Origin of the sequence: Pseudomonas sp. R45(2017) (assembly GCF_002112305.1) — a bacterium.
GTDB lineage: Bacteria > Pseudomonadota > Gammaproteobacteria > Pseudomonadales > Pseudomonadaceae > Aquipseudomonas > Aquipseudomonas paraglycinae.
Genome location: NZ_NEHH01000004.1, coordinates 1 through 56,893 on the forward strand (window position 1 = coordinate 1; position 56,893 = coordinate 56,893).

Annotated in this window: 53 protein-coding genes and 1 tRNA gene (1 of these 54 cut by a window edge); 41 read left to right on the forward strand and 13 right to left on the reverse strand. The window is 62.2% G+C overall.

Annotation, left to right across the window (positions count from 1 at the left end):
- The 5 genes from CAF74_RS10105 to CAF74_RS10125 all read left to right on the forward strand — a co-directional run.
- The coding region (locus tag CAF74_RS10105) for an S-layer family protein (protein WP_085746275.1) at positions 1-5,030 on the forward strand (5,030 nt) is incomplete at its 5' end.
- Between the two features lie 48 nt (positions 5,031-5,078).
- Positions 5,079-6,593 (forward strand): TolC family protein, encoded by a 1,515-nt coding sequence (locus tag CAF74_RS10110; protein ID WP_085746276.1) that lies wholly within the window; start codon positions 5,079-5,081, stop codon positions 6,591-6,593.
- A complete protein-coding gene (gene cysC, locus CAF74_RS10115) occupies positions 6,577-7,182 on the forward strand; it encodes an adenylyl-sulfate kinase (RefSeq protein ID WP_041475101.1) in 606 nt (201 codons plus the stop codon). The genes CAF74_RS10110 and cysC overlap by 17 nt, the downstream gene beginning before the upstream one ends.
- Positions 7,179-7,964, forward strand: a complete 786-nt coding sequence (locus tag CAF74_RS10120; protein ID WP_085746277.1) for an aspartyl/asparaginyl beta-hydroxylase domain-containing protein — start codon at positions 7,179-7,181, stop codon at positions 7,962-7,964. Before cysC ends, CAF74_RS10120 begins: the two co-directional genes overlap by 4 nt.
- The gene (locus CAF74_RS10125) at positions 7,952-8,926 is read left to right on the forward strand and encodes a sulfotransferase family protein (protein ID WP_085746278.1); all 975 of its coding nucleotides are present in this window, start codon (positions 7,952-7,954) and stop codon (positions 8,924-8,926) included. The genes CAF74_RS10120 and CAF74_RS10125 overlap by 13 nt, the downstream gene beginning before the upstream one ends.
- On the opposite strand, the gene CAF74_RS10130 is transcribed toward CAF74_RS10125, so the two are convergent.
- Together CAF74_RS10130 and CAF74_RS10135 are read right to left on the reverse strand one after the other, a co-directional pair.
- Complete coding sequence (locus CAF74_RS10130) at positions 8,892-9,650, reverse strand: slipin family protein (protein WP_007957673.1); 759 nt, start codon at positions 9,648-9,650, stop codon at positions 8,892-8,894. The genes CAF74_RS10125 and CAF74_RS10130 overlap by 35 nt on opposite strands.
- Before the next feature lie 2 nt (positions 9,651-9,652).
- Positions 9,653-10,180 carry an NfeD family protein gene (locus CAF74_RS10135; RefSeq protein ID WP_085746279.1) on the reverse strand — a complete coding sequence of 176 codons (528 nt, stop codon included), beginning with the start codon at positions 10,178-10,180 and terminating at the stop codon, positions 9,653-9,655.
- A 196-nt stretch (positions 10,181-10,376) separates the two neighbouring features.
- Here CAF74_RS10135 and CAF74_RS10140 point away from each other — a divergent pair, with 196 nt between their 5' ends.
- The 15 genes from CAF74_RS10140 (at position 10,377) to pgaD (ending at position 26,032) form a co-directional block, all read left to right on the forward strand.
- Entirely contained in the window at positions 10,377-10,838 is a 462-nt protein-coding gene (locus CAF74_RS10140; RefSeq protein ID WP_007957669.1) for an aminoacyl-tRNA deacylase, read from the forward strand.
- Between the two features lie 126 nt (positions 10,839-10,964).
- Entirely contained in the window at positions 10,965-11,207 is a 243-nt protein-coding gene (locus tag CAF74_RS10145; RefSeq protein WP_039773016.1) for a DUF2789 domain-containing protein, read from the forward strand.
- A gap of 95 nt (positions 11,208-11,302) precedes the next feature.
- Positions 11,303-11,548: a type II toxin-antitoxin system Phd/YefM family antitoxin gene (locus CAF74_RS10150; protein WP_039773014.1), complete on the forward strand. Its 246-nt coding sequence runs from the start codon at positions 11,303-11,305 to the stop codon at positions 11,546-11,548.
- Positions 11,538-11,819, forward strand: a complete 282-nt coding sequence (locus CAF74_RS10155; protein WP_039773012.1) for a type II toxin-antitoxin system RelE/ParE family toxin — start codon at positions 11,538-11,540, stop codon at positions 11,817-11,819. Before CAF74_RS10150 ends, CAF74_RS10155 begins: the two co-directional genes overlap by 11 nt.
- A 124-nt stretch (positions 11,820-11,943) precedes the next feature.
- Positions 11,944-12,372, forward strand: a complete 429-nt coding sequence (locus CAF74_RS10160; RefSeq protein WP_011331882.1) for a MarR family winged helix-turn-helix transcriptional regulator — start codon at positions 11,944-11,946, stop codon at positions 12,370-12,372.
- Positions 12,369-14,432 carry an FUSC family protein gene (locus CAF74_RS10165; RefSeq protein WP_085746280.1) on the forward strand — a complete coding sequence of 688 codons (2,064 nt, stop codon included), beginning with the start codon at positions 12,369-12,371 and terminating at the stop codon, positions 14,430-14,432. The genes CAF74_RS10160 and CAF74_RS10165 overlap by 4 nt, the downstream gene beginning before the upstream one ends.
- Positions 14,429-14,638, forward strand: coding sequence for a DUF1656 domain-containing protein (locus CAF74_RS10170; protein WP_007957657.1), 210 nt, complete (start codon positions 14,429-14,431; stop codon positions 14,636-14,638). Before CAF74_RS10165 ends, CAF74_RS10170 begins: the two co-directional genes overlap by 4 nt.
- Positions 14,635-15,522 carry an HlyD family secretion protein gene (locus CAF74_RS10175; protein ID WP_085746281.1) on the forward strand — a complete coding sequence of 296 codons (888 nt, stop codon included), beginning with the start codon at positions 14,635-14,637 and terminating at the stop codon, positions 15,520-15,522. The genes CAF74_RS10170 and CAF74_RS10175 overlap by 4 nt, the downstream gene beginning before the upstream one ends.
- A complete protein-coding gene (locus CAF74_RS10180; protein ID WP_085746282.1) occupies positions 15,519-16,961 on the forward strand; it encodes an efflux transporter outer membrane subunit in 1,443 nt (480 codons plus the stop codon). The genes CAF74_RS10175 and CAF74_RS10180 overlap by 4 nt, the downstream gene beginning before the upstream one ends.
- Positions 16,962-17,054: 93 nt before the next feature.
- Positions 17,055-17,690 (forward strand): NADH:ubiquinone oxidoreductase subunit N, encoded by a 636-nt coding sequence (locus CAF74_RS10185; protein ID WP_085746283.1) that lies wholly within the window; start codon positions 17,055-17,057, stop codon positions 17,688-17,690.
- A gap of 199 nt (positions 17,691-17,889) precedes the next feature.
- Positions 17,890-19,395: a YdgA family protein gene (locus CAF74_RS10190; protein ID WP_085746284.1), complete on the forward strand. Its 1,506-nt coding sequence runs from the start codon at positions 17,890-17,892 to the stop codon at positions 19,393-19,395.
- Between the two features lie 259 nt (positions 19,396-19,654).
- Positions 19,655-22,135, forward strand: coding sequence for a poly-beta-1,6 N-acetyl-D-glucosamine export porin PgaA (gene pgaA, locus CAF74_RS10195; RefSeq protein WP_085746285.1), 2,481 nt, complete (start codon positions 19,655-19,657; stop codon positions 22,133-22,135).
- Positions 22,136-22,147: 12 nt separating this feature from the next.
- Positions 22,148-24,145, forward strand: coding sequence for a poly-beta-1,6-N-acetyl-D-glucosamine N-deacetylase PgaB (gene pgaB / locus CAF74_RS10200; RefSeq protein WP_085746286.1), 1,998 nt, complete (start codon positions 22,148-22,150; stop codon positions 24,143-24,145).
- A 1-nt stretch (position 24,146) separates the two neighbouring features.
- Positions 24,147-25,502 carry a poly-beta-1,6-N-acetyl-D-glucosamine synthase gene (pgaC, locus tag CAF74_RS10205; RefSeq protein WP_085746287.1) on the forward strand — a complete coding sequence of 452 codons (1,356 nt, stop codon included), beginning with the start codon at positions 24,147-24,149 and terminating at the stop codon, positions 25,500-25,502.
- Entirely contained in the window at positions 25,499-26,032 is a 534-nt protein-coding gene (gene pgaD / locus CAF74_RS10210; protein ID WP_074689361.1) for a poly-beta-1,6-N-acetyl-D-glucosamine biosynthesis protein PgaD, read from the forward strand. Before pgaC ends, pgaD begins: the two co-directional genes overlap by 4 nt.
- Here the strand turns inward: pgaD and CAF74_RS10215 are convergent.
- Positions 26,025-27,554, reverse strand: a complete 1,530-nt coding sequence (locus CAF74_RS10215) for an FAD-dependent oxidoreductase (protein ID WP_085746288.1) — start codon at positions 27,552-27,554, stop codon at positions 26,025-26,027. The two genes, pgaD and CAF74_RS10215, sit on opposite strands and share 8 nt — an antisense overlap.
- Positions 27,555-27,693: 139 nt before the next feature.
- Between CAF74_RS10215 and CAF74_RS10220 the strand changes: the two genes are divergently transcribed.
- The 5 genes from CAF74_RS10220 (at position 27,694) to CAF74_RS10240 (ending at position 31,546) form a co-directional block, all read left to right on the forward strand.
- Positions 27,694-28,254, forward strand: coding sequence for a YbhB/YbcL family Raf kinase inhibitor-like protein (locus tag CAF74_RS10220; RefSeq protein WP_085746289.1), 561 nt, complete (start codon positions 27,694-27,696; stop codon positions 28,252-28,254).
- A gap of 88 nt (positions 28,255-28,342) precedes the next feature.
- On the forward strand, positions 28,343-30,034 hold the full coding sequence (locus tag CAF74_RS10225) for a VWA domain-containing protein (RefSeq protein WP_085746290.1): 1,692 nt from the start codon (positions 28,343-28,345) through the stop codon (positions 30,032-30,034).
- Between the two features lie 29 nt (positions 30,035-30,063).
- Positions 30,064-30,645, forward strand: coding sequence for an RNA polymerase sigma factor (locus CAF74_RS10230; RefSeq protein WP_240866618.1), 582 nt, complete (start codon positions 30,064-30,066; stop codon positions 30,643-30,645).
- The gene (locus CAF74_RS10235) at positions 30,642-31,256 is read left to right on the forward strand and encodes a hypothetical protein (protein WP_085746292.1); all 615 of its coding nucleotides are present in this window, start codon (positions 30,642-30,644) and stop codon (positions 31,254-31,256) included. The genes CAF74_RS10230 and CAF74_RS10235 overlap by 4 nt, the downstream gene beginning before the upstream one ends.
- 20 nt (positions 31,257-31,276) lie before the next feature.
- Positions 31,277-31,546, forward strand: coding sequence for a hypothetical protein (locus tag CAF74_RS10240; protein WP_011331897.1), 270 nt, complete (start codon positions 31,277-31,279; stop codon positions 31,544-31,546).
- A 65-nt stretch (positions 31,547-31,611) separates the two neighbouring features.
- On the opposite strand, the gene CAF74_RS10245 is transcribed toward CAF74_RS10240, so the two are convergent.
- Positions 31,612-31,688 (reverse strand) — tRNA-Arg (locus tag CAF74_RS10245).
- Positions 31,689-32,131: 443 nt separating this feature from the next.
- On the opposite strand from CAF74_RS10245, the gene gabD reads away from it, so the two are divergent.
- The 3 genes from gabD (at position 32,132) to CAF74_RS10260 (ending at position 36,391) form a co-directional block, all read left to right on the forward strand.
- Positions 32,132-33,574: an NADP-dependent succinate-semialdehyde dehydrogenase gene (gene gabD / locus CAF74_RS10250; protein WP_011331898.1), complete on the forward strand. Its 1,443-nt coding sequence runs from the start codon at positions 32,132-32,134 to the stop codon at positions 33,572-33,574.
- 186 nt (positions 33,575-33,760) lie between these two features.
- On the forward strand, positions 33,761-35,038 hold the full coding sequence (gene gabT / locus CAF74_RS10255) for a 4-aminobutyrate--2-oxoglutarate transaminase (protein WP_085684283.1): 1,278 nt from the start codon (positions 33,761-33,763) through the stop codon (positions 35,036-35,038).
- Between the two features lie 141 nt (positions 35,039-35,179).
- Positions 35,180-36,391, forward strand: coding sequence for a response regulator (locus CAF74_RS10260; RefSeq protein WP_085746293.1), 1,212 nt, complete (start codon positions 35,180-35,182; stop codon positions 36,389-36,391).
- Between the two features lie 27 nt (positions 36,392-36,418).
- Here CAF74_RS10260 and CAF74_RS10265 read toward each other — a convergent pair whose 3' ends face one another.
- Both CAF74_RS10265 and desA read right to left on the reverse strand, forming a co-directional pair.
- Complete coding sequence (locus CAF74_RS10265) at positions 36,419-37,408, reverse strand: sensor domain-containing diguanylate cyclase (protein WP_085746294.1); 990 nt, start codon at positions 37,406-37,408, stop codon at positions 36,419-36,421.
- Between the two features lie 145 nt (positions 37,409-37,553).
- Complete coding sequence (gene desA, locus CAF74_RS10270) at positions 37,554-38,738, reverse strand: delta-9 fatty acid desaturase DesA (protein WP_039772978.1); 1,185 nt, start codon at positions 38,736-38,738, stop codon at positions 37,554-37,556.
- A gap of 146 nt (positions 38,739-38,884) precedes the next feature.
- On the opposite strand from desA, the gene dibA reads away from it, so the two are divergent.
- The 6 genes from dibA (at position 38,885) to CAF74_RS10300 (ending at position 45,091) form a co-directional block, all read left to right on the forward strand.
- Positions 38,885-40,804, forward strand: coding sequence for a phosphodiesterase DibA (dibA, locus tag CAF74_RS10275; protein WP_085746295.1), 1,920 nt, complete (start codon positions 38,885-38,887; stop codon positions 40,802-40,804).
- A gap of 190 nt (positions 40,805-40,994) precedes the next feature.
- Positions 40,995-41,177, forward strand: a complete 183-nt coding sequence (oscA, locus tag CAF74_RS10280; RefSeq protein ID WP_007952821.1) for a sulfur starvation response protein OscA — start codon at positions 40,995-40,997, stop codon at positions 41,175-41,177.
- Positions 41,178-41,309: 132 nt separating this feature from the next.
- Positions 41,310-42,323, forward strand: coding sequence for a sulfate ABC transporter substrate-binding protein (locus tag CAF74_RS10285; protein ID WP_085746296.1), 1,014 nt, complete (start codon positions 41,310-41,312; stop codon positions 42,321-42,323).
- 70 nt (positions 42,324-42,393) lie between these two features.
- Complete coding sequence (gene cysT, locus CAF74_RS10290; RefSeq protein ID WP_007952818.1) at positions 42,394-43,212, forward strand: sulfate ABC transporter permease subunit CysT; 819 nt, start codon at positions 42,394-42,396, stop codon at positions 43,210-43,212.
- A gap of 13 nt (positions 43,213-43,225) precedes the next feature.
- The gene (gene cysW / locus CAF74_RS10295) at positions 43,226-44,098 is read left to right on the forward strand and encodes a sulfate ABC transporter permease subunit CysW (RefSeq protein WP_011331905.1); all 873 of its coding nucleotides are present in this window, start codon (positions 43,226-43,228) and stop codon (positions 44,096-44,098) included.
- Positions 44,099-44,101: 3 nt separating this feature from the next.
- Positions 44,102-45,091: a sulfate ABC transporter ATP-binding protein gene (locus tag CAF74_RS10300; protein ID WP_085746297.1), complete on the forward strand. Its 990-nt coding sequence runs from the start codon at positions 44,102-44,104 to the stop codon at positions 45,089-45,091.
- A 123-nt stretch (positions 45,092-45,214) separates the two neighbouring features.
- Here CAF74_RS10300 and CAF74_RS10305 read toward each other — a convergent pair whose 3' ends face one another.
- A complete protein-coding gene (locus tag CAF74_RS10305) occupies positions 45,215-45,739 on the reverse strand; it encodes a DUF962 domain-containing protein (RefSeq protein WP_085746298.1) in 525 nt (174 codons plus the stop codon).
- Positions 45,740-45,824: 85 nt separating this feature from the next.
- On the opposite strand from CAF74_RS10305, the gene CAF74_RS10310 reads away from it, so the two are divergent.
- Both CAF74_RS10310 and CAF74_RS10315 read left to right on the forward strand, forming a co-directional pair.
- Positions 45,825-46,508: a Crp/Fnr family transcriptional regulator gene (locus CAF74_RS10310; RefSeq protein WP_085746299.1), complete on the forward strand. Its 684-nt coding sequence runs from the start codon at positions 45,825-45,827 to the stop codon at positions 46,506-46,508.
- 70 nt (positions 46,509-46,578) lie between these two features.
- Entirely contained in the window at positions 46,579-46,899 is a 321-nt protein-coding gene (locus CAF74_RS10315; RefSeq protein WP_085746300.1) for a hypothetical protein, read from the forward strand.
- Positions 46,900-47,023: 124 nt separating this feature from the next.
- On the opposite strand, the gene uraH is transcribed toward CAF74_RS10315, so the two are convergent.
- The gene (gene uraH / locus CAF74_RS10320; RefSeq protein WP_085746301.1) at positions 47,024-47,434 is read right to left on the reverse strand and encodes a hydroxyisourate hydrolase; all 411 of its coding nucleotides are present in this window, start codon (positions 47,432-47,434) and stop codon (positions 47,024-47,026) included.
- Between the two features lie 16 nt (positions 47,435-47,450).
- Positions 47,451-47,933 (reverse strand): heme-binding protein, encoded by a 483-nt coding sequence (locus tag CAF74_RS10325; protein ID WP_085746302.1) that lies wholly within the window; start codon positions 47,931-47,933, stop codon positions 47,451-47,453.
- A gap of 136 nt (positions 47,934-48,069) precedes the next feature.
- Here CAF74_RS10325 and CAF74_RS10330 point away from each other — a divergent pair, with 136 nt between their 5' ends.
- From CAF74_RS10330 to CAF74_RS10345, 4 genes are all read left to right on the forward strand, one after another.
- Positions 48,070-48,750, forward strand: a complete 681-nt coding sequence (locus CAF74_RS10330) for a heavy metal response regulator transcription factor (RefSeq protein ID WP_085697973.1) — start codon at positions 48,070-48,072, stop codon at positions 48,748-48,750.
- Positions 48,740-50,128 (forward strand): heavy metal sensor histidine kinase, encoded by a 1,389-nt coding sequence (locus CAF74_RS10335; protein ID WP_085746303.1) that lies wholly within the window; start codon positions 48,740-48,742, stop codon positions 50,126-50,128. Before CAF74_RS10330 ends, CAF74_RS10335 begins: the two co-directional genes overlap by 11 nt.
- A 114-nt stretch (positions 50,129-50,242) precedes the next feature.
- Positions 50,243-50,491 (forward strand): helix-turn-helix domain-containing protein, encoded by a 249-nt coding sequence (locus CAF74_RS10340; protein WP_085746304.1) that lies wholly within the window; start codon positions 50,243-50,245, stop codon positions 50,489-50,491.
- Positions 50,484-51,707 (forward strand): type II toxin-antitoxin system HipA family toxin, encoded by a 1,224-nt coding sequence (locus CAF74_RS10345; RefSeq protein ID WP_085746305.1) that lies wholly within the window; start codon positions 50,484-50,486, stop codon positions 51,705-51,707. The genes CAF74_RS10340 and CAF74_RS10345 overlap by 8 nt, the downstream gene beginning before the upstream one ends.
- 14 nt (positions 51,708-51,721) lie before the next feature.
- On the opposite strand, the gene CAF74_RS10350 is transcribed toward CAF74_RS10345, so the two are convergent.
- Complete coding sequence (locus tag CAF74_RS10350; RefSeq protein WP_085746306.1) at positions 51,722-52,726, reverse strand: AraC family transcriptional regulator; 1,005 nt, start codon at positions 52,724-52,726, stop codon at positions 51,722-51,724.
- 100 nt (positions 52,727-52,826) lie between these two features.
- Here CAF74_RS10350 and CAF74_RS10355 point away from each other — a divergent pair, with 100 nt between their 5' ends.
- Positions 52,827-53,900 (forward strand): fatty acid desaturase, encoded by a 1,074-nt coding sequence (locus tag CAF74_RS10355; protein WP_085746307.1) that lies wholly within the window; start codon positions 52,827-52,829, stop codon positions 53,898-53,900.
- A 221-nt stretch (positions 53,901-54,121) separates the two neighbouring features.
- Here CAF74_RS10355 and CAF74_RS10360 read toward each other — a convergent pair whose 3' ends face one another.
- The 3 genes in view from CAF74_RS10360 to CAF74_RS10370 are tightly spaced (at most 14 nt apart) and all read right to left on the reverse strand, a layout consistent with a single transcriptional unit that may run on beyond the window.
- Positions 54,122-55,732: an arylsulfatase gene (locus CAF74_RS10360; protein WP_085746308.1), complete on the reverse strand. Its 1,611-nt coding sequence runs from the start codon at positions 55,730-55,732 to the stop codon at positions 54,122-54,124.
- A 14-nt stretch (positions 55,733-55,746) separates the two neighbouring features.
- Positions 55,747-56,562 carry an ABC transporter ATP-binding protein gene (locus tag CAF74_RS10365; RefSeq protein WP_085746309.1) on the reverse strand — a complete coding sequence of 272 codons (816 nt, stop codon included), beginning with the start codon at positions 56,560-56,562 and terminating at the stop codon, positions 55,747-55,749.
- A protein-coding gene (locus CAF74_RS10370; protein ID WP_085746310.1) for an ABC transporter permease crosses the window boundary here: on the reverse strand, positions 56,559-56,893 show its end. 1,264 nt of this gene lie beyond the right edge of the window; 335 of the gene's 1,599 nt are visible here — the last part of the coding sequence; its start codon lies off the right edge, out of view; its stop codon occupies positions 56,559-56,561. The genes CAF74_RS10365 and CAF74_RS10370 overlap by 4 nt, the downstream gene beginning before the upstream one ends.

Genomic DNA, 56,893 nt, shown 5'->3' on the forward strand with positions numbered 1-56,893 from the left:
GTGCCGGCGGGCTGGGGGTGTCCTACTACAGCAACGGCGGCAATGGCGGCACGGCCACCAACGGCACGATTTCCATTGGCGGCGGCGGTGGCGGCGCAGGCTGGGACAAGGTCGGCGGCGCCGGCGGCAATGCCGCCGGTGGCATTTACAATGCTTCGACCGGCACCCTGAAAATCGTCGGCACCTCGGTCATCAGCAACAACCTCGGTGCGGGGGGCGGCGGTGGTGGTGGCGGCGGACTGGGCAGCAATGCTTCCAACGGCGGCATCGCCGGGCGCGGCGTCGGCGCCATCTGGAACCAGGGCGGCGCGGTGCTTATCACGGCGGCCAACTTCGCCGCCATCAGCGGCAACGCCGCAGGCAGCGGTGCCGGTGGTACGGCATCGGGTGGTGGCACAAACGGTACTTCACCGGCCGCTGTCTCGGCGATCTACAACAACGGCGGCACGCTCAACACCGCCTACGTGGAGCCGCCGACCGCGACTATCGTGATGGCCGACACGGCCCTGAAAATCGGCGAAACCTCGCTGGTGACCATCACCTTCAGCCGGGCGGTGACCGGGTTCACCAACGCCGACCTGACGATTGCCAACGGCACGCTGACATCAGTGAGCAGCAGCGACGGCGGCCTGACCTGGACGGCGACCTTCACGCCGACCAACAACATTACCGACAGCACCAACCTGATCACCCTCGACAACACCGGGGTGACCGCGATCAACGACGGCGTGGCGGGTGTCGGCACGACCAACTCCGTCAACTACGCCATCGACACCGCGCGGCCGACCGTGACCATCGTGATGTCCGATACGGCGTTGAAGATCGGCGATACGTCGCTGGTGACTTTCACCTTCAGTGAAGCGGTGACCGGTTTCACCAACGCCGATCTGTCTATCGCCAACGGCACGTTGAGCGCAGTAAGCAGCAGCGACGGCGGCATCACCTGGACCGGAACGTTCACCCCGAGCGCCAGCATCAGCGATACCACCAACCTGATTACCCTGGACAACACCGGTATCGCCGACCTTGCCGGTAACGCCGGCACCGGCACCACCGATTCGGTCAATTATGCGATCGATACCGTGCGGCCGACGGCAACCATTGTGGTGGCCGACACCAATCTGGCGGCCGGTGAAACCTCGCTGGTGACCATCACCTTCAGCGAAGCGGTCAGCGGCTTCACCACCGCCGACCTGACCGTGGCCAACGGGACCCTGAGCGGTTTGAGCAGCAGTGACGGCGGCATCACCTGGACCGCCATGCTGACGCCGACCACCAACATTACCGACACCACCAACCTGGTCACCCTGGATAACACCGGGGTTGTCGATCTCGCCGGCAACGCCGGCAGTGGCACCACCAATTCCAACAATTACGCGATCGACACCGCGCGTCCGACCGCGACCATTGTGGTCGCAGACACCGCGCTGAAAATCGGCGAAACCTCGCTGGTAACCATCACCTTCAGCGAAGCGATCACCGGTTTCACCAACGCCGACCTGACCATTGCCAACGGCACGCTGACTGCCGTGAGCAGCAGCGACGGCGGCATTACCTGGACGGCGACATTCACGCCGACCGCCAGCATCACCGACGCGACCAACCTGATCACGCTGAACAACACCGGCATCGCTGATCTGAACGGCAACGCCGGCAGCGGCACCATCGACTCCAACAACTACGCCATCGATACCGTGCGCCCGACCGCGACCATCGTGGTGGCCGACAACAACCTGCGGATCGGTGAAACCTCGCTGGTGACCATCACCTTCAGTGAAGCGGTCAGCGGTTTCACCAATGCCGATCTGACGATTGCCAACGGCACCTTGAGCGCAGTCAGCAGCAGCGACGGCGGCATCACCTGGACGGCGACGTTCACCCCGAGCGCCAGCATCACCGATACCACCAACCTGATCACCCTGGACAACACCGGCATCGTCGACCTGGCGGGCAACGCCGGTAGCGGCACCACCGATTCGAACAATTATGCGATCGATACGGTGCGGCCAACCGCGACCATCGTGGTCGCCGACAGCAACCTCACTGCCGGCGAAACCTCGCTGGTGACCATCACCTTCAGCGAAGCGGTCAGCGGTTTCACCAACGCCGACCTGACGATTGCCAACGGTACGCTGACCGCCGTGAGCAGCAGTGACGGCGGCATCACCTGGACTGCGACGTTCACGCCGAACGTGGGCGTCAATGACGCGACCAACCTGATCACCCTGGCCAATACCGGCATCGCCGACCTTTCGGGCAACACCGGCAGCGGCACGACCAACTCCAATAACTACACCATCGACACCGTGGTGCCGACCGCGACCATTGTCGTGGCGGACTCCAGCCTGAAAATCGGCGAAACCTCGCTGGTGACCATCACCTTCAGTGAGGCCGTGACCGGTTTCACCAACGCCGACCTGACCATCGCCAACGGCACGCTCAGCGCGGTCAGCAGCAGCGACGGCGGCATTACCTGGACGGCCACGTTCACGCCGACCACCAGCATCACCGACGCCACCAACCTGATCACGCTGGACAACACTGGCGTGCAGAACCTGTCGGGCAATGCCGGCAGCGGCACCACCGATTCGAACAACTATTCAATCGACACGGTGCGTCCGACCGCCACCATCGTGGTCGCCGACACGGCGCTCGGCGTCGGCCAGACCAGCCTGGTGACCATCACCTTCAGCGAAGCCGTGACCGGTTTCACCAACGCCGACCTGACGATCGCCAACGGTACGCTGAGCGCGGTCAGCAGCAGCGACGGCGGCATCACCTGGACGGCGACGTTCACGCCGGCGGCGGGCATCACCGATACCACCAACCTGATCACCCTGGATAACACCGGCATCACCGACCTGGCAGGCAACGCCGGCAGCGGCACCACCGATTCCAACAACTATGCGGTCGACAGTCAGCGTCCGACGGCGACCATCGTCATGAGCGACATTGACCTGCGTCCCGGCGAAACCGCGCTGGTGACCATCACCTTCAGCGAGGCGGTGACCGGTTTCGACAACTCTGACCTGAGCGTCGCCAACGGCACGCTGAGCAATGTCTCGTCGAGCGACGGGGGCCTCACCTGGACGGCCACCTTCACGCCGAACATCGGTGTCAGCGACCTGACCAACCTGATTGTCCTGAACAACACCGGTATCACCGACCTGGCCGGCAACACCGGCACTGGCACCACCAACTCGGCCAATTACCAAGTGCAGACCCAGGTGCCGACTGCCACCATCGTGGTAGCCGACCCTGCGCTCAAGGCCGGGGAAACCTCGCTGGTGACCATCACTTTCAGCGAAGCGGTCAGTGGGTTCGACAACAGTGACCTGACCATCGCCAATGGCACGCTGAGCAACGTCAGCAGCAGTGACGGCGGCATCACCTGGACTGCGACGTTCACCCCGACTGCCAATGTCACTGACGCCACCAACCTGATCAGCCTGAACAATGCCGGAGTGACCAGCGTCTCAGGCAACAGCGGTATCGGCACCACCGATTCCAACAACTTCGCCATCGACACCGCGCGGCCAACCGCCACCATTGTGGTTGCCGATAACCGCCTCGGTATCGGTGAAACCACCACCGTGACCTTCACCTTCAACGAAGCGGTGATCGGGTTCGATCTGGGGGACATCAGCGTCGCCAACGGTTCGTTGTCAAACCTGAGCAGCAGCGACGGCGGCGTGACCTGGACCGCAACCTTCACGCCGACAGCCAACGTCAACGATCCGACCAACCTGATCCTGATCGACACCGGCGGCGTCCAGGACCTGGCCGGCAACCTCGGGGCGAGCATCGCCATCTCCAACAACTACATCCTCGACGCGACCCGGCCGACGGTGAACATCGTGGTCGCCAATCCGAATCTGGGCATCGGCCAGAGCACCACGGTGACCTTCACCTTCAGCGAGGCGGTGAGCAATTTCGACCTGTCCGACCTGAGCGTGACCAACGGTGACCTCAGCAACCTGACCAGCAGTGACGGCGGCAAGACCTGGACCGCGACTTTCACGCCGACCGCGAATGTCACCGACCCGAGCAACTTCATCGCGCTGGACACCAGCAACGTCACCGACCTTGCGGGCAACGCCGGCAGCACGGTGGCGGTGTCGAACAACTACGCCCTCGACAGCGAACGGCCGACCGCGACGGTGGTGATCGCCAATCCGAACCTGGGCGTCGGTCAGACTTCGCAGGTGACCATCACCTTCAACGAAGCGGTGAGCGGTTTCGACCTGTCGGACCTCAGCGTAGCCAACGGCACTCTGTCCAACCTGAGCAGCAGCGACGGTGGCAAGACCTGGACCGCGACCCTGACGCCGAACGCCAACGTCAACAGCGCCAGCAATGCGATCAGCATCAACACCGCCGGGGTCAGCGACCTGTCGGGCAACAGCGGCAGCAGCGTCAGCAGTTCCGGCAATTACGTGATCAACACGGTGCCTGTGCCTCCTGTGACACCGACTACTCCGTTGATCGTGGTGACACCGGATCCGGAGTTCCGCAGCAGCGATCCGGTCGCGCCGCCGCCACCGCCGAACGTTCCGCTGCAGCCGATCGTCTTCACCGCGCCCACTGGCGACCTCGGTTCACCGCTGACTTTCGCGCCGTTGTTCGAGCAACGGGTGATCGGCAACGGCATCCGCCCACTGGGGGATATTTTCATTAATCGCGGTGCGCTGAGCCCGAGCTTCATTGCCCAGGTGTTCACCAGCAGTGACAACGGCGGTGACGGCTCCGGTCATGGCTTCCTCGGGTTTGGCGGTGGCGATGGCGGGGTGTTCGGCAGCAGCACGCTGTCGAGCCTGTTCAATCAGGACAGCAGCGCCGAGCGTGATTCGCTGAATGCCTTCGGCAGCCAGTCGATCAAGGGCGGCGATATTTCCCAGGGCCTGCGCGGTGTGTTCGGCGCGCCGACCCTTGGCCAGCAACTGCAACAGATCAAGGACAGCGAGCAGCACCGGGTCGACAACCTGGCCGCCGCACTGCAACAGGTCGGCATCAGCGAAATGCCGGCCTGACAACACACAACAACTCACATATGTGCGGGACCTAGGGGCGATCCAGGGATGAAGAAAAGTCAGAAGTTGTTCGGCGCCAGCCTGCTGGCGCTGGCGATCAGCGGATGTGCAGTGACCAGTGAACCGATCGAACGCAGCGTCAGCGAGCAACGGGCCAGAGCTGACCTGCAGAGCATGTACAAGGGCCAGGAACCGCTGAGCGGTCCGCTGACCCTGCACCAGGCCATGGCCCGCGCGGTGAAATACAACCTCGAAGGCCGCTTGAAAATCATGGAGGAAGCGCTGGCCAAGCGGCAGCTCGACCTCGCCAGTTTCGACATGCTGCCGCGCATGGCGCTGGACGCCGGTTACGTCGGGCGTAACAACGTCAGCGCCTCCAGCAGCCAGAGTGTGCGTACCGGCACTCAGTCTCTGGAACCGTCGACCTCTCAGGACCGCGACCGCGACGTCGCCGACCTGACCATGGTCTGGAACGTCCTCGATTTCGGTGTCAGCTACATCAGCGCCAAGCAGCAGGGCGACCAGCGCCTGATCGTTCAGGAGCGCCGGCGCAAGGTGATCAACACCATCGTTCAGGACGTGCGCTCGGCCTATTGGCGGGCGATGGCTGCCGAACGCCTGCTCAAGCAGATCGACAGCCTGATGGCGCGAGTCGACACCGCCCGCCGCAACAGCGAAAGCATGAGTGAACAGCGCATCGGCGATCCGGTGCAGTCGCTCGGTTACCAGCGTTCGCTGATCGAGGCGACCCGGCAACTGGAAGAACAACGCCGCGCGCTGTCGCTGGCGAAAACCGAACTGGCGACCCTGATCAACCTGCCGCTGGGCACCAACCTGACCTTGGCCACCGATGACGGTTACCGGATCCCGGAACTCAAGGTCGATCTGAGCAAGCTCGAACAGGAAGCCCTTACCAGCCGCCCGGAACTGCGCGAGCAGGACTACCAGACCCGGATCAGCGCCGCCGAAACCCGCAAGGCCATGCTGCGTCTGCTGCCGGGCCTGGAGTTCTCCGCCGGCGGGCACTACGACAGCAACTCGTTCCTGGTCGAACAGGGCTGGGCCGACTACGGCGTCAAAGTCACCTGGAACCTGTTCAACGTGATCTCTGCCCCGGCGGCTATCGATGTGGCGAAGGCCGGTGAAGAAGTCGCTGCTGCACGCCGTCAGGCGATGTCGATTGCGGTGTTGGCGCAGCTCTACGTGGCCAATGCCAACTATCAGGAGGCGCTGCGCCAGTTCAAGACCAACCAGCAACTGTCGGACATCGACGGGCAAATTATCGGTCAGTTGCGTAACCGTCGTCAGGCCGACGGCATTGGTGAGCTGGACCTGATTCAGGGCGAGCTCAACACCTTGCAGGCCGACTTGCGGCGTGACCTGTCTTACGCCGATCTGCGCAATGCCTATGGCCAGATCTTCGCCAGCGCCGGCCTCGATCCGCTGCCGGATCAGGTGCAGTCGACCGAAGTCCAGTCGATCGCCACCGCCCTGGCCAACCGCGAAGCCGCGTGGGCCTCGGGGGATATTTCGCTGCCGGTGGCCCATGCCGCCGCGCAGTGACGTATTGGCGCCGACTGCCAGCATCAGCCGTGCCCAACGCGAGGCCCGCAACGGCCATCGCGGCACGGCGATGCTGCTGACCGGTTTGCCGGCGGCGGGCAAATCGACCCTTGCCCAGGCGTTGCATGCCGAGTTGTTCAGTCGTGGTCTGCAAAGTGTGGTGCTCGATGGCGATGGCCTGCGCGTCGGGCTCAACCGTGACCTGGGTTTTACCGATGCCGACCGCCTGGAAAACATCCGCCGCGCCAGTGAGCTGGCGGCGTTGCTGGTGGAGAACGGGCAGATCGTGATTCTGGCGATGATCGCGCCGTTGGCGGAACTGCGCGAGGTGTTTGCCCGTCGTTTGGGCGAGGACTATCGCGAGGTCTGGTGCAGCGCCGCGCTGGCGGTGTGCGAGCAGCGCGATCCGAAAGGGCATTACGCCCGGGCCCGGCGTGGCGAGCTGGCCGGGTTCACCGGCGTGTCGGCGCCTTACGAGGCACCGGCCCAGGCTTCGCTGGTGCTCGACACCGGCACGCTGACGGTCGAAGCCTGTCTCGACCGGTTGCTGACCTGGCTCGGCGAATCCGCGGTGTTGCCCAAGGCATGAGCCGGCCGGCGTTCTCACGGTTGCCAGTGACGGTGGATCTGCCGTTGCTGTTGCAGGCGCTGGCGGCGATTGAAGACGCTGCCTGGCGCGGTCATTTCAACACCGCTTATTTCGCCGGCGACTGGAGCGGCGTGGCGCTGATTTCCGCCGCTGATGCGCTGACCGAACTGTCCCCCGGCAGTGCCGAACCCGTACGACGCGCCACTTGGCTGAATGATGGTCGCTGGCAGCAGGCCCTGCGGGATCTGCCGCTGGAAATCGTCAGTGCTCGGTTGTTGCGACTGGGCCCGGGCGGGCAGATTCATGAACATCGCGACTACGACCTTGAGGGCGTGGACGCCGATTTGCGCCTGCACATTCCGCTGCTCAGTCCGCCTGCCGTGGACTTCTGGCTCGACGGCCAGCGGATGCCGATGGCGAAGGGAGAATGCTGGTTTCTCGATCTCGCCCGACCGCATCGGGTCGACAATCGCGACAGCACGGTTCGGGTTCATCTGGTGCTCGATTGCCGCCCCGCGCCCTGGCTGGAGCAGATGATTGTTGACGGTTTGCCGAGCACTCCGCTGCCTGATGGCGCGGAGACGGCGCTGCAGCGATTTCAACGGTTGCTGGTCACGGATCCGTTGCTGTCCGCAACGTTGCAGGCATTGCACGACCCCGAATCATTCACCGTCCAGACGCTGGCGTTGGCCGCTGAACGAGGCCTGCATTTTTCCCGTGAGGAACTGCTGGCGGCGATGCGCAATGGTCGTCGGTCATGGAACGAACAATGGCGTCTGTGAATTTCGACGGCTGGTTACCGATCCGCATCTGGAAAACCGTCGGGCAATGGCAGGTCGACTGGTGCTGGTTTGGCGACACATCGCTGCATCAGCCGTTCTTTCGTGAAGCCGTCGAAGACGCGTTGCGCCTGCCGTTCAATCAGGCGTTCCGCCGGCAAACGCCCTTGTCGGCGCTCATGGATTGGCAGGCGCTCAGTCCGGGTCTGCCGCCGAGTGCCTTCATCCTGCACGCCTCTCGTTGCGGCTCGACGCTGATCAGCCAGATGCTTGCCCGGCTCGACGATCACATCGTGGTCTCGGAGCCGCCGCCCCTCGATGCCTTGCTGCGTAGCGATCTGCCGGACGAAGAACGCCGCGCGGCCATCGCCGGATTGCTTTCGGCGTACGGTCAGCGTCGGTGCGGTACGGAGCAGCGGCTGGTGATCAAGCTCGACGCCTGGAACATCGGCGAATGGCCGTTGCTGCAGGAATGCTTTCCCGATACGCCTTGGCTGTTTGTCTATCGCGATCCGCTGGAAATCGCCGTCTCGCACCTGCGCCGCCCCGGCCTGCACATGGTGCCGGGCGCGCTCGGCGATTGTGTGCTGGACGATGATTTGCCCTTCGAGGGGCGTGAGGACTTCATCGCCCGGCGCCTGGGGCGTCTGCTGGAGGCCGGGTGCGTGCATTGTCGTGACTCTGCCGGGCTGGCGGTCAATTACAGCGAATTGCCCGACGCGATGAGCGGGCGGCTGGCGCGGTTTTTCAAGCTGAGTGCCGCGCAGTGTGAACAGGCGATGGCGGCGACGGCGCAGCACGCGAAGCAGCCGTCACAACCCTTTGTCGTCGATGGCGAACACAAGCGGCGCGAAGCATCGGCGCTGTTGCAGGCACGGATCGAAGATTGCGCCCGTGCGTCCTATGCCGCGCTGGAACGCTTGCGCGCACTCACGATTTCGCCGACAGATCCGCCATCCCCTTGAGCAGTTCGATCGGCAACGGAAACACGATGGTCGAGCTCTTGTCGCCGGCAATCGAACTCAAGGTCTGCATATAGCGCAGCTGCATGGCGCCGGGCTGGCGGCCGAGCATTTCGGCGGCCTGCATGAGTTTTTCCGAGGCCTGCAATTCGCCTTCGGCGTGGATCACCTTGGCTCGCCGTTCCCGTTCGGCTTCGGCCTGTTTGGCGATGGCGCGCACCATCGATTCGTTGAGGTCGACGTGCTTGATTTCGACGTTGGCGACCTTGATCCCCCAGGCGTCGGTCTGGGCGTCGAGCACTTGCTGGATGTCGATGTTCAGGCGTTCGCGTTCGGCCAGCAGTTCGTCCAGCTCATGTTTGCCGAGCACCGCACGCAGGGTGGTCTGGGCCAGTTGGCTGGTGGCCATGAGGAAATCCTCGACCTGGATGATCGCTTTCTGTGGGTCGAGCACGCGGAAGTACAGCACCGCGTTGACCTTCACCGACACGTTGTCGCGGGTGATCACGTCCTGTGGCGGCACGTCGAGGACGATGGTGCGCAGGTCGACCCGAACCATTTGCTGCACCACCGGAATCAAAAGGATCAGCCCCGGCCCCTTGACCTGCCAGAAGCGTCCGAGCTGGAACACCACGCCGCGTTCGTATTCGCGCAGGATGCGGAACGTCGAACCGGCCAGGGCGATCAGCAACAGCAGCAGCGCGACAAAACCGATTTGCAGACCCATGATCACTCTCCGAGCGGTGCCGCGTCAGTCGCGGCCACTTGCAGCAACAGACCCTTGCGCCCGACCACGCGCACCGGTTGCCCGGTGTGCAGCGGCGTGGCGCTCAGCACCTGCCAGCGTTCTCCTTGTAATTGCACCCAGCCGTTGCGGCTGTCTTCCGGTTGCACCACCGTCACCGCCGTGACACTGCCGAGCAGGCCGGCATCGCCGCTGACCGGTTGGCGCGGTCGGGTTTTCAGGGCGCGGATCAGCAATGCGATCAGCAACAGGGCGCTCACCAACCCGAGGCCGATCATCATCGGCACCGGCAGTTCGGCGTTGCTCAGGATCAGCGCGCCGATCACGAACATGACGATACCGCCGAGGCCGATCAGCCCGTAGTTGGGCAGCGCGGCTTCGGCGATCAGAAATGTGATGCCCAAGGTAATCAGCCACAGGCCGACCGGACTGACGGCGGTAAACGGACCGTCCGCCGCAACCACCGATCCACTCAGCAGCAACAGGGCAAGCGCACAGCAACGGATGTTCACGTGACCCTCCGCGAGAGTCAGGACTTGTTCTTACAGTCTAGTTGAGGCTGCGGCTGGATGATTTTTAACCAGTTTGCCCGCCCCGCCAGTGGGCGGATTTCCCGGTGTTCGCGGCCCGCCGGACTAGACTTTCAAGGACAGCCACAGCGTTTCATTACCGTCCGCCGCGCAGCGTCGGCGGGCACCGAGGTGCATCATGCGTATGGCCAAGAAAGTGCAGAGCAGCCTCAACCGGGCGCAATGCGAATATGACATCGTCACCCACCCGCACTCGTCCAGCAGCCTGGAAACGGCGCGGGTCTCCGGGATTGCCGCAGAGCGGGTGGCCAAATCGGTGATCCTGGACGACCGTCACGGGCACTACCTGATGGCGGTGCTGCCCGCCAGCCGCCACCTGGACTTGAGCAAGGTGCGCAGCAGCGGCGAATGGCAAATCACCCGCGAAAGCAATCTGGCGCACATTTTCGACGACTGCGAACGCGGTGCCGTACCGCCACTGGGCGATTCCTACGGCCTGGACATGGTCATCGACCCGCTGCTGACCCGGCAGAAAGACATCTACCTGGAAGCCGGCAACCACAACAACCTGCTGCACATGAGCATGCCCGAGTTCCTGAAAATGGTGCCGCATGCGCAGGTGCGGGAGTTGAGTCAGTAGGTTTGCGGCGTTTTTGACGACGCTAATCGCGAGCAGGCTCGCTCCCACAGGTCCTGCGCTGAGCCTGTGGGAGCGAGCCTGCTCGCGAAATTCTTGCATCCACTGAATCTTCAAAGGACCAGAACAATGGAAAACCCGACGCACAGCCTCCCATCCCTGTTCAAGCAACTCGGCCTGGACAACGACCCGGTCAGCATCGACCAGTTCATCGCCACCCATTCCCCGCTCAAACCGGAACTGCACCTGTGCGACGCGTTTTTCTGGAGCAAAAGCCAGGCGGATTTCCTGCGCGACGAGATTCTCGATGATGCGGATTGGGCGGAGGTGGTGGATCAGTTGGATGTGATGTTGAGGAAGGGGCGGGGGTAATTATCAGCTTGCCGTTCGTAAGCTGAATCGACTCATCCGGTTGCCAGTAATGCTTCCTTAGACCAGAATTACGACCTCAATTGAGGTCTTTTATTATGCAAAGTGTTCTGGCCGATATGGCTGTCAGTGTTTCTGAACTGAAAAAAAACCCCTCCGCAGTGCTAAACGGCGCGCACGGAGGAGCAGTCGCTGTCCTGAATCACAACCGGGTCATGGGCTACATGGTGCCGGCTGACGTTTACGAAGCCATGATGGAGCGGCTCGATGATCTCGAGTTGGCAGAAATCGTTCGTTCTCGCAGTCACGAGACTCCCATACCGGTAAGCCTGGATGACCTATAAGCTCGAATTTCTGCCTTCCGCTCACAAAGAGTGGAACAAACTGGGTCATACGCTGCGTGATCAATTTAAAAAGAAGCTGGCTGAGCGTCTTGAGCGTCCGCGTATTCCGGCTGACTCGCTCCACGGCATGCCTGATTGCTACAAGATCAAACTCAAAGCGTCCGGTTATCGACTGGTTTACCAAGTGATCGAAGAGCGGGTGGTTGTCTCGGTAGTCGCCGTGGGTAAGCGCGAGCGAAGCGACGTCTACGAAAACGCGAAAAGACGTTGAGTTGAAGCACGCAACCCAATTTGTTTCAAAACTTGACTGAATTTCCCCACCAATGCGATATTGATAGTTAGCAAACTAACAGTGTGTGCATTCCCTCGTGCCGAATAACCTCGACGCTCTCCAGATGAACATCAGCAGTGCCATGGTGGTGGCCGCCAGGCATTGGCGGAAGATCTGCCAGACCACGCTGGTCAATTATGGAATCTCCGAAGCCTGCGCCGTCCCGTTGTTGATGATCGGGCGGCTGGGCGAGGGTGTGCGCCAGGTGCAGGTGGCGCAGGCGGCGGGGATGGAGTCGCCGTCGCTGGTACGCCTGCTCGATCAGTTGTGTCACGCCGGGTTTGTCTGCCGCACCGAAGATGCCCAGGACCGTCGCGCCAAATGCCTGAGCCTGACCGACACCGGCCGTGAGCTGGTGCAAGCGGTGGAGGCGCAACTGGTGCGTCTGCGTCATGAAGTGCTCGAAGGCATCGACCAGCGCGATCTGGAGGCTACGCTTCGAGTACTGAGAGCTTTTGAGGCGGCCACTCCGCCAACGGTGATCAATCCGTGAACGGGTTCTTTTCCGGCATGCCCCCGGCGCGGGACTGGTTCTATGGGGTCCGCACGTTCGCGGCCTCGATGACTGCGCTGTACATCGCCCTGCTCATGCAGATGCCGCGCCCTTACTGGGCGATGGCCACGGTGTACATCGTTTCCAGCCCGTTCCTCGGCCCGACCAGTTCCAAGGCGCTGTATCGGGCGATCGGCACGTTTCTCGGTGCGGCGGCGGCGGTGCTGTTCGTGCCGATGTTCGTCCAGAGCCCGTATGTGCTGGTGGTGGTCATCGCCTTGTGGACGGGGATTTTGCTGTTCCTGTCCCTGCACCTGCGCACCGCCAACAACTACGCGCTGATGCTGGCCGGCTACACCTTGCCGCTGATCGCCCTGCCGGTGGTGGATAACCCGCTGGCGGTGTGGGACGTGGCCGAGTCGCGGACTGAAGAGATCTTTCTCGGCATCGCCGTGGCGGCGGTGGTCGGCGCGATGTTCTGGCCACGACGCCTGGCGCCGGTGTTCAACGACGCCGTGGGCAAATGGTTCGCCGACGCCACGACCTACAGCCTTAAATTCCTCAACCGCGACGTGCAGCCCGAAGAGGTCGCAGCCCTGCGCATGGCGATGGTCGGCAGTTTCAACAGCCTGGAGTTGATGATCGGCCAGTTGCCGCACGAGGGTGCGCGGCCGCAGACGGTGCGCAACACCAAGGAACTGCGCGGGCGGATGATCCATCTGCTGCCGGTGATCGATGCCCTTGAAGATTCGCTGTATGCCCTCGAACGGCGCACGCCCGAGCTGGTGGAAAAATTCGCCCCGCTGCTCACTGCGACCCGCGAATGGCTCGGCCACAAAGACGCCGATCTGGAACGCTGGCAAGCGCTGCGGGATCAGCTCGAAGCGCTGCAACCGAGCGCCGAAGCCCTGGAAGATCGCAAACAGTTGCTGTTTTCCAACGCGCTGTATCGCCTCGGCGAATTCATCGATCTGTGGCAGGACTGCCGCAGTCTGCAGGACGCAATCCTGTGCGAGCGCCAGGACAGCTGGCGCGCGGTGTATCGTCACTGGCGCCTCGGTCGCCTGACGCCATTCATCGACCGCGGGCTGATGCTGTATTCGGTGGCCTCGACCATTCTGGCGATCATCGTTGCCTCGGTGTTGTGGATCCTGCTGGGCTGGACCGACGGTGGCAGCGCGGTGATTCTGGCGGCGGTCTCGTGCAGCTTCTTCGCCTCGATGGACGACCCGGCGCCGCAGATCTACCGGTTCTTTTTCTGGACCGGGATGTCGGTGCTGTTTGCCAGTCTGTACCTGTTTCTGGTGCTGCCGAACCTGCATGACTTTCCGATGCTGGTGCTGGCGTTCGCGGTGCCGTTCATCTGTGTCGGCACCCTGACGGTGCAGCCACGCTTCTACCTCGGCATGCTGCTGACGCTGGTCAACACTTCGTCGTTCATCAGCATTTCCGGTGCTTACGACGCGGACTTCTTTGCCTTCGTCAATTCCAACCTGGCGGGCCCGATCGGGTTGTTGTTTGCGTTTATCTGGACGCTGATCGCCCGGCCGTTCGGCGCCGAACTGGCGGCCAAGCGCCTGACCCGTTTCAGCTGGAAAGATATCGTCAGCATGACCGAACCGGCCAACCTCGCTGAACACCGACAGCTTGGCGTGCAACTGCTCGACCGCCTGATGCAGCACCTGCCGCGTCTGGCGCTGACTGGCCAGGACACCGGCATCGCCATGCGCGAAGTGCGCGTGGGGCTGAACCTGCTCGACCTGCTCGCCTACACACCGCGAGTGACGGGCGCGCCCAACGCGTTGCTCAAGCAAGTGGTGGCAGAGGTGGGCGAGTATTTCCGGGCCTGCCTCAAGGCCGGCGAACGCCTGCCGGCGCCCAGTGCCTTGCTGATGACCATGGATCGCACCCGCCGCGCGCTCAACGGCCACGGCGATGAAGAAACCCGGCTCAACCTGTTGCACGCCTTGAGCGGTTTGCGCCTGGCGCTGTTGCCCGGCGTGGAATTCGTTTCCAACGCAGAGCCCGAAGAACCGCTGCCCGAAGGAGCGCCCCTATGATCGGTGATCTGGACATCAGCGGCATTTTCCTGCCGACCCTGCTGGTGTTGATGGGCATCACTTATGTGCTGTTTGTGTTGGTACACGGCGTGCTCACACGCCTGCATTTCTACCGTCTGGTCTGGCACCGGGCATTGTTCAACGTGGCTCTCTACGCCGTGATGCTGTACGGCGTGGATTCACTCAGTCGATACCTGATGACATGAAAAAACCGTTTCTGACCCTCGGTCGCGTCGTCCTGACGCTGCTGATCGTGACTTTCGCCGTCGTCGTGGTCTGGCGCATGGTGATGTATTACATGTTTGCGCCCTGGACCCGCGACGGCCACATTCGCGCCGACATCGTGCAGATCGCCCCGGACGTGTCCGGGCTGATCCAGCAGGTCGAAGTGAAGGACAACCAGTTGGTGAAGCGCGGCCAGGTGCTGTTCAGCATCGACCAGGACCGTTTCAAACTGGCGCTGCGCCAGGCTAAGGCCGCGGTAGCCGATCGCGAAGAAACCCTGGCTCAGGCGCAGCGTGAAGCCAAGCGTAACCGTGGTCTGGGCAATCTGGTGCCAGCCGAACAGCTGGAAGAAAGCCTGTCGAAAGTGGCCCGAGCGCAATCGGCCCTGGCCGAAGCGCTGGTGGCGGTGGACAGCGCTCAGCTCAACCTCGACCGCTCGGTGATCCGCAGTCCGGTGGACGGCTACGTCAACGACCGTGCGCCGCGTTCGCAGGAGTTCGTCACCGCCGGGCGTCCGGTGTTGTCGGTGGTCGACAGCAATTCGTTTCACATCGATGGCTATTTCGAAGAGACCAAACTCGACGGCATCCACATCGGGCAGTCGGTGGATATCCGCGTGATCGGCGACCGCGCTCGCCTGCGCGGGCACGTCGAAAGCATCGTCGCCGGTATCGAAGACCGTGACCGTTCGAGCGGCAGCAACCTGCTGCCCAACGTCAATCCGGCGTTCAGCTGGGTGCGACTGGCGCAGCGGATTCCGGTGCGCATTGCCTTCGACGATGTGCCGGATGACTTCCGCATGATCGCCGGGCGTACCGCCACCGTGTCGATCATCGACGATCAACCGCAGGAGCCCACGCAATGAACAGGGCTCTGATGATCGCCGGACTGGGCATGATGCTGTCGGCCTGCTCGATGGTCGGGCCGGATTATCACGTGCCCGAAGACGCGGCGATCCAGCGCAAGGATTTCCAGGGCGACCTGGCGGTGGCCGGCAAACCGGTGGTGTCGGCCCCGGTGCCGGCGGACTGGTGGCGGCTGTATCAGGATCCGCGTCTGGATCAACTGGTGCAGCAGGCCATGGCGTCCAACACCGATCTGCGGGTGGCAGCGGCGAACCTGTCGCGGGCCCGTGCGCAGGTCGATGAAGCCGAGGCGGCCGGTGGCTGGAGCGGCGGCGTGAAGATGGGCGCGCAACGCTTGCAGGAATCCGGCGAGGCATTCCTGCTGCCGGAGAAAGTGCCGGTGGCCAACATCGGCGATATCGGCATCAGCGCGTCCTACCAGTTCGACCTGTGGGGCACCCTGCAACGCGGGATTGAAGCGGCGAAGGCCAACGCCGACGCGACCCAGGCCGCTGCCGATACCGCGCGCATCACTCTGGTCGCCGACGTGGTGCGGGCCTACACCCAGGTCTGCGCGGCGAACGAGGAGCGGGAAATCGCCCAGCATTCCCTCGACCTGCAATCCCAGAGCACCACCCTGATCCAGCGTCTGCGCGATGCCGGGCGCGGCGACGAAACCCAGGTCACCCGTTCGCAGACCCAATTCAAATCCCTGCGCGCCGACATGCCGCGCTATGAGGCGGCGCGGCAGGCCGGGTTGTTCCGTCTGTCGATGCTGCTGGCCAAGCCTGTCGATCAATTGCCGGCCGGCACCGCGACCTGCGCCGAACTGCCGAAAATCGCCCAGTTGGTGCCGGTGGGCGATGGCGCTGCGCTGCTCAAGCGTCGGCCGGACATCCGTCAGGCCGAGCGGCGTCTGGCGGCTGCGACGGCTGGTATCGGTATCGCCACCGGCGAGCTGTACCCGGACATCAGCTTCGGCGCGACGATCGGTACTGTCGGCATTCTGGACAACCTTGGCAAACCGTCCACCAACCGCTGGGGCTTCGGCCCGTCGCTGAGCTGGAGCGTGCCGACCAACGGCGCCCGGGCCCGAATCCGCGAAGCCGAAGCCACGACCCAGGGCGCGCTGGCGCATTTCGACGGCGTGGTGCTCAACGCCATCCGCGAAACCCAGACCGGCCTGTCCCAGTACTCCGCGCTGCTGCAACGCCGCGATGCGCTGGCCGATGCCGAGCAGTCGGCGAAGCTGGCGGCCGACCAGACGCACCGCTTCTTCCAGGCCGGCCGCGAGTCATTCCTCGCCGACCTGCAGGCCACCCGCACCTACACCGACGTCACTGCGCAACTGGCCGCCGCCAACACCCAGGTTGCCATGAGCCAGATCGATTTATTCCTTGCCCTGGGTGGCGGTTGGGAAAGCGGACGAACGCAAGCCTCGAGCGCCAGCAAACCCTGAGGCCGTTGCTATGCTTTGAAGTATTGAAAGGGCGCCCCGAACCAGGCGCCTTTTCAGTGCACATCGCTAGCGCAGGTCTAGGGGAAACCAATAATGAAAAACCCTTACGCTCTCGGCTTCTGGTGCGCCCTGGTAGCCCTGGTGCTGCTGTCGGCCACCTATTTCTACGGCATCATGCTGGCCCACCAGATCGACAAGGCAATGGTCTTCCTCGACAGCACCGTGGCGCTGATCGCGGTCATGGCGATCGTGGTCGTGGCGTCGGCGCTGGTGCAGACCCAGCGACTCAAGAAACGCCAGCTCGAGCAAAGCAAGACATTGCTGCTGATCTGGGACACCAAGGTCGCGCTGCGCAAAGTCGAAACCGTATTCGACCGCTACTTCTGGGGCGGCTACTGGCAGCCGGGGCGTACCTTCGCCGAAGTCATGGGCGAGCTCACCGGCACGCCGCTGGAAAAAAGCCTCGAAGCCTTGAAAAAACAATGTCTGGCCCTCGACCGACAAGTCGCCGGCGACGGCTGGCACTGGCTCAACAACGCCCGCGAACTGTCGGACGTCGCAACCGCCATGGCCCGCGAGCGTTATCAACTGGACTTCTGCGACCCGCGCAGCGACGGGCCGGGCGGGACGGTGATCGACCGGGATTTCGAAGTGCTGGTGTACACCTGGACCGCACGGCTGAAAAGCTTCGACCATCAGCTCGATGAGATCGAGGTGCAATATTCCTGATCATTAAAAGATCGCCGAACCCGGCGATCTTTTTGTTTGTCCATGTCTCGTGGACATTCTTAAACCTTTAAACATTGGGCCGCGTCGCACTGCCAGTGCTAATCTCCACCGCTAAATTCAGCGGAGTCGCGCCACGGCCCGGTCACGGGTTCAGGGAAGACGACCACACTTTCAGCCACGGAAATCGATCAGGTCATTCATGAATAAATCAGCAGGCGTGCTTCTCGGAATTGTTGTGGCCATTGGCGCCATCAGCGTAGGCGGGGCCTGGTACACGGGCACCAAAATCGAAGGCGTGCTGAACAATGCCGTCGCCAACGCCAACAGCGAGTTGCAGACCGCCATGGCCGGCTCCAACGGCAGTGCATCGCTGGAGCTGGTATCGCTTGAGCGCAACACCTTCAGCAGCACCGCGCACTATCGCCTCAAGGGCGAGGGTGAAATGTTCGGCGAGGCGCCGGTCGAGCTGCTGTTCGTCGATCACATCGAACACGGCCCGTTGCCGTTCTCGCGTCTGGTGTCGCTGAAATGGCTGCCGGTCATGGCCACCAGTCACTACGAGCTGGAAAAGACCCCGATCACCGAAAAATGGTTTGCCGCCACCAAGGGCGCGGCGCCGCTCAAAGGTGTGGTCAACATCGGTTACGACCAGTCCACCACCGGTAACCTCGAACTGCTGCCACTGGAAACTGCGCTGGATGACAAGTCGAACCTGAAGTTTTCCGGCCTGAACATGGACATTTCCGCCAGCGCCCAGGCCCAGAAGGTCAAGGCCGACGGCTACATGGACAGCCTGCGCCTGACCACGGTCGCCGAAGACCAGACCCCGGTGCAGATCGAACTCAACGGCCTGACCCTGGCCAGCAACCTCGCCAAGAGCACCTACGGCTACTACACCGGCGAGAACACCCTGGAGCTGACCAGCAGCAAGACCACCTTCGGCGCCAAACAGTCGGTACTGGGCGTGAAGAACTTCGAGATGAAGAACCGCACTGAAGAGAACGGCAGCAACGCCTCCGGCCGTGCCGACTACAAGGTTGCTGAAGTAACCCTCAACGACAAGAAGATCGGTTCGGCCAACCTGGCCATGAGCCTGAAAAACCTCGACATCCCGTCGGCCATGTCGCTGATGCAGATCTACCAGACCAAGCTGCAGCCATACGAAAAAGCCGCTGCCGAAGCCACCGCCGCCGGCCTGCCGGCACCGGAGCTGAACCTGACCGAGGCCGAGTCGACCCAGGTCAAGGCCGACCTGCAGAAACTGCTGGCAGCCGGGCCGCAGTTGGCACTGGAAGACCTGTCGCTGAAAACCGCCAACGGCGAAAGCCGGGCGAATCTGGTGCTTGATCTGACCAAGCCTGCGTCGATGGACCTGCCACCGGATCAACTGGGCAAACAGTTGATCGCGCTGCTGGACATCAATGTGTTGGTGTCCAAGCCGATGCTGGTCGATCTGCTCAGCGTCCAGGCGCAAATCGATGGCCAGACCGATGCCAAGACCATCGTCGACCAGGCCAGCGCTGGCGCCGACATGTTCGCCGGCATGGCCGTTGGTTCGCAGTTGGCGACACTGGATGGCACCAACGTTGTCACCAAGCTGCATTACGCCGCCAATCAGGTTGAATTCAACGGCCAGAAGATGACCGTCGAGCAGTTCGTGGGCTTCCTGATGAGCAAGTTCGGCAGTATCGAACAGCCTCAGTAAACGCCTCGCGCGTCACCGAAACGCCCGGCCTCTGCACCCGCAGACGCCGGGCGTTTTGCTGTCTGGCATCCGGGTTAACGGTTAGCCGGGGCCAGTCATCGTCACGAATCTGAACAATTATTGTGTTCTGAATATTGATCTACGCTTGCGTGCAAGACTGCTTGGATAAGCTTGGCTGAGCGTTTTTTGCTTGGCCTCCGTTACGAAATGGGCAAGGGGGGGCGTTGCTACCCGGCTGGCCATGTAAGGATGCTGACGAATGCCGCGTATTGATGTTCCTGTATTACATCGTGGTTTACGCCCTTTGTTTCGAGTCGCGCTGTGCAGCCAGTTGCTCTGGCCGGCGTTCGCGTTCGCCGACATGGCCTACGATCAAATGGTGCTCGACGCCCGGGCCGGGCATTACACGCCCGCGCTGACCGTTTTGCGTCAGGTACCGCCGGCCCAGGCCACCACCGGCCAGGTCAGCGATCACCTGCAAATTGCCGGTTGGGCCGGGCTCGACGCCGAAGTGGTGCAGGTCTACGAGACTCAGGGTCGTGGCCGGGCACTGCCGGTTCAGGCGCTGACCGCCACCGCCCGGGCCTACCGCAACCTCAAACGCTGGGATCAGGCGATCGAGGTCTACAACAAGGCCCTGACGCTGGAGCCGGACAACGCCGACCTGCAACTCGGTCTGGCGCTGACCCAGGCCGATTCCGGCAAGCCTGACGAAGGCGTGATCCGCGCCCGTTCGCTGGTCGCCGCCAAACCCGATGATCCTTCCCGCCGACTGGCGCTGGGCTACGCCCTGAATCGCGCCGGCAAGCCGTACGACGCGCTGTTCGAATACGACCAGGCTTTCGTTCGCGCCGGCAACAAACCCGAGGTCGCTCGCGAATACGTGGTCGCCCTGCAAAAGGCGCGTCTGCCGGAGCCGGCACTGCGGCTGGCCAAACAGCGTCCAGGGCTGATCGATCCCGTCACCTTGCGCCGTCTTGAAGGCGATCTGGCTGCGGAACGCGTGCGACTCGCCGAACTGGCCACCCGCAGCGAAAAAGAACGCTACGTGATCGCTGATCGCGCCCTGGCCGACTACGACCAGTTGCTCGCCACCTGGACTCCGGACGCCACTGCCCACGACGACGTGACCCGCTGGCGCATCGACCGCATGGGCGCGCTCAAGGCCCGGGCGCGCACCGCCGAAGTCATCAGCGAATACCAGAAGCTGCAAGCCGAAGGCGTGAAGATCCCGACCTACGCCCTGCGCTGGGTGGCGGCGTCCTATCTGGATCAGCGCCAGCCGGAAATCGCCACCGATCTTTACCGTCAGGTGCTGGCAGCGCCGGACGCCGATGTCGGCGACCGACTCGAAGACACCACGGCGCTGTATTACGCGCTGCTGGAAAGCGACCGCGCCGAAGAGGCGCGCAAAGTCGCTGAAGATCAGGCCAGGGCGCAGAAGCCGCGCGTCGAACTCAAGGGCCTGCCGATCGGCAACCCCAACGACGAATGGATGGACGCCCAGCAACTGGCGGCGCAGGCCGGAACTTACGGTTCCGACCTGCCCCACGGCGAAGAACGTTTGCAGACCCTGGTGGATCAGGCGCCGGGCAACATCGGCCTGCGCCTGGCCCAGGCCGATCTGTACCTGGCCCGTAACTGGCCGCGCCGCGCGGAAAACCAGCTCAAGGAAACCGAGAGCATCGCGCCGCGCGACATGGGCCTCGAAGTCGCGCAGGCCCGCACCGCCATGGACTTGCAGGAATGGCGGCAGATGGATGCGCTGACCGATGACGTGGTGGCGCGCTTTCCTGACAACCGTCAGGTCCAGCGTCTGGCCCGTGAACGCGAAGTGCACGACATGTCCGAGCTGCGCGTCGAAGCCTATGGCGGCAAGGCCAACGGAGGCAGCGGTGGCGATGCAGGCGCGGTCACCGGCAGCCGGGATTTCGGCATCCAGACTACCCTTTACAGCCCGCCGATCGATGAAGACTGGCGGGTGTTCGCCGGGGCCGGATACGCCACCGGCGATTTTGCCGAAGGCACCGGCCACCACCGCTTCCAGCGTGTCGGTCTGGAGCGTCGCACCCGCGACATGACCCTTGAAGCCGAGGTGTCGAATCATTCCTATGGTTTCGGTGACAAGCAGGGCGCGCGTCTGGCGATTGCCCGCGACATCGACGATCACTGGCAATACGGCGGCAGCCTCGAATACCTGTCGGCCGAGACCCCGCTGCGGGCTCTCAACAGCGACATCAAGGCCAACGGCGGCAGCGGTTTCATCCGCTGGCGCGCCAACGAGAGCCGCGAGTGGCGGCTGGCGGTCAGCCCGTCGCACTTCAGCGACGGCAACAATCGCGTCGAAGCCTTGCTGACCGGAAAAGAGGGCGTCTACAGCGCGCCGAACCTGCAAGTCGACGCGGGCCTGGAAGTGGGCACCAGCCACAACTCCAAGTCCGATGACGTGCCGTACTTCAACCCGAAGTCGGACTTCAGCGTCATGCCGCTGCTGAACGTCAATCACGTGCTGTACCACCGCTACGAAACGGTATGGAGCCAGCAATTCCAGGCCGGCGCGGGGACTTACAGCCAGCGTGATCACGGCACCGGCGGCATGGCATTGCTCGGTTACGGCCAGCGCTACGCCTGGAACGACGTGTTCGAGGTGGGCGGTTTGTTCAGCGTGATCAACCGGCCCTACGACGGTGACCGGGAAACCGATCTGCGTCTGCTCGTCGACCTCACTTTCCGCTTCTAGAAGAGTTTGAAGATGCCTTTGATTTCGCGTTTCATCCTTCTGCTGGGAGTGCTGCTGGTCAGCGCCTGCGCCCAGCAAGCCCCGGCCTTCGTGCCGCCGTCCGAGCGACCGCTGGCAGCCAATGAAAAGCCCTGGCCGAAAAACCACGTGCTGGGCATTGCCTACCACGACGTCGAAGACCGTGATCCCGATCAGGCAGTGGTGGCGGTGCGCACCGAGCGCCTGCTCGAACAGCTCGCCTGGTTGCGGGAGAACAACTACAAACCGGTGACGGTCGACCAGATCATGGCCGCGCGCAAAGGCGGGCCGGAACTGCCGCCCAAGGCGATCCTGCTCAGCTTCGACGACGGTTACTCAAGCTTCTACACCCGCGTACTGCCGGTGTTGCGCGCCTACAACTGGCATGCGCTGCTGGCGCCGGTCGGCACCTGGATAGATACGCCGCTGAACCAACCGGTGGACTTCGCTGGCACGCCGCGTCCGCGCTCGGACTTCCTGACCTGGGCTCAGGTGCGGGAAATCTCGCAATCGGGCCTGGTGGAAATCGCCGCTCACACCGACGCCAGCCACAAAGGCATCCTCGCCAACCCGCAAGGCAACCTGCAGCCGGCGGCCGCGACCCGACGCTACGATCCAGTGAGCAAACGCTACGAATCCGAAGCCGATTTCCAGGCGCGGATCCGCGCCGACGTGCAGGCGATCTCGGAGAAGATCCGCAAGAACACCGGGAAGAAACCGCGCGTCTGGGTCTGGCCTTACGGGACGGCGGACGGCACGTCGCTGACCGTGGTGAGTGAGGAAGGCTACGAAATGGCCCTGACCCTCGATGACGGTCTCGATGCCCTCGACAACCTGATGAGCGGGCCGCGTTTCCTGGTGGCTTCCGACCCTGATGGCGAGCACTTCGCCAACAGCGTGGTCGGCGTGCAATCGGATTTCACCATGCGCGTCGTGCATGTGGATCTGGACAACGTCTACGACCCGGATCCGGCGCAGCAGGAAATCAACCTCGGCAAACTGATCCAGCGCATGGCCGACATGGGCGCCAACACCGTGTTCCTGCAAGCCTTCGCCGATCCGAAGGGCGATGGCCTGGTGCATTCGCTGTACTTCCCGAACCGTCATCTGCCGATGCGCGCCGACCTGTTCGACCGCGTCGCCTGGCAATTGCGCACCCGGGCTCATGTGAAGGTTTTCGCCTGGATGCCGGTGCTGAGTTTCGAACTGGATTCGAAGCTGCCACGGGTAACGCGCTGGGATCCGAAGACGGGTACGAGCGCTGTCGATCCGGATCAATACAAGCGCCTGTCGCCGTTCGATCCCGAGGTACGGCGGATCATTGGCGAGATCTACGAAGACGTGGCGCGCCTGACTTCGGTCGACGGCATTCTCTACCACGACGACGCAGTGCTCTCGGACTTCGAAGACGCCGGCCCTCAGGCGCTGAAGGCCTATGCCGCCAACGGCCTGCCGGGCTCGATCGCCGCTCTGCGTGACGATCCGGCGGCGATGCAGCGCTGGACGCGCTTCAAGAGCCGCTACCTGATCGACTTCACCAACGAACTGACCGCCAAGGTGCGCGCGATTCGTGGCCCGCAAGTGCTCACCGCACGCAACATCTTCGCCGAGCCGGTGCTCAATCCGCACAGCGAAGCGTGGTTCGCGCAGAACCTCGACGACTTCCTCGGGACTTACGACTGGACGGCGCCGATGGCCATGCCGCTCATGGAAAAACAGACCCAGGCGCAATCCGGCCCGTGGCTCGAAGCGCTGGTGGCGAAGATCAAACAGCGCCCCGGTGCGCTGGATCGCACGGTGTTCGAACTGCAGGCCCGGGACTGGACGAAAAAAGACCAGGCCGACATCGACGGCGCACAACTGGCCGACTGGATGAGCCGCCTCAAGCGTCAGGGCGCCACCAGTTTCGGCTACTACCCGGACAACTTTCTCGAGAACCTGCCGGACCTGAAAACCGTGCGGCCTGCACTCTCCAACAAATGGAACCCATGACATGCTGGATAGACTGCTGGCCCTGCTTGTTCTGGCGATCGTCCTCGGCGTCCCGCTGGGGCTGATCTTCCTGGTCACCGGGCAATTCCTGATGGACTTCGTGTTCTTCTACCCGCTGTTCATGTCCGGGTTGTGGATTTCCGGTGGCCTGTATTTCTGGCTGCACTGGGAGCGGCACTGGCCGTGGAAGGACGACACCCTGCCGCCACCGCTGGAAGGCGAACCGCTGATTTCGATCCTGATCCCTTGCTACAACGAGGGCGACAACGCCGCCGACACCATCCACGCGGCGCTGGCGCAGCACTACCCGAACATCGAAGTCATCGCGATCAACGACGGCTCCAAGGACAACACCGCCGAAGTGCTGGATGCGCTGGCCAAGGAAGACCCGCGGCTGCGCGTGCTGCACCTGGCGGAAAACCAGGGCAAGGCCGTGGCCCTGCGCATGGGCGCCATCGCGGCGCGCAGCGAATATCTGGTGTGCATCGACGGTGACGCGCTGCTGGCGCCGAACACTGCGGCTTATCTGGTGGCGCCGATGCTGGACAACGCACGACTGGGTGCGGTGACCGGCAACCCACGAATCCGCACGCGTTCGACCCTGGTCGGGCGGGTTCAGGTTGGTGAGTTCTCGTCGATCATCGGGCTGATCAAGCGCACTCAGCGGGTGTTCGGGCGAATCTTCACCGTGTCGGGTGTGATCGTCGCGTTCCGCCGCACCGCGCTGAACCGGGTCGGCTACTGGAGCCCGGACATGATCACCGAAGACATCGACATCAGCTGGAAGCTGCAACTGGATCACTGGAGCATCTTCTACGAGCCCCGTGCCCTGTGCTGGATCCTGATGCCGGAAACCCTGCGCGGTCTGTGGAAGCAGCGCCTGCGCTGGGCCCAGGGCGGTGCCGAAGTGCTGTTCAAGAACATCCGCGGGATCTGGCAGTACCGTCACCGTTACCTGTGGCCGCTGCTGTTCGAATACTGCCTGTCGACCGGCTGGGCGTTCACCTTCCTGTTGTCGGTGATCTTCTGGGGCGTCGGCAAGTTCGTGGTCATGCCTGAAGCCATTGCCGTCGATCACCTGATGCCCCCGGCGTTTACCGGTCTGCTGCTTGCGTTTGTCTGCCTGGTGCAGTTCGCGGTCAGCATCATCATTGACCGTCGTTACGAACCGGGCCTGGGCAAGACCATGTTCTGGGTGGTCTGGTATCCGATTGCGTTTTGGTTCGTCAGCCTGCTGACCACGCTGGTCAGTTTCCCCAAAGTATTGTTCGGCCAACACCAGAAGCGTGCGCGCTGGGTCAGTCCCGACCGGGGTATCAAGCCGCTCGGGGACGATGAAGAGGAGGTTATCAAATGAAAATCATCCGGACCCGCCAACGGCCGTTTCTGGTGGTGGTCGATGCGTTCTTCACGGTGCTGGCCTGGATCGGTCTGCTGTATCTGCTGGCGCGGGGTTTATGGCCGCTGATCGAGACCCACGAAGGCGGGCCGCGCATCGACAATTCGGCGTTCGAAGCCCTTGGCACCTTGCAGATTTACCTGTGGGTGGCGCTGGTCAACGCGGTGATCCTGATCGGCTGGGCGCGCTATCAGCAACGCAAGAGCCGAAGCTTCGCTCAACGCCGCCTGCCGTCCCCGGTGGTCGACGATGAGGGGCTGAGCCGCAGCTTCAAACTGTGCGACGAGCGCTTTCAGAAGCTGCGCGGGCCGGGCGTGATGACCATCCACAACGATCAGGACGGCGATGTCAGTCATGTGGTGCCGCATCTGTGGCCGGTTCAGCCGCAGGAGCTTCCGCCACCGCTGGCCCCGCTGGAGCATCCTCGGGTGATCTTTCTGCACGCCGAGGACGACGACAACCGCGAGCCGCTGAACCGGATCACCTGACGGCGCGAATCAGCCGCCAGGCTTCCTCCATCGGCAGCGGTTGCTTCATGCGTTCGGCCAGCAGCGCCATCGCCCGTTCCTGCTCACAGGCCACCGCCGCCACCACCACGCCCTTGCTCCCGAACAGCCCGATAAATGGCGGCTGTTCGGGTTCGCCGATGAATTCGACTGCATCCCACGCCTCGGCGTGGCCGAGATAGTCGTAGTTGCGGCCGAAATGCCAGGTCCAGAAATACGGCACGTCGAGGTAATGCTCATCGCCACCGAGCAGGTTCGCGGCGGCGATTCGCGCGTGCTGCTGGGCCAGGCGCCAGTGTTCGATGCGTTGCGGTTTACCGTTCAGCGGGAAGGTGGCGATATCGCCAATGGCCCACAGACTGTCCGCGACGCGCAGGCTGGCATCGACCAACAGTGATTGATCGTCCTCGCGCGGCAAGTCGCTGAACGCTTCGGTGGCTGGATGCACGCCGATTCCCGCCAACACCAGATCCGCCGACAGGCGCAGGCCGTTGTCGAGCAACACCGCCTCGACCTTGCCGTCGCCGGTGATCTCCCTGGCTTCGTGATCAGTGATGAATTTCACGCCGTTTTCTTCGTGCAGCGCACGGATCGCCTTGCCGACGGCTTCACCGAATTGCGCCGCGAAGGGAATCGCATGGCGCGCCAGCACCGTCACCTCGAGACCGTGCTGGCGCAGGGCCGAAGCGCATTCGAGCGCAATGAAACTGTCACCGATGATCACCGCGCGCTGACCGGGTTGGGCGGCGTCCATGATGGATTGCGCCTGAGCTTTGGAGCGCAGGACAAACACCTGGGGCAGGTCGGCGCCGGGCAGTTTCAGCGCGTTTGGCGTTGCACCGGTGGCCAGTACCGCCGCGTTGTAATGCAGTGTGCGGCCATCGCTCAGGTGAAGGGTTTTGGTATCGGCATCGAGCCCGGTGACCTCGCCTGAAACCCGGTTGATGTGCTGTTCGCGGTAAAAATCGTCATCGCGCAGGGGCGGGGTTTCCGGCGGCGGCATTTCCCCGGACAGCACGAATTTGCTCAGCACCGTGCGGTCGTAGCCGGCGTCCGGCTCGCGGTCGATCAGCACGATCCGCCCGCCGAAGCCTTTTTCCCGCAGGGCGGCGGCGCAGGCCGTTCCCCCGGCACCGGCGCCGACGATGACAAAGGTGCGCGGATCGTCCTGCGGCGGAGTGTGCGGATCCGGCAACGGCTGGTCATCGACCCACACCTCGTCGCCGCGCAGTTCCAGCGGATAGCGCTTGAGGCTGTCCAGCGCCGGAGGTTCGCACAGGGCGCCATCTTCGGCGCGAAAGGCTGCCTTGTGCCACGGGCAGATCAGCCGGCCGTGGCACAACGCACCTTCCGCCAGCGGCGCGCCGGCGTGCGGGCATTGCCCCTGAAAGGCGCGTAACTGGCCGGCGGCGCGCAGCAGGACGATCTTGCAGTCGCCAATCTGCACCTCCAGCCCACGGTCTTCAGGCACATCGGCGAAACGGGCGACACGGTGCAGGGTCATGGTCGTGCTCCTCACAGGCATTTCTCTTACGAGTTTGGGCCGCATTGCGAGGTTCAGCCATTTCCCACTGCCACGGCACGAACGGTACGGCTATAGTTTGCAGGCCGACGAAGGCCCAACTGCACAAGGTGCTCCCGGAATGACCCGATTGACCTCTCTCAACCCTTGGCTGGCGGCCGTTGCCGTCGCCCTTTGCGTGCAGTTTCCGGCGCAGGCCCAGGAGCGTTTCACCCTCAGCATTCCCGGTGTGTCGGATAACCGCCTGTTCACCTCGGCGGCGGCCAGCGATGCGGTCGGCTGCGGTGGCAAGAACCAGTCGCCGGCCCTGAGCTGGAATGCCGGCCCGAGCGGAACCCTGAGCTACGCCATCGTCATGCACGATCCGGACGGCCAGAAAGGCGCGGGCGTCGATCACTGGGTTCACTACGGGATCAGGGCCACGACCCGGCAGATTCCGGCCGGTGTCGGAGCCAAATCGGCCCTCGAAGGCGTCGGTGGCACCAACAGCAAAGGCACCACCAGCTACGTCGGCCCGTGCCCACCGGTGGGCGACAGCGCGCACCACTACATCATCCAGATCTACGCCCTGGATCTGGCCCCGGACGCCTTGCCCGCCGGCCTGACCCGCGCCCAGCTGATGGAAAAAATCAAAGGCCACGTGCTGCGCAACAGCAGTGCGGTGCGGCGTTATCACCGCTGAAAAAAATTTCGGCGAGGTTTAACCCGAACTGACAGGGCTGCCCGTCTCAGGGGATGAATGGATAAATTCATCCCCGAGGTCAGCCCCCATGTCCCTTCCTTCCACGCTTCTGCGCCCCCTTGCTGCCAGTGTGTTGCTGGTGGTTGCCGGTTGCGGCGTTTCCTCCAGCCCGGAAACCACCGTCGCGCCGCCTCCGGCGCAGACCGAACTGAAATCTTCCGTGCAGCCTGAAGCGGTCATGGCCGATAGCGCGATGGCCAAACGCAGTGCACTGGCGGCGCCGATCGCCCGTTTTGCACCGATGCCGGCCAGTGAAAGTTATCCACAAGGCTATCGTGACGAACAACGCGAGCAGTACGCCAAGCTGGCCGACAACCCGGCCCACAGCGTCGCCGAAACCCCGGTCTCGACCTTCAGCGCCGACGTCGACACCGGCGCCTACGCCAATGTGCGGCGCCTGCTCAATCAGGGTCGACTGCCGCCGGAAGGCGCGGTGCGGCTGGAAGAAATGGTCAATTACTTTCCCTACGACTACGCGCTGCCGAGCGATGGCTCGCCCTTCGGCGTGACCACCGAACTGGCCGCTTCACCGTGGAACCCGCACACCCGCTTGCTGCGCATCGGCATCAAGGCCTCCGACCGCGCGGTGGCGGAACTGGCCCCGGCGAACCTGGTGTTTCTGGTGGATGTCTCCGGCTCAATGGACCGCCCCGAAGGCTTGCCGCGGGTCAAAAGCACCCTGAAGTTGCTGGTCGATCAATTGCGCGAGCAGGATCGGGTTTCGCTGGTGGTGTATGCCGGCGAATCCAGAGTGGTGCTGGAGCCGACTTCCGGACGGGAAAAAGCGAAAATTCGCACAGCCATCGAGCAATTGACCGCCGGTGGCTCGACTGCGGGCGCTTCAGGCATCGAGTTGGCTTATCAGATGGCGCAGCAGGCGTTCATCCCCAAAGGCATCAACCGCATCCTGTTGGCCACCGATGGTGACTTCAATGTCGGCATCAGCGACTTCGACAGCCTGAAACAAATGGCTGTGGATAAACGCAAGACCGGGATTTCCCTGACCACCCTGGGTTTCGGTGTGGATAACTACAATGAACACCTGATGGAACAACTGGCCGATGCTGGTGACGGCAACTACGCCTACATCGACAACCTGCGCGAAGCGCGCAAGGTGCTGGTGGATCAACTCGGTTCGACCCTCGCCGTGGTGGCGAAAAACGTCAAGTTGCAGGTCGAGTTCAACCCGGCGCAGGTCAGCGAATACCGCCTGCTCGGCTACGAAAATCGCGCACTGAAGCGTGAGGATTTCAGCAATGACAAGGTCGATGCCGGTGAAATCGGTGCAGGCCATACGGTGACGGCGTTGTATGAAATTGTCCCGACAGGCGAGCAGGGCTGGCTGGAACCGCTGCGTTACGGAAAAACCGATGCAGTGGTTTCCGAGAAGAAAGGAGAATTGGCAATGCTGCGTGTGCGATATCAAAAGCCTGAGGGTGGGAAAAGTCTGCTGATCGAGCGGCCGATTGCCAGTCAGGTTGCGCCGGCCAGTGAGGATCTGCGTTTCGCTGCCGCCGTCGCCGCGTTTTCCCAGCAACTCAAGGACGGTCGCTACACCGGCGATTTCAGCTTGAAAGACACCGAAGCCCTGGCGCGAGGTGCCCGTGGTGATGACCGTTTCGGCCTGCGCAACGAGTTCGTGCAGCTGGTTGAACTGGCGCAGAGCCTGCGTACTTTTACTGCCTCCAACGCGATGTCCACTGAGCGACGGATTGAATAGTGAGCCGCCTCAAAGGCTTCATCACACAGCTGTTTGCCTCCGCCGACAGCCTTGAGGCCAGCAGCGACGAATCGCTGCTGGCCCGTTATCGCGAGGGTGACGGCAAGGCGTTCGAGATCCTGTACGCCCGTCATCGGCAAAGTCTTTATCGGTTTCTGCTCGGTTTGAGCGGCAAACCTGAACTGGCCGACGAGGTTTTCCAGGAGACCTGGCTGAGCCTGATCCGCAGTGCCAGTCAGCCACAAGGCCGGGCGACCTTTCGTACGTGGTTGTTCCAGATTGCCCGCAATCGCCTGATCGACCACTGGCGCAAACACGGCGCCCGGCAACCGTTGCATGACAGCTACGACGAACAGACCCACGCCGTCAGCGACGACGCCTCCGATCCCGAACAACTGCTCAACCTCAGCCGCGACAGCCAGCGCTTGGAGAGCGCTCTGCAATCCTTGCCCGCCGACCAGCGCGAAGTGTTCATGCTGCGCGCCCACGGCGACCTCGATCTGGCGCAAATCGCCAGCCTCACCGAAACACCGCTGGAAACCGTCAAGAGCCGCTTGCGCTACGCCCAGCAAAAACTGCGTCGGCTGCTGGCCGAGGAGGTACTGACATGACGGACGCCCGCCCGACACCCGAAGAGCAAGTGCTCAAGCACGTGCGCGAACAGCACAACGCCGAGCCGCCGGCGCATCTCGATGCGCTGATCCTCAACGCCGCCCACCGTGAAACCCCGGCACCACGGCAAAACCTGTGGCAACGCTGGCTCAAGGCCTGCCAGCAACCGCGCTATCAGGTGGTTTTTGCCAGTCTGGTCGGCATCGCGCTGATGCTGTCGCTGGTGCAACGCGCGCCGGAACCCGTGGCTCAATACGATTTCGCCCCCGCCGCGAAACCGGCTGCGCCAGTGGCCCGCCAGGAGGCCCGATCATTGTCGGCGCCCGCCGGCGCGCTTTCTGCGCCTGCACCCGCAATGGCTCCCGCGCCAATGGCGGAAATGGCCGCACCGATGCAGAGCGAATCGATCAGCGCCGACACGGCGGACGAAGCCAAGGTCAGCAAGCGCGCCGCCGCCCCGGTCAACGGTCTTGACGCGCAACTGCGTGAAGTCCTGCGCCTGCGCGAGTCCGGCCAGTCGCAAGCGGCCGACAGCCTGTTCAACAACCTGCACAAGCGCTACCCGAACGTGAATCTCGACCTGCGACTGGAAAAAATCCGCAAGAACTGACCGTATCAGCCATCCGCCATTTGGCATTGACCCGCAAAAACGCGCACTATCGGGTCATTGCCGATGCGCTGGAGGATGCCGTGGCCCAAAAAATCGACCGCATCGCCCAAATGCTCAACTGCCCGGTGAAGGGTGAGGAACTGCGGCGGGCAGTGACGGAGAGTCGCAAGGAGTTTCTTCTGGCCAAGCAGGCCGAAGAGGATCTGGAGGAAGACGTTCTCGATGATGACTTGATCGAGGACGAAGAAGACGATGATGAATACGACGAGTTTGACTGGACGACGGAGTGAGTCGCCAGCCAGCAGGCACAAAAAAGCCCCGGACCTTGCAGTCCGGGGCTTTTTCGTTTTGTTCATGGCGCACCAGGCGGGATTCGAACCCACGACCCCTGCCTTCGGAGGGCAGTACTCTATCCAGCTGAGCTACTGGTGCAGCGGGCGACATCATACCTAGGTCGGCTCGGGGCGTCCATGCCGGGTTTTGGTGCGTATTGTCAGTGCGCATGTCGGTTGAAAAGCACTGCATTCCATAAAGCTGTAACGTCCTGCAAAAGGCTCGCTTGGCGCTTTTGAGAGGCTGTTCTATGGTTTCCCTGCGACCCGAGCTGTTGGTACGTTGATCTGAAATGTTCAGCAATTGCGGCGTTTTTGTTCTTTTTTTCGAACGCCCTATTGTCCTTCAACCCCTTTGAACCTAGGATTCGTTTGAGATTTCAAACGCTCCTTATCCAGGTGCTGAGCCGCACGCGTTTTGAGTCGTGCGCTATTGATGTGCCAGCCCGGTGAATGATTTCCCTGACGGCAGCCTTGCGAGGCGCCTTTCTACAATCATAATTTTGCTCCGCGCCTTGCGCGGTGCTGTTAAGGAAAGCCGACATGCAGCTTAAAGACACCCAGTTGTTCCGCCAGCAAGCCTTCATCGATGGCGCATGGGTCGACGCGGACAACGGTCAGACGATCAAGGTCAACAACCCGGCCACCGGCGAGATTCTGGGCACCGTGCCGAAGATGGGCGCTGCCGAAACCCGTCGCGCCATCGAAGCCGCCGACAAGGCGCTGCCGGCCTGGCGTGCACTGACCGCCAAGGAGCGTGCAGGCAAACTGCGTCGCTGGTTCGAACTGATGATCGAGAACCAGGACGACCTCGCTCGCCTGATGACCCTCGAGCAGGGCAAACCACTGGCCGAAGCCAAGGGCGAAATCGTTTACGCCGCTTCGTTCATCGAGTGGTTCGCCGAAGAAGCCAAGCGCATCTACGGTGACGTGATTCCGGGCCACCAGCCGGACAAGCGCCTGATCGTGATCAAACAACCGATCGGCGTTACCGCTGCCATCACCCCGTGGAACTTCCCGGCGGCGATGATCACCCGTAAAGCGGGCCCGGCCCTGGCTGCCGGTTGCACCATGGTGCTCAAGCCTGCTTCGCAAACCCCGTTCTCCGCATTCGCTCTGGCCGAACTGGCCCAGCGCGCCGGCATTCCTAAAGGTGTGTTCAGCGTGGTCTCCGGCAGCGCCGGCGACATCGGCAGCGAGCTGACCAGCAACCCGATCGTGCGCAAACTGTCCTTCACCGGCTCGACCGAAATCGGTCGTCAGTTGATGTCGGAATGCGCCAAGGACATCAAGAAAGTTTCCCTGGAACTGGGCGGCAACGCGCCATTCATCGTGTTCGACGACGCGGACCTGGATAAGGCCGTCGAAGGCGCGATCATTTCCAAGTACCGCAACAACGGCCAGACCTGCGTCTGCGCCAACCGTCTGTACATTCAAGATTCGGTCTACGATGCGTTCGCCGAGAAGCTGAAAGTGGCAGTCGCCAAGCTGAAAATCGGCAACGGTCTGGAAGAGGGCACCACCACTGGCCCGCTGATCGACGAGAAAGCCGTGGCCAAGGTACAAGAGCACATCGCTGACGCGGTGAGCAAAGGCGCAACCGTTCTGGCCGGTGGCAAGCCGATGGAAGGCAACTTCTTCGAACCGACCATCCTGACCAACGTGCCGAAAGACGCGGCGGTGGCCAAGGAAGAAACCTTCGGTCCGTTGGCGCCGCTGTTCCGCTTCAAAGACGAAGCCGACGTGATCGCGATGTCGAACGACACCGAGTTCGGTCTGGCCTCGTACTTCTACGCTCGCGACCTGGGCCGTGTGTTCCGTGTGGCTGAAGCCCTGGAATATGGCATGGTCGGCGTCAACACCGGGCTGATCTCCAACGAAGTCGCGCCGTTCGGCGGCATCAAGGCTTCGGGCCTGGGCCGTGAAGGCTCCAAGTACGGCATCGAAGATTACCTGGAAATCAAATACCTCTGCCTGGGCATCTAAGCCTCGGTAGAAGATCGCTGTAAACGCAAAGGGCACGAGAGCGCTGTCCCTTTGCGTCGTTTCAAACCGGAATTTTCTCTGCGGCCGGGAACGCCGTGGCAGTCGATCATCGCATGCTGCCACCGCCGATTCCTCCCGCTTTATCCTTGAACCACGCCGCCCGATGAGCGGCGAATGAGGACTGTAATGAGCAAGACTAACGCTGACTTGATGGCCCGCCGTACCGCTGCTGTTCCACGTGGTGTCGGCCAGATTCACCCGATCTTCGCCGAGTCCGCGAAAAACGCGACCGTGACCGACGTTGAAGGTCGTGAATTCATCGACTTCGCTGGCGGTATCGCTGTACTGAACACCGGCCACGTGCACCCGAAAATCATCGCTGCCGTGACCGAGCAGCTGAACAAGCTGACTCACACCTGCTTCCAGGTTCTGGCTTATGAGCCGTACGTTGAGCTGTGCGAGAAAATCAACGCTCGCGTACCGGGCGACTTCGCCAAGAAAACCCTGCTGGTGACCACCGGTTCCGAAGCCGTTGAAAACGCCGTGAAGATCGCTCGTGCCGCCACTGGCCGCGCTGGCGTGATCGCCTTCACCGGCGCTTACCACGGTCGCACCATGATGACCCTGGGCCTGACCGGTAAAGTCGTGCCTTACTCGGCCGGCATGGGCCTGATGCCAGGCGGCATCTTCCGCGCGCTGTACCCGAACGAACTGCACGGCGTGAGCATCGACGACTCGATCGCTTCCATCGAACGCATCTTCAAGAACGACGCCGAGCCGAAAGACATCGCCGCGATCATCATCGAGCCTGTACAGGGTGAAGGTGGTTTCTACGTCGCACCGAAAGAATTCATGAAGCGTCTGCGTGCCCTGTGCGACCAGCACGGCATCCTGCTGATCGCTGACGAAGTGCAGACCGGCGCTGGCCGTACCGGCACTTTCTTCGCCATGGAACAGATGGGTGTTGCTGCCGACCTGACCACCTTCGCCAAATCCATCGCTGGCGGCTTCCCGCTGGCCGGTGTGTGCGGCAAGGCCGAGTACATGGACGCCATCGCTCCAGGCGGCCTGGGCGGCACCTACGCCGGTAGCCCGATCGCTTGCGCCGCGGCCCTGGCCGTGATGGAAGTGTTCGAAGAAGAAAAACTGCTGGACCGCTGCAAGGCTGTCGGCGAGCGTCTGGTCACCGGCCTGAAAGCCATCCAGGCCAAGTACCCGGTGATCGGCGAAGTCCGTGCCCTGGGCGCGATGATTGCCGTCGAGCTGTTCGAAAACGGCGACAGCCACAAGCCAAACCCGACCGCCGTCGCGGCTGTCGTGGCCAAGGCGCGTGACAAGGGCCTGATCCTGCTGTCCTGCGGCACCTACGGCAACGTGCTGCGCGTCCTGGTACCGCTGACCTCGCCGGACGAGCAACTGGACAAAGGTCTGGCGATCATCGAAGAGTGCTTCTCGGAGCTGTAATCCGTAGCACCGTGTGATCGGATCGACAAAAAACCCGCTTCGGCGGGTTTTTTCATGCCTGGAGAAACACGGGCGCGGTTTTCAGGTTGTACCGAATCGCCAGCATTGGCTAAGGTTCAAGCATTGCAAGGGAGGGCGAGCATGACGGCCGTCGATTTACCCGCTGTACCAAGAGTCCTGATTGCCGAGGCCGACCCGTGGTCTCGTGACCTGCTCAAACAAGTGTTGCTGAATGTGCGCTGCGATGCGCGGCTGGACCTGTGCGCCGATGGCCAGGAGGCAATGACGCTGCTCAGCGAAGTCCCCTATGACCTGGCGATCGTCGACTGGGAGTTGCCCGGCGTCGATGGCTTGAGCGTGTTGCGCAGTGTCCGCCAGCGCAAACGCAATCCGCCGCTGCCGTTCATTCTGATGAGCAGTCGCAACGACAGCGCCAGCGTGCGCGAAGCCCTGCCGCTGGCGCCGACCGCCTACCTGGCCAAACCCCTGAACATGGAAAGCCTGACCGAGCGTTTGCAGGGATTGCTGCTGAATGCCGGCGAAGAAGTGTTCTGTGAAGTACCGGCGCTGGCGCCGGGCATGACCCTCTCGGTTTTCCTCGAACGTCGCCGCGAGCAGGCCGACGGCGCACCGCTGATGACTGACGTGCAGGTGGCGGTCAAACGCAGCCTCAACCCCAACGGCCTGGACCTGAAGCTGCTGGAAGAGGAAATCCGCACCGATCCGCAGATCACCGCCGTGTTGATTGCAGCGTCGAACAGCGCCGCTAAGCATCATGGCGCGCCGGTGCAGACCCTGGCGCAGGCGCTGCATCGCCTGGGCACCGGGCAAAGCATGAATCTGATTCTTGGCCTTGCACTCAAACGCAGCGCCCGACTCAGCGACCCGTGCCTGGCGGATTACGCCGAGCGCTATTGGGGCTTGTCGCTGCACACCGCCGAGTACGCCCGCACCTTGGCGCGTCTGCTCGATCTGGATCAGGAACGCTGCTACTGCGCCGGGATGCTCCATCGCCTCGGCGATCTGGCGTTGCTGCGTTGTCTTCAAGAGTGGAAGCAGGCCGGCGGCGAGCTGGATGAACTGGAAGAAGTCGGCGATGCGCTGGCCGAATTCGGTGCGGCGTACGGTTCGGCGTTGCGCACTCGCTGGCGCCTGCCGCTGGAACTGCGCGAGCTGATTGCCTCGGTCTACCAGCTCGGTGGCGGGGTGTATTCCCGCGAGGCACTGGTGATGAACATGGCGGCGCAGATGGCGCGGCTGACCGAGCATGAGGGCGTTGAGGAGCTGGCGAAGAGCCGCACGGCGCGCTTGCTCAAAATCGGCTTGCCGGAGCTGATGCGGATGCGCAAATAGCGGCTTGATTGCGCATCCGCTCTTGAATCAGGCGGAAATGATCCGGTTCTTGCCCTGCCGTTTGGCCTCGTACATCGCCGCGTCTGCGCGGGCGAACAGGGTGTCGAGGCTTTCATCTTCCGGGGTAAGGCTGGTCAGGCCCTGGCTGACGGTGATGCCGAACGTCTGATCACCGTGGTTGAAGTTCAAGCGCTGAATTTCCCGTTGCAGCCGTTCGGCCACCTGCATCGCCATGTCCGGCGCACAGCCCGGGAAAACCGCAGCAAACTCTTCACCTCCAATCCGCCCGAACAGGTCGCCCCGGCGTAACGAGGCACGACCGCATTCGGCGATTCGTTGCAGCACGTTGTCGCCTTCCGGGTGGCCGTAGGTGTCGTTGATCACTTTGAAGTCATCGATGTCCAGCAGCAGGAACGCCATTTGCGCACCTTGCAGGCGGGCTTGTTCAAATTCCCGGTGGGCGCATTCGAAGAAGTGCCGGCGATTGCTGCTCTGGGTCAGCACGTCGGTGGTGGCCAGTCGCTGGAGCTCGGTTTCCATCTGCTTCTTGTCGGTGATGTCTTCGGCGATGCCGACGATGATCACCGGTTGCCCTGGTTCCTCCTGACGGTTTATGAAGCACTTGTCGCTGATCCAGCGCACCTGGCCGTCGGCGGCGATGATCCGGTATTCGCGGTCTTCCACGGCGCCTTTGTGCAGCACTTCGGCGAGGCTGCGTTCGGCGTATTCCAGATCGTCCGGGTAGATGCTGTCGCGCCACTGGTTGTAATCGGCCAGCAGCAGGGCGGCGGAGCGGCCGAAAATCCGTTCGTAGGCGGGGCTGACATACAGCACCTGCCGGGTTTCCCAGTTGAAGGCCCACAGCACGGCGTTGACGCTGACCAGCAGCGAGCTGAACAGTTGCTCGCGTTCGCTAAGCCGGGCGACTTCGCCCTGAGCGTGCATCAATGCCATCAGGGTTTGCGCGGCCTCGGGCCACTGGGGAGGGGATGAGTCTTTTTGATTGTTGTTGACCATCGACACGAATCTCAAAGGGCGTGCCGGGAAGTCGACAACGGCCACGGGAAAGCCCGCCGGGGGTGGCGAAGTGTCTTTGAGATAGGGGAACGGGGGTGAAGTTCCGAAGGGTGCGCCCTGGAACGGGGCGCACCGATCAACGGCATCAGGCGGCGACAGGGCGCAGCGAGTAGGTTTTCAACTGGTCGGCGAATTCACGCAAGGACTGGATGCCACTGGCCTCGGCCTCGTGTACCCATTCCTTGATGGCGGCGAGCATGTCGTGGCCATTTGCGCTGGTCTTGACCCAGATCTGCTGCAGGGCCAGACGTTTCTCGTAGATTACCTTCAGCGCCTGGCTGTGCTCGAGCATGTTCTGGATGCGCGCGTGGTGGCGATCTTCCAGCAGGCTGGTTTCACGGGAAAGCAGACGCTTGGCCCGGTGGAACTGGTGGCGTACCGAATGATCGACCTTGGCCAGTTCCTGTTTGACCAGCGGGCCAATCACCAGCTTGCGGTACTGGGCCATGATCTGGAAGCGGTTGTTGAGGATCGCCATGGCGGTGTCCATGTCCAGGCTGCCCTTGCCTTCGACGCGGTGGGCGATCGGGGCAACACGCTGGACCTTGGCCAGGCGCAGGAAGCTGAAGACCTGGATCCAGGCCCAGCCGAGGTCGAACTCCCACTTCTTGACCGACAGCTTGGCCGAGTTGGGGTAGGTGTGATGGTTGTTGTGCAGTTCTTCGCCGCCGATCAGGATGCCCCATGGCACCAGATTGGTCGCCGCGTCGCGGCATTCGAAGTTGCGGTAGCCGACGGCATGGCCGAGACCGTTGACCACACCGGCCGCCCAGACCGGAATCCACATCATCTGGATTGCCCAGATGGTGATGCCGATGGTGCCGAACAGCAGCAGGTCGACGACGGCCATGATCGCCACGCCCAGCAGCCGGTAACGGCTGTAGAGGTTGCGCTCGATCCAGTCTTCGGGGCAGTTCTTGCCGTAGATGCGCAGGGTTTCCGGGTTCTGCGCTTCTTCGCGGTACAGCTCGGCACCTTTGCGCAGGACCGTGGACAGACCCTTGACGACCGGACTGTGCGGGTCATCTTCGGTTTCGCATTTGGCGTGGTGTTTGCGGTGGATGGCGGTCCACTCGCGGGTGTTCTGCGCCGTGGTCAGCCACAGCCAGAAACGGAAGAAATGCTTCAGCCCGGCATTCAGCTCCAGGGAGCGATGGGCCGAGTAGCGGTGCAAGTAGACCGTGACGGCAACGATCGTCACGTGGGTCATCACCAGGGTGACGGCGACCAGCGACCAGGCCGACAAGCCAAGAAAACCTTCGTACCACATAGGCTATAGGGCCCTCGATAAAGAAAAAACAGCCGTTGCATTATCACCAAGCACACAGATAAAACCAGTCGCCCTTTCAGATAAGAGATGGCTGGATGTTTCTTGACCTATAATCCCGACATTTTTGTAGGGACATGGACGGCCGAATGTCTGCCACTTACCGCGATGCCTTGCGTGCAGCGCTGCTTTACCTGGTCCTTGCCGTGGTCTGGCTGCAAGGTACTGGTTATTTATTGAACAGTTTCTTCGATAGCTCTGACGAGTTGCTGCGCTGGCAACTGATCAACGGCTACCTGTTCGTGGCGCTCAGCGCCGGGTTGATCTTCCTGGCCCGGGCGCGGCTGTTCGAATGCCTGGGCATCGGCGCCCGATTGCGTGAACGCCAGGCGGATCGCGAACGCCTGCGTCAGGCCGCTGCGGTATTCGATTGCACCCGCGAAGGCGTGCTGGTCACGGACCGGCAGGGGCTGATCGTGCACGTCAATCGCGCCTTCATGGAAATCACCGGTTATCAGCGCGAGGAAGTCATTGGCCAGCAGCCCAGCCTGTTCAAGTCCGGGCACCATCCGCCGGGGTTCTATCAGGCGATGTTCGCCACCTTGCAGGCGAAGGACGAGTGGAGCGGCGAGATCTGGAACCGGCGTAAAAGCGGCGAGATCTACCCGCAGTGGCAGACGATCCGGGTGATCCGCGATGAAGACGGTCGGCTCAGCCACTACGTCGCGGTGTTTTCCGACATCAGCGCGATCAAGGATTCCGAGCACGAACTCAAGCATCTGGCCCACCACGATCCGCTGACCGACCTGCCCAACCGCCTGCTGTTCAGCGACCGCGCCGAACAGGCGCTGGCGTCGGCGCAGACCCACAAGCGCGGTTGCGCGCTGCTGATGATCGATCTGGACCATTTCAAACTGATCAACGACAGTCTCGGCCACACTATCGGTGACCGTTTGCTCAAGGCGGTCGCCGCGCGTTTGCAGGCGTTGTTCGGGCCGGGCATCACCCTGGCGCGGCTGGGCGGCGACGAGTTCGCGGTCCTGCTGGAAAGTTGTCCACAGCCGGCGCAGGCGGCGGCGCTGGCCCAACGTATTCTCGATGCGCTCAAGGAGCCGTTCTGTCTCGACGGCCATGAACTGTTCATCAATGCGAGCCTCGGCATCAGCCTGTTTCCCAGCGATGCGTTGAGCGCCGAGCAGCTGTTGCGCAACGCCGATGCGGCGCTGTTCAAGGCCAAGAGCAGTGGCCGTAACGGTTACGCGCTGTACACCGAAGAACTCACGGCCCACGCCCAGCAGCGGGTCGAAATCGCCTTCGAATTACGCCGCGCGCTGGAACAGCAGGAGCTGCGGGTCTACTACCAACCGGTACACGACCTGAAAACCAGTCGCCTGATCGGCGTCGAAGCGCTGGTGCGCTGGGAACATCCGCAACGTGGCCTGGTGTCGCCGGCGGAGTTCATCCCGATTGCCGAACGCACCGGGCTGATCTCGGAAATCGACGCCTGGGTCATGCAGCAGGCCTGCCGGCAGATGTGCCAATGGCAGCAGGCCGGAGTAGTGCTGTCGTTCGTTGCAGTGAACGTGTCGTCACGATTGTTCGCCCGTCGCGAGTTGTACGAGCAGGTTGCGCAGGTGCTGCACGAGACCGGTCTGGACCCGGCCTATCTGGAATTGGAAGTCACCGAAAGCGCGGTCATGGACGATCCGGAGGTCGCGCTGGAGCAGATGCATCGTCTGCGCGAGCTGGGCATTCGTCTGGCCATCGACGACTTCGGCACCGGTTATTCGTCGTTGCTGCGGCTCAAGCGCCTGCCGGTGCAAAAGCTCAAGATCGATCAGGGATTCGTCGCCGGCCTGCCGTGGGACGAGGACGACGCGGCGATCGTCCGGGTGATCATCGCCCTGGCCCGCAGCATGGGCATGCAGGTGCACGCCGAGGGCATCGAGCAGGCGGAACAGGCGGCGTTCCTGCTGGGCCAGGCCTGTGATCTGGGGCAGGGCTACTGGTTCGGGCGGCCGGTTCCGGAAGCGCAAATCGACTGGAATCGGGCGCCCTTGATCGGTTAAGGGCGGCCTGCGGCGGGTTTGTCGGCGGGCAAATCCGCCGCAAACCCTTGCTGCATCACATAATGTTTTCCAGTTATATAAACATTCTTAAATAGTCTTTTTAAGAATATCCAAAGCTCTCTTATATTGCTCCCACGCCGAACGCAGTGCCGCCCACTGCCAGGCATATCCCATACAAAGGAGCAGCACCATGAGCGCATCCCTGCGTAGCGTTGACGGTCAGGACGAAAGCACCATTTTGCGCGAAATCCAGAGCGCCTTGCGCGACCTGCGTTTCGGCGCGGTGGAAATCACTGTGCATAACGCCCAGGTGGTCCAGATCGAACGCAAAGAGAAATTCCGTCTGCAGCAACCGGGTAACAAACCGGCCTGATTCGTAGTCTGCGGCAGCTCCTGCGGGGAGCTGTTGGCAGAAGCTGCCACAGGCTGCGGTCGTTGAATGAGCAACCCGATTCCAGCAATCCATAAGAAAAAGCCACCACCAAGAATTCCAGGAGCTTTCACCATGTCGTCGATTCGCCGTTACGCTTTGGCCGCCCTGGCCAGTGCTGTGTTTGCCGGTTCCGCGGTTGCCAAGGATTACGAACTGCTCAACGTGTCGTATGACCCGACGCGCGAGCTGTATCAGGATTACAACGCCGAGTTCGTGAAGTACTGGCAGTCGGAGCACGCCGGCGACACCGTGAAGATCCAGCAATCCCACGGCGGTTCGGGCAAGCAGGGCCGTGCGGTGATCGATGGTCTGCGCGCCGATGTCGTGACCCTGGCCCTGGCCGGCGACATCGACGAAATCGCCAAGCTCGGCAAGACCCTGCCGGCTGACTGGCAGAAGCGTCTGCCGGAAGCCAGCACCCCGTACACCTCGACCATCGTATTCCTGGTGCGCAAGGGCAACCCGAAAGGCATCAAGGACTGGGGCGATCTGATCAAGAACGACGTCTCGGTGATTACCCCGAACCCGAAAACCTCCGGCGGTGCGCGCTGGAACTTCCTCGCGGCGTGGGCCTACGGCCTGAAAGCCAACGGCGGCAACGAAGCCAAAGCCAAGGAATACGTACAGACCCTGTTCAAGCACGTTCCGGTTCTGGACACCGGTGCCCGTGGCTCGACCATCACCTTCGTCAACAACGGTCAGGGTGACGTGTTGCTGGCCTGGGAAAACGAAGCCTTCCTGGCGCTGAAAGAAGACGGCGGCAAGGACAAGTTCGACATCGTCGTGCCTTCGCTGTCGATCCTCGCCGAACCACCGGTGGCGGTGGTCGACAAGAACGCCGAGAAGAAGGGCAACGAGCAGATCGCCGAAGCCTACCTCAAGCACCTGTACAGCCCGGCCGGCCAGGAAATCGCGGCGAAGAACTTCTACCGTCCGCGTGACAAGGACGTGGCCGCCAAGTACGCCCAGCAGTTCCCGAAACTGGAGCTGGTGACCATCGACAAGGACTTCGGCGGCTGGAAAACCGCACAGCCGAAATTCTTCAACGACGGAGGCGTGTTCGACCAGATCTATCAGGCGCAGTAAGTTTCAATAGCCTAAAACGAGCCCCGGATTTATGTTCGGGGCTTTGCGCGTTCTCAAACCAAGGACTTTTATGTCGCGTCGTATCTCCCCCGTCATACCCGGCTTCGGGCTGACGCTGGGCTACACCTTGGTGTACCTCAGCCTGATTGTGCTTATCCCGCTGGCGGCGATGTTCGTCCACGCCGCCCAACTCACCTGGGATCAGTTCTGGACGATCATCTCCGCGCCCCGCGTTCTCGCCGCATTGAAGCTGAGCTTCGGCACCGCGCTGTGCGCCGCGATCATCAACGGCATCATCGGCACGTTGCTGGCCTGGGTGCTGGTGCGCTACACGTTCCCGGGACGCAAGGTGATCGACGCGATGATCGATCTGCCGTTCGCCCTGCCGACCGCCGTGGCCGGTATTGCGCTGACGGCGCTGTACACGCCGACCGGGCTGGTCGGGCAGTTCGCCGCTGACCTCGGTTTCAAGATCGCCTACACCCCGCTTGGGATCACGTTGGCGCTAACCTTCGTGACCCTGCCGTTCGTGGTGCGCACGGTGCAGCCGGTGCTGGCCGACATCCCGCGTGAAGTCGAAGAAGCCGCGGCGTGCCTCGGTGCCAAACCATTGCAGGTGTTCCGTCACATCCTGCTGCCGGCGCTGTTGCCGGCCTGGCTGACCGGTTTTGCACTGGCGTTTGCCCGTGGCGTCGGCGAGTACGGTTCGGTGATTTTCATCGCCGGCAACATGCCGATGAAAACCGAGATCCTGCCGCTGCTGATCATGGTCAAGCTCGACCAGTACGATTACACCGGCGCTACCTCCATCGGCGTGTTGATGCTGGTGGTTTCCTTCGTCCTGTTGCTGCTGATCAACTTGCTGCAGCGGCGCATCGAAACCCCATAAGGAGGCGCGAACCATGTCCCAATCGTCTATTGCGGCCGCTTCCTCGGCCAACGCCGCCCGCCGTGGCAGTGCCACTTCGCGGCGGATCCTGATCGGCCTCGGCTGGCTGATTTTCTTCCTGTTTCTGCTGCTGCCGCTGTTCATCGTGGTGTCCCAGGGATTGAAGAACGGCCTCGGCGCGTTCTTCACTGCGATCTTTGAACCGGATGCCTTGTCGGCGTTGAAACTCACCGTGATCGCGGTGCTGGTGTCGGTGCCGCTGAACCTGGTGTTCGGTGTCAGCGCCGCGTGGTGCGTGAGCAAGTACTCGTTCCGCGGCAAGAGCATGCTGGTAACGCTGATCGACCTGCCGTTTTCGGTATCGCCGGTGATCGCCGGTCTGGTCTACGTGTTGATGTTCGGCGCCCAGGGCCTGTTCGGGCCGTGGCTGCAGGATCACGACATCCAGATCGTCTTCGCCCTGCCGGGCATCGTGCTGGCGACGATCTTCGTCACTGTGCCGTTCGTGGCCCGTGAGCTGATCCCGCTGATGCAGGAACAAGGCACTCAGGAGGAGGAAGCCGCGCGTCTGCTCGGCGCCAATGGCTGGCAGATGTTCTGGCACGTGACCGTCCCCAACATCAAATGGGGCCTGATCTATGGCGTGGTGCTGTGTACCGCGCGGGCCATGGGTGAGTTCGGTGCGGTGTCGGTGGTCTCCGGGCACATTCGCGGGGTGACCAACACCTTGCCGCTGCACGTCGAGATCCTCTACAACGAATACAACCACGTGGCCGCGTTCGCCGTGGCGAGCCTGTTGCTGATCCTGGCGCTCTTCATCCTGCTGCTCAAGCAGTGGAGCGAAAACCGTATCAACCGCCTGCGCGCCAGCGCCGCGGAGGAATAATTCATGTCGATCGAAGTGCGTAACGTCAGCAAGAATTTCAATGCGTTCAAGGCGCTGGACAACATCAGCCTGGACATCCACAGCGGTGAACTGGTAGCGCTGCTCGGCCCGTCGGGCTGCGGCAAGACCACGTTGCTGCGCATTATTGCCGGTCTGGAAACTCCGGATAACGGCAACATCGTGTTCCACGGCGAAGACGTGTCCGGCCACGACGTGCGGGATCGCAATGTCGGTTTCGTGTTCCAGCACTACGCTTTGTTCCGCCACATGACGGTGTTCGACAACGTCGCGTTCGGCCTGCGCATGAAGCCGAAGAACCAGCGCCCGAGCGAAAGCCAGATCGCAACCAAGGTTCACGAGCTGCTGAACATGGTGCAACTGGACTGGCTGTCGGATCGTTATCCGGAGCAACTGTCCGGCGGCCAGCGTCAGCGTATCGCCCTGGCCCGCGCCTTGGCGGTGGAGCCGAAAGTGCTGCTGCTCGATGAGCCGTTCGGCGCCCTCGACGCCAAGGTGCGTAAAGAGCTGCGCCGCTGGCTGGCGCGCCTGCACGAAGACATCAACCTGACCTCGGTGTTCGTGACCCACGACCAGGAAGAGGCGATGGAAGTGGCCGACCGCATCGTGGTGATGAACAAGGGTGTGATCGAGCAGATCGGTTCACCGGGCGATGTCTACGAAAACCCGGCCAGCGATTTCGTCTATCACTTCCTCGGCGATTCGAACCGCCTGCATCTGGGCGATGACAATCACGTGCTGTTCCGTCCGCACGAAGTATCGCTGTCGCGGCATGAGCTGGAGGATCACCACGCCGCTGAAGTCCGCGATATCCGGCCGCTGGGCGCGACCACGCGGGTGACGTTGAAGGTTGAGGGGCAGAGCGATCTGATCGAGGCGGAGGTGGTGAAGGACCACGACAGCCTGACCGGTTTGGCGAAAGGTGAGACGTTGTTCTTCAAGCCGAAGGTCTGGCAGAAAATCGCCAGCCTTTGATCTCGCTCGTTCCCACGCTCTGCGTGGGAACGCCGCTATGGACGCTCCGCGTCCACTGTGACGCGGAGCGTCACGGGATTCATTCCCACGCAGAGCGTGGCAACGAGCGAGCCGGGCAGTGGTTCAGACAGCCGCACGATTCGGATTGACCCGCACCACACCCGCCCGCGCCTCGATCTGCTCTTTCAGCTCATGCCGCATCCCGAGCATGAACGCCAGCTCGGCCACCACAAACAGCGGCCCGACAATCAACCCGCTCAAGTCATCCACAAACGCCGGTTTGCGCCCTTCATAGTGGTGCCCGACAAACTGGATCACCCAACCAATCACGAACATCGCCAGACCGCTGCTGAGCCAGACCATGGTGCTCTGCTGCGCGAGGGCATGCCCGGCCCAGACCGACAGCCCCATCAGTACGGTCATCAGAACCCCGAGCTTCAGCTCCAGACGCAGGTAAAACCACGCCGAAGCAAGGGCAGCGATCACCGCCGGGGAAATCCACAATCCGCCCACCGACCATTCCGGCCGCGACAACAGCACGGCTACCGCCACCACAATCAGCGGAATCCCGATAAAGTGGCTGGCGATGTTGCGCGGGTCACGGTGGTAAGCGGCGTATTGACTCAAATGATCGACGAGGCTTTTCATTGTTGTTCCTCCTGTAGGGTGATCGAATCATGCCCCGGGTTCACGGCTCGCTCTGTCAGGCAGGCGACAATCTTTAGGAGAACGCATGGATAAGGTCTGGCGCGAGCGCCTGCTGACCGGGCAATGGTTCAGTCATCTGCCTTCGTCCTTTCAGGATAGTCTGCTGGCAGCGGCCCGGGAGCGGCGGCTGGCGGCGGGGCAGCGCTTGTTCCAGCGCGGCGATGCGCCGTGCGGGCTGTACGCGGTGCTCGATGGTGCGGTGCGCATCAGCGCGGTCAGCGAGCAGGGCAAGGAGGCGTTGCTGAGCCTGGTGGAGGCGCCGCACTGGTTCGGTGAAATCTGCCTGTTCGACGGCCAGCCCCGCACCCACGATGCCTACGCGGTCGGGCCTTGCACCCTGCTGAACATTCCCCAGGCCACGCTGCTTAAACTGCTCGACGAACAGCCCGTCTACTGGCGCCATCTGGCCTTGCTGATGAGCCACAAATTGCGCCTGACCTTCATCAACCTCGAACAGCTGAGCCTGCTGCCGGCCCCGGCGCGTCTGGCTCATCGCCTGCTGATGATCGCCGAAGGCTACGGCGAACTGGATCCGCCACGCCGGGTGCTGCAACTGCCCCAGGAGCAGTTGGCGTCGATGCTGTCGCTGTCGCGGCAGACCACCAACCAGATCCTCAAGGACCTGAAAGATCAGGGAATTATTGGTCTCGGCTATGGGGAAATCGAGATTCTGGACATGGAAAAACTGCGTGCCACCTGTCAGATCTGACAGTGGTGGGCTCCTATTGGGCGGTGTACAACAAGTGTGTCAAATACGACCGCCCAAGGAGTTGGAACCGATGAACAGTAAAGCTACCGGCACCGCTGATTACTCTAACCTCCCTATCAATAAAAGCGTCCCGGCACCAGTCGTTGTCAAACCCCAAGGTGACGTCAACAACCCGGTTGAATTTTCGGGTACTGGTCTGGCTGGGTGGTGGGTATGGATCATGAAAGTTCCGATTGATGGTGACTCGTTTGCTTCAACTCAAGTCGGCCCGGATGGTATTTGGTCTGTGAAAGAGAAACTGCTTGCAGCTGAATATGAGGCTTTCGCTGTGCAGACGGATAATCGTGAAAGGTCTGATTGGAGCCCGTTTTTCAAGTTCAAGGTCGAATAAGGACGCACCAGCCGCAAGCTGATTTCCAACCCTGCCGCACTGGGACGGTTAGTGAAGTAGAAAGCCCCTGAACATTCAACATTGCTGTCGATGGGCAGGGGCTTTTTTGAGGAGTCTGTTTGAGTTACGAACCGCGATAAGTGGAGAAACCATACGGGCTCAGCAGCAACGGAATGTGATAGTGCTGATCCGTCTGCTTCACTTGAAAGATCACCGGAATCTCCGGAAAAAACGTCTCGTGCTTCGTCTTCTCGAAGTACTCGCCTGTCTTGAATACCACCCGATATTCACCCGCCTCGAACGTTTTGTTCGCCGGGAACAGTTCGGCGATCCGCCCCTGTTCATTGGTGGTGCCCTGCGCCAGCGGCTGCCAGTCCTGGCCGACATGGCGCTCCAGCGTCACGTTGATGCCCGGCGATGGCAGGCCGTTTTCCAGATTGAGTACATGCACGCTCAGCGGATTGCCGGCGGCCAGCGCCAGGCTCGAAAAAGCGCTCAGGCCGAGCGCGGCAAAAGTCATGCGCAGTGGGGTCATGGTGATGCTCCTGGGTTCAAATACGGTTGATGGAAAGGCCGACGATGTCGGCAGCCTTGATCGCGCAGTTCTCGTCTTGCTCGCCGCCGCCGGAACCGGCCACGCCCATGGCGCCGACCAGTTCCTTGCCAGCGAACAGAGGGATGCCGCCGCCGAGCAAAAGCAGCTCGTCGAGGGTGTTGAGGTTGGCGGTTTCCGGGTTGCTGCGGGCGCGCTCGGCGAACAACCGGGTCGGAGTTTTCGTCGACAGCGCGGTGTAGGCCTTGCGTTGGCTGGCGACGGTGTTGTGCGGGCCGATACCGTCGCCGCGCAAGGTCACCAACAGGTTGCCGCCACGGTCGAGCACCGATACCGTGCCGGTGCAGCTTTCCAGCGCTGTGTCGGCCAGCAGCCGTGCGGTTTTCAGATCGAGATCGGCGTGACGGGGTAGCTCAGGCGCGGCGATTGCGGCAGTGCCGAGGCCGATTGCCAGGCTGGCAACCAAGTATTTAGCGGACATGGGCAGGCTCCAGAAGCGAAGGCCGCCACCTTATCCGCCGGTCCCCGTCGAAACCTCGTCAGCCGGATTACAAGTTTGTAATGGGCAACGGCGGCGAAGGGGCCTAGCCTGTGCCTCTGATCAATCGAGGTGTGCCATGCGTTTGCTGGTCGTAGAAGATGAAGCCAAAACTGCGAATTTCCTCGCCAAAGGGCTGGGCGAGTCGGGTTTTGCCGTGGATGTGGCGCTCAATGGTCTCGACGGGCGCTACTTCATCGAGCAGCAGGAATATGACCTGATCATCCTCGACGTGATGTTGCCGGGCCTCAACGGCTGGCAATTGCTGCAGTTGATCCGCCAGCGCGGCGCCACGCCGGTGCTGTTCCTGACGGCGAAGGACGCTATCGAAGACCGCGTGCGTGGCCTCGAACTGGGGGCGGATGACTATTTGCTCAAGCCATTCGCCTTCGCCGAACTGCTGGCGCGGGTGCGCACGTTGTTGCGGCGCGGGCCGATGCGCGAGGCCGAGTCGTACAGCATCGCCGACCTGGAAATCGACGTGCTGCGCCGCCGGGTCAGCCGTGGCGGCCAGCGCATCGCCCTGACCAACAAGGAATTCGCCCTCCTGCATTTGCTCGCCAGCCGACAGGGTGAAGTGCTGTCGCGCACGCTGATTGCTTCGCAGGTGTGGAACCTGAATTTCGACAGCGACACCAACATGGTCGAAGTCGCGGTGCGCCGGCTGCGTTCGAAAGTCGATGATCCGTACATGCCCAAACTGATCCACACCGTGCGCGGGGTCGGCTATCAACTCGAAGCGCCCGACGATGCGCGCTAGATCCATCGCTTGGCGCCTGGCCCTGGCGTTCGCCGCCGTCTGTGCGTTGGTGCTCAGCGCGATTGGCGTGTTCCTGTATCGCTCGCTGGCCTCGGAAATCGCCTGGCGCGACGACATGGCGTTGCTCGGTCGTTTGGAACAGGTGCGCGCGCTGCTCGCCGACAGCGACAGCCTCGACGCCTTGCAGGCGCGGCCACGGCTGTACCAGAACATGCTCGGCAATCTCGACAGTCTGCTGCTGGTGCAACGCGCGGACGGCTCGAATGTGATCACGATCAACCCTCGCCAACGCGCACTGCCGTCCGTGCAGGCCATCCCCCGGGATCAACCGCCGCAACGCCGCGATGTGCTGACCTGGCAGGCAACGGACGGTGTCGAGCTGGCCTTGTTGTCAGGTCAGGCCCAAGGCCCGAACGGCGAAGCGCTGACCGTGATCGCCGGCAAGGTTCTGAGCGAGCGCGAGCAGATGCTCGGCAGCTATCGCCTGCGCTTGTATCTGGCCGTCGGCCTGGGTGCCGTGCTCGCCTTCACGCTGGGCCTGGTGCTGTTGCGCCGTGGTTTGCGGCCTCTGCGCAAGCTGAGTGAAGCGCTGCGCGGCATCGACCTGCGCAGCCTCGACCAACGCGTCCCCACCGCCGGCACGCCAGCGGAATTGCTGGAGCCGGTGCACGCGCTGAACGGCATGCTGGTGCGGCTGGACGACGGCTTCCAGCGCCTCTCACAGTTTTCCGCCGACCTCGCCCATGAAATCCGCACGCCGCTGCACACCTTGCTCGCAAGCAACGGCCAGGCACTGAATTATCCGCGCAGCAGCACCGAGTATCAGGAAGTGCTGGCGTCGAACATGGAAGAGTTCGAACGGCTCAAGCGCATGGCCGAAAACCTGATGTTTCTCGCCCGCGCAGAGCAGGCTGAGCGGGCGCTCGATCTGCGCACGCTGGAACTGCACGAAATCGGCGATGAGTTGTGCGACTACTTCGAAGCCCTGGCCGATGACCGGGAAATCCGCCTCGAAAACACGTTCAGCGGAGAGTTGCTGGCGGATCAGCAACTGCTGCAACGCGCCTTGGGCAATCTGTTGGCCAACGCCGTACGCCATGCCGATGCCGGCTCGGTCATCAGCCTGCGCCGACGCGATGAGCCAGGCCTGTGCTGGCTGCAAGTGCACAACCTCGGCCCGGTCATCGCGGGTGAGCATCTGGGCAAACTGTTCGACCGCTTCTACCGCGTCGACCCGTCCCGCGCGGAGCCGGGAGATTCCGGCGGATTGGGACTGGCGATCGTGCAGTCGATCATGCAGTTGCATGGGGGCCGGGTGCGGGTCAGCAGTGATGCAACGGGTACGGTTTTTGAGCTTGGATTTGTAACCAGTCGCTAATCGACCCGCACATGCCGTTTCATCTGAGCTAGACTCGCCCTGAATTGGCATCAAATGCGATGCATATTTCTTTATTTACGATTTATTGCACTGTATATAATGCACTGGTGTGTCATGGAACAGTTGGGCGAACTGATCAGAACTCTGCGCAAAGCGCAAAAACTCTCGCAACAGGCGTTGGCGCAACGTTACGGCATGAGCCGCGCCACCATTTCGGGTATCGAAAACAATACGATTTCTGAAATTGGTCTGCGCAAAGTCGAGGCGATCCTCAACGGCTTTGGCTATGAGCTGACGGCGGTTCCCGTGAGAGCGCAACGCCCGACACTCGACGCGTTGCAGAAGGTCAATTTCCATGACTGAGCCGACAGATCGCTTGCACATCACAGTCGCTGATAGCCCGGTCGGAACGCTCGGTCGAGGGCAGCCGGGCATGGACAGTGTGTTCAGTTATCGCGAGGACGCCATCGACGAGAATGCAGTGTCGCTGACAATGCCGACCCGGCTGGAGAGCTACGGCTGGGAGCGGGGCATTCATCCCGTCTTCGAAATGAATCTGCCGGAAGGCGCGCTGCGCGATGAGCTGGTTCGACGCTTTAGTAAAGCAGTGCGCGGTTTTGATGATTTCGCCTTGCTCGCTATCGTCGGACCGCATCAGTTGGGACGGCTGGCGATTACCAGCGAGTCGGCAACCGAGCGTCAGCCCGAAACATCATTGGCCGAGCTTTTGGTGCATGACGGTGCCCAGGGATTGTTCGATGATTTGCTACAGAAGTACGGCCAATACTCCGGGGTTTCGGGCGTACAGCCCAAAGTTCTGGTGCGCGACAGTGCGGCAGCAGTTGATCGCCTGACTCACCGAGGCTCCACACATCTGGTCAAAGCCTTCCGTCCCGAAGAGTTTCCCGAGCTGGCGACCAACGAGTACTTCTGTATGCGCGCCGCAGCGCTTAGCGGACTTGAAGTGCCAAAGTTTGAATTGAGTGAGCAGGGCAAATTTCTGGTGGTCGAGCGTTTTGACCTGATTGAGCACGGCTATCTGGGTTTCGAGGACTTCTGCGTACTCAATGGCTGGCCTTCCAGAGCCAAATACGATGGTTCTTACGAAGGCGCTGCCCGACAGATCAAGGCCTTTGTTTCGCCTGCGCTGTTGAGTCAGGCGCTGGAAGCTTTTTTCAAGATCGTAGCGCTGTCGGCGGGACTGAAAAATGGCGATGCGCACCTGAAGAACTTCGGTGTGCTGTATGACCAATGCGGTGCGCAGGCTTCGATCCGGCTGGCCCCGGCTTACGACATCATCACCACATCGGTTTACATCAGGAACGACAGCCTGGCCTTGCTGCTGGGCGGGTCGAAGGCATGGCCCAAGCAGAAGGCGCTCATCCGCTTCGGCCGTACGGCGTGCAATCTCACTGAAGGCCGGTGCAATGAACTACTGCAGCAGGTTGTTCATGGCATGCAGACGGCGATGGCGGAAATGCTCGAGCATTGCCGAACCCATCAGTCATTCGCCGAGGTGGGTACGGCAATGATCGAGCAGTGGGAGTCCGGGATTGAACGCAGTCTGACCAAGGGTTGAATGCCCATGTGCGCTCAGCGCAACTGATCCCGAAACTGCCCCGGCGTCATCCCGGTCCAGCGTTTGAACGCGCGGCTGAAGCTGCTGGTATCGGCAAATCCCAACAGATAACTGACCTCGCTCAGCGAGCATTGCGGATCGCGCAGGTGCAGCAGCGCGAGGTTCTCGCGGCTTTCATTCAGCAGGGTGTCGAAGCGACAACCCTCGTCCGCCAGGTGCCGTTGCAGGCTGCGCAGGCTCAGGTGCAGGGCCTGGGCGATGCGTTCAGCGCTGGGTTCGCCTTCGGGCAGTTGTTCTTCGATGGCGTCGCGCACCTTGCGCTCCCAGGTCAGCGGCTTGAGTTGGGCGAGGGTGCGTTTGAGCACTGCTTCGTTGTGCTCGGCCAGTTCAGGGTTGGCGTCGTCGAGGTGACTGTCGAAGTCGGCGAGGGCGAATTCGATGCGGTCTTCTTCGGCGGAAAAATGCACCGGCGAGCGGAACACCTTGTGCCACTGATGCGCATCGGCCGGCTCCGGGCGGCGCAGGTACACCGCCAGTGGTGCGTAGTCGCGACCCAGGCGATTGCGGCAGGTGCGCACGTAGATCGCGGCAAACGCGTCGATGGCTTCGAAGGCGGGGGCCGGGTTGCCGGCCGGGATTTTCAGGCGAAAGCGGTAGCGGTCCTCGGTGCGGGTCAGCTCCAGTTCCAGCGCGTCGCTGACCACCTGGTGATAACGCACGATCCGCTCGAACACTTCCCGCAGGCTGCCGCTGGCCACTAACGCATAGCCCAGTGCGTGAAAGGTGGTGGGGCTGACGAACCGCGACACCCGCAAGCCGATTGCCGGATCGCCGCTGACCTGCACCGCGATTTCCCACAGACGCGTGGTGGCGGACAACGGATAGCGGGCGTTCGGGTCGTCCATCAGTTGCGGATCGAGCCCGGCCTGCTGACACAGGGCAGTGCTGTCCAGCCCCAGCGCGTCGAGTTGCTTGCGCAGGGCACGGGTCCAGCTAGCGAGAGAAGTCGGTTCCTTCATGCTGATTGGCGCTTCCGGTCAACAGGTTGGCGTTCTCGGCTACCGCGTTTGGAGTCCGCGCGAGGCAGGATGCGAACATCAATAACCAGAGGATGGAAGCATGGACCGTACTTCTGCAAGTCCCCAGCGACACAATGCTGCCCAGCGATCAGCGCATATTCGCGAAGTGGTGCTGGCCAAGGGCGTCGAGCTGCGCGAGCGCTACCCGATTCTCAAGCATCAGGACGCACTTGGGGCGGGGATTCTGGCGTTTGCCCTGGCCGGGATGATCGGTTCGGCGGCGCTCTACATCACCGGGCACATGGCATGGTGGGCGTGCCTGCTGCTCAACGCGTTTTTCGCCTCGCTGACCCACGAACTCGAACACGACCTGATCCACAGCATGTATTTCCGCAAACAGCGGGTGCCACACAATCTGATGATGGGCCTGGTGTGGCTGGCGCGGCCGAGCACGATCAACCCCTGGATTCGCCGCCATCTGCACCTCAATCATCACAAGGTGTCCGGCACTGAAACCGACATGGAAGAGCGGGCGATCACTAACGGCGAGCCTTGGGGTTTCGCGCGGTTGCTGATGGTCGGCGACAACGTGATGTCGGCGTTCATCCGCATGCTGCGGGCCAAGACCTGGGCGCATAAGTTCAGCATCATCAAACGCACTTTGAAGGTCTACGCGCCGCTGGCGCTGGTGCATTGGGGCGCGTGGTACGTGTTTCTCGGGTTCCATGCGGCCAATGGCATCGCTTACTTGATGGGCTCGCCGATTGAATGGTCGGCGACCACGTTGTCGGTGATGCAGGTGATCGACATCGCCGCCGTGGTGATCATTGGCCCGAACGTATTGCGCACTTTCTGCCTGCACTTCATCAGTTCGAACATGCATTACTACGGGGATGTGGAGCCGGGTAATGTGCTTCAGCAGTGCCAGGTGCTGAATCCTTGGTGGCTGTGGCCTTTGCAGGCGTTCTGCTTCAATTTCGGCAGCAGTCACGGGATTCATCATTTTGTGGTGAAGGAGCCGTTTTACATTCGCCAGCTGACGGTGCCGGTGGCGCACAAGGTGATGCGGGAGATGGGGGTTCGGTTCAACGATTTCGGGACGTTTGGGCGGGCGAACAGGTTTGTTCGCAAGGAAAATGAAGGGTTGGCGGGTAAGGCGATCGAGGTGAACTGACTTTGTGTTTTCGGCTGGAGATCCAGCCCTCACCCTAACCCTCTCCCGGGGGGAGAGGGGACTGATTGGGGGATATTGGGGAAGTACGCCGACGTGAACGAACTGTTCTGAATCCATAGTCGACTGGTTTTTTCAGGTCGATGTATAGCGAAAGACACCTCGGTAGGCTCCCTCTCCCTCCGGGAGAGGGCTGGGGTGAGGGAGCGCTTTTGATCCTGCCCTCAATCCGGCTGAAACGGCGACTCACTCAAAATCACCCCGGTCTCCTCCACATACCGCTGCCAATGCTCGATCAGCGCCTCAAGCTTCTGCGGCTGACTCGACGCCAGGTCATGAATCTCCCCCGGATCACTCCCCAGGTCGTAAAGCTGCCAGGTCGCCGGCCCGACTGGACCGGGGATCCACACCGCCTTCCACTGCCCCTGCCGAATCGCCCGGCGCCCGAACAATTCCCAACCGGTAACGGTGTGTTCGTCATGCACCTGCGCCGTCTCGCCAGACAAAAAGCCCAGCCACGATTTACCACGCAACTGTGCCACCGGTTTGCCGTGCCATTGCTTGCCGGGATGGCGCACGCCGGCCAGATCGAGGATGGTCGGCGTGATGTCCATCACCGTGCCGAAACCATGGCTGATCTGCCCCTTCAGCGGCAGCTGCGGATAGTGCAGCAGCGCCGGAACGCGAATCCCGCCCTCGGTGGTGAACGCCTTGAACAGGCGCGACGGCGCGGTGGCCACCTGCGCCCAGTTCGGCCCGTACCAGACGTAGGAGTTGGCGCGTCCGATGTTGTCGAGGCTGTTGTCGTAATGCTGGCTCAGATAGGTCACCAGCTCCGGGCCGAATTTCGGGAAGGCCTCCAGCAGCGCGCCTTCGGCACCGTTGTCGGACATGAACAGGATGAAGGTGTTGTCGAGCTGGCCCTGCTGGCGCAGATAGTCGACGACGCGGCCGATGTTCCAGTCCATGCGCTCGACCATCGCCGCGTAGACCTCCATCGCCCGGGCGGAAATGCGTTTTTGTTCATCGCTCAGCGCGTCCCATTGCGCGGTCAGCTGGATCAGCGGATGCGGTTCGACATCCGGCTCGATCAATCCCAGCGACTTGAGTTTTTCCAGACGCTCGAGGCGCAGCACTTCCGGCCCTGCGTCGTAGCGGCCACGGTATTTTTCGACGATGTCGGCGGGCGCCTGCAACGGCCAGTGCGGCGCGGAAAACGGCAGGTAGGCGAAGAACGGCCGGCTCTGGTCGCGCTCCTTGAGGTACTGCAACAGCTTGTCGCCGAAAGCGTCGGAGGAATAGAAATCCTTGGGCAATTCGTCGATGAACGTGTCGTCTTCGATGTACAGCGCCGGGGTGGATTTCAGCAGGCCGGGCGTGTGTTCATCGTAGGTCGGTTCGAATCCGTAGTGGTTCGCCGCGCCGGGCAGCAACGAGAACGAGCGCTCGAAGCCTCGGGCGTGAGGCGCCAGTTCGGCGGTCAGGCCCAGGTGCCATTTGCCGCTCATCAAGGTCTGGTAACCGGCCTCGCGCAGCAACTCCGGCAACGCGACGACACGGTCGTTGAGATAGCCTTCGTAACCCGGTTTGCCGATCAGCTCCGGGGTCAGGGTTTCGGCCATGGTGCCGATGCCGGCGATGTGGTGGTCGGTGCCGGTGAGCAGCATCGAGCGGGTCGGCGAACAGGTTGGTGCAGTGTGAAAATCGGTCAGGCGCAGGCCATTGTTGGCCAGGGCATCGAGGTTCGGCGTGGCGATTTCGCCGCCGAACGCGCCGATGTCGGAGAAACCGAGGTCATCGGCCAGAATCACCAGAAAGTTGGGACGTTGCGGCATCAACAGGCTCCTGTTCAGCAGGCAATGAACGACAACGGCAGATCACGGATCTGCACCGGTGCGCTCGGTTGGTAATGGTCGTCACTGGTCAGCTCGTGCAGCAGTTCTTCGCGCAACTGGTGGAAGTCGAAACTGCTGCGCTGGCGCGGATGGGGCAGGGCGATGTCCACCACCCGCTTGATCCGGCCGGGGCGCGGTTCCATCACCACCACGCGGTCGGCGAGGAAAATCGCTTCCTCGACATCGTGGGTGACCAGAATCGTGGTGATCTTTGCCCGCTCGCGAATCGCCAGCAGTTCGTCCTGCATCTGCTGGCGGGTCAGCGCATCGAGGGCGCCGAAGGGTTCGTCGAGCAACAGGATCCGTGGGCTCGCCACCAGCCCGCGAGCAATCGCCACGCGCTGGGCCATGCCGCCGGAGAGTTGATGCGGGTAGGCGCGGGTGAAGTCGCGCAGGCCCACCAGCTCGATGAAATCGTTGACGCGTTGCTGCTTTTCGGAGGCAGCCAGCGGCTCGTTGACCAGGCCCAGACCGATGTTGTCGGCCACCGTCAGCCACGGGAACAAACGATGCTCCTGAAACACGATGCCGCGCTCGCCGCCGATGCCGCTGACGGCTTTGCCATCGACCGTGATCTGCCCGCGAAACTGCGTGTCGAGGCCCACCAGCAAACGCAGCAGGGTGGATTTGCCGCAGCCGCTGGAGCCGACGATGGCGACGAATTCGCCCTCGGCGATGTCGAGGTTGAATTCGCGAATCGCCTCCAGTTCGAAACCGTCGACGTCAAAGGATTTGCCTACATGGTTGAAGCTGACAATCGGTGCGTTCATGCGTGTCTCCAGCGGGTGGCGCGGATTTCCAGGCGTTGGCCAATGAGGTTGAGCAGGGCGCCGGTGAGGCCGACCAGGAGCATCCCGGCCATGATCAGGTCCATGCGCAGCAGTTGTTGGGCGCCGATCATCTGGCTGCCGATGCCGCCGTTGGACGGCATGAAATATTCAGCGCCGATGGTGCCTAGCCAGGCGTAGATCAGGCTCAGGCGCAAGCCGGCGAAAATCCCCGGCGCGGCGCCCGGCAGCACCAGTCGGCGCAGGCGTTGGGCGAGGCTCAGGCGCAGCACTTGCGCGGCTTCGTTGAGTTGTGGCGAGAGGTTGGCGACGC

Coding starts and splice junctions, on each gene's coding strand:
- CAF74_RS10110 (WP_085746276.1), top strand. CDS start 5,079: ATGAAGAAAAGTCAGAAGTTGTTCGGCGCCAGCCTGCTGGCGCTGGCG.
- cysC (WP_041475101.1), top strand. CDS start 6,577: ATGCCGCCGCGCAGTGACGTATTGGCGCCGACTGCCAGCATCAGCCGT.
- CAF74_RS10120 (WP_085746277.1), top strand. CDS start 7,179: ATGAGCCGGCCGGCGTTCTCACGGTTGCCAGTGACGGTGGATCTGCCG.
- CAF74_RS10125 (WP_085746278.1), top strand. CDS start 7,952: ATGGCGTCTGTGAATTTCGACGGCTGGTTACCGATCCGCATCTGGAAA.
- CAF74_RS10130 (WP_007957673.1), bottom strand. CDS start 9,650: ATGGGTCTGCAAATCGGTTTTGTCGCGCTGCTGCTGTTGCTGATCGCC.
- CAF74_RS10140 (WP_007957669.1), top strand. CDS start 10,377: ATGCGTATGGCCAAGAAAGTGCAGAGCAGCCTCAACCGGGCGCAATGC.
- CAF74_RS10145 (WP_039773016.1), top strand. CDS start 10,965: ATGGAAAACCCGACGCACAGCCTCCCATCCCTGTTCAAGCAACTCGGC.
- CAF74_RS10150 (WP_039773014.1), top strand. CDS start 11,303: ATGCAAAGTGTTCTGGCCGATATGGCTGTCAGTGTTTCTGAACTGAAA.
- CAF74_RS10155 (WP_039773012.1), top strand. CDS start 11,538: ATGACCTATAAGCTCGAATTTCTGCCTTCCGCTCACAAAGAGTGGAAC.
- CAF74_RS10160 (WP_011331882.1), top strand. CDS start 11,944: ATGAACATCAGCAGTGCCATGGTGGTGGCCGCCAGGCATTGGCGGAAG.
- CAF74_RS10170 (WP_007957657.1), top strand. CDS start 14,429: ATGATCGGTGATCTGGACATCAGCGGCATTTTCCTGCCGACCCTGCTG.
- CAF74_RS10175 (WP_085746281.1), top strand. CDS start 14,635: ATGAAAAAACCGTTTCTGACCCTCGGTCGCGTCGTCCTGACGCTGCTG.
- CAF74_RS10180 (WP_085746282.1), top strand. CDS start 15,519: ATGAACAGGGCTCTGATGATCGCCGGACTGGGCATGATGCTGTCGGCC.
- CAF74_RS10185 (WP_085746283.1), top strand. CDS start 17,055: ATGAAAAACCCTTACGCTCTCGGCTTCTGGTGCGCCCTGGTAGCCCTG.
- CAF74_RS10190 (WP_085746284.1), top strand. CDS start 17,890: ATGAATAAATCAGCAGGCGTGCTTCTCGGAATTGTTGTGGCCATTGGC.
- pgaA (WP_085746285.1), top strand. CDS start 19,655: ATGCCGCGTATTGATGTTCCTGTATTACATCGTGGTTTACGCCCTTTG.
- pgaB (WP_085746286.1), top strand. CDS start 22,148: ATGCCTTTGATTTCGCGTTTCATCCTTCTGCTGGGAGTGCTGCTGGTC.
- pgaC (WP_085746287.1), top strand. CDS start 24,147: ATGCTGGATAGACTGCTGGCCCTGCTTGTTCTGGCGATCGTCCTCGGC.
- pgaD (WP_074689361.1), top strand. CDS start 25,499: ATGAAAATCATCCGGACCCGCCAACGGCCGTTTCTGGTGGTGGTCGAT.
- CAF74_RS10215 (WP_085746288.1), bottom strand. CDS start 27,554: ATGACCCTGCACCGTGTCGCCCGTTTCGCCGATGTGCCTGAAGACCGT.
- CAF74_RS10220 (WP_085746289.1), top strand. CDS start 27,694: ATGACCCGATTGACCTCTCTCAACCCTTGGCTGGCGGCCGTTGCCGTC.
- CAF74_RS10225 (WP_085746290.1), top strand. CDS start 28,343: ATGTCCCTTCCTTCCACGCTTCTGCGCCCCCTTGCTGCCAGTGTGTTG.
- CAF74_RS10235 (WP_085746292.1), top strand. CDS start 30,642: ATGACGGACGCCCGCCCGACACCCGAAGAGCAAGTGCTCAAGCACGTG.
- gabD (WP_011331898.1), top strand. CDS start 32,132: ATGCAGCTTAAAGACACCCAGTTGTTCCGCCAGCAAGCCTTCATCGAT.
- gabT (WP_085684283.1), top strand. CDS start 33,761: ATGAGCAAGACTAACGCTGACTTGATGGCCCGCCGTACCGCTGCTGTT.
- CAF74_RS10260 (WP_085746293.1), top strand. CDS start 35,180: ATGACGGCCGTCGATTTACCCGCTGTACCAAGAGTCCTGATTGCCGAG.
- CAF74_RS10265 (WP_085746294.1), bottom strand. CDS start 37,408: ATGGTCAACAACAATCAAAAAGACTCATCCCCTCCCCAGTGGCCCGAG.
- desA (WP_039772978.1), bottom strand. CDS start 38,738: ATGTGGTACGAAGGTTTTCTTGGCTTGTCGGCCTGGTCGCTGGTCGCC.
- dibA (WP_085746295.1), top strand. CDS start 38,885: ATGTCTGCCACTTACCGCGATGCCTTGCGTGCAGCGCTGCTTTACCTG.
- oscA (WP_007952821.1), top strand. CDS start 40,995: ATGAGCGCATCCCTGCGTAGCGTTGACGGTCAGGACGAAAGCACCATT.
- CAF74_RS10285 (WP_085746296.1), top strand. CDS start 41,310: ATGTCGTCGATTCGCCGTTACGCTTTGGCCGCCCTGGCCAGTGCTGTG.
- cysT (WP_007952818.1), top strand. CDS start 42,394: ATGTCGCGTCGTATCTCCCCCGTCATACCCGGCTTCGGGCTGACGCTG.
- cysW (WP_011331905.1), top strand. CDS start 43,226: ATGTCCCAATCGTCTATTGCGGCCGCTTCCTCGGCCAACGCCGCCCGC.
- CAF74_RS10300 (WP_085746297.1), top strand. CDS start 44,102: ATGTCGATCGAAGTGCGTAACGTCAGCAAGAATTTCAATGCGTTCAAG.
- CAF74_RS10305 (WP_085746298.1), bottom strand. CDS start 45,739: ATGAAAAGCCTCGTCGATCATTTGAGTCAATACGCCGCTTACCACCGT.
- CAF74_RS10310 (WP_085746299.1), top strand. CDS start 45,825: ATGGATAAGGTCTGGCGCGAGCGCCTGCTGACCGGGCAATGGTTCAGT.
- CAF74_RS10315 (WP_085746300.1), top strand. CDS start 46,579: ATGAACAGTAAAGCTACCGGCACCGCTGATTACTCTAACCTCCCTATC.
- uraH (WP_085746301.1), bottom strand. CDS start 47,434: ATGACCCCACTGCGCATGACTTTTGCCGCGCTCGGCCTGAGCGCTTTT.
- CAF74_RS10325 (WP_085746302.1), bottom strand. CDS start 47,933: ATGTCCGCTAAATACTTGGTTGCCAGCCTGGCAATCGGCCTCGGCACT.
- CAF74_RS10330 (WP_085697973.1), top strand. CDS start 48,070: ATGCGTTTGCTGGTCGTAGAAGATGAAGCCAAAACTGCGAATTTCCTC.
- CAF74_RS10335 (WP_085746303.1), top strand. CDS start 48,740: ATGCGCGCTAGATCCATCGCTTGGCGCCTGGCCCTGGCGTTCGCCGCC.
- CAF74_RS10340 (WP_085746304.1), top strand. CDS start 50,243: ATGGAACAGTTGGGCGAACTGATCAGAACTCTGCGCAAAGCGCAAAAA.
- CAF74_RS10345 (WP_085746305.1), top strand. CDS start 50,484: ATGACTGAGCCGACAGATCGCTTGCACATCACAGTCGCTGATAGCCCG.
- CAF74_RS10350 (WP_085746306.1), bottom strand. CDS start 52,726: ATGAAGGAACCGACTTCTCTCGCTAGCTGGACCCGTGCCCTGCGCAAG.
- CAF74_RS10355 (WP_085746307.1), top strand. CDS start 52,827: ATGGACCGTACTTCTGCAAGTCCCCAGCGACACAATGCTGCCCAGCGA.
- CAF74_RS10360 (WP_085746308.1), bottom strand. CDS start 55,732: ATGCCGCAACGTCCCAACTTTCTGGTGATTCTGGCCGATGACCTCGGT.
- CAF74_RS10365 (WP_085746309.1), bottom strand. CDS start 56,562: ATGAACGCACCGATTGTCAGCTTCAACCATGTAGGCAAATCCTTTGAC.